This is a genomic window from Kitasatospora sp. NPDC036755 (assembly GCF_040636595.1).
Lineage (GTDB): Bacteria > Actinomycetota > Actinomycetes > Streptomycetales > Streptomycetaceae > Kitasatospora.
In genome coordinates, this window is sequence record NZ_JBEZUT010000022.1 from 1 (window position 1) to 47,683 (window position 47,683).

General features: G+C 72.9%; 47 protein-coding genes and 2 rRNA genes. 16 read left to right on the forward strand and 33 right to left on the reverse strand.

The window, feature by feature from the left end:
• Both AB0E96_RS05515 and AB0E96_RS05520 read right to left on the reverse strand, forming a co-directional pair.
• Nucleotides 1-1,526, reverse strand: a 1,526-nt coding sequence (locus AB0E96_RS05515) for an HtaA domain-containing protein (RefSeq protein WP_359818844.1), incomplete at its 3' end; no start/stop codon positions are given.
• Nucleotides 1,527-1,590: 64 nt separating this feature from the next.
• Entirely contained in the window at nucleotides 1,591-3,159 is a 1,569-nt protein-coding gene (locus AB0E96_RS05520; RefSeq protein WP_359818846.1) for an HtaA domain-containing protein, read from the reverse strand.
• Nucleotides 3,160-3,390: 231 nt separating this feature from the next.
• Here AB0E96_RS05520 and AB0E96_RS05525 point away from each other — a divergent pair, with 231 nt between their 5' ends.
• The 3 genes from AB0E96_RS05525 to AB0E96_RS05535 are packed head-to-tail and all read left to right on the forward strand — an operon-like array spanning nucleotide 3,391 to nucleotide 6,214.
• Entirely contained in the window at nucleotides 3,391-4,341 is a 951-nt protein-coding gene (locus tag AB0E96_RS05525; protein WP_359818936.1) for an ABC transporter substrate-binding protein, read from the forward strand.
• Complete coding sequence (locus tag AB0E96_RS05530) at nucleotides 4,338-5,399, forward strand: iron ABC transporter permease (protein WP_359818848.1); 1,062 nt, start codon at nucleotides 4,338-4,340, stop codon at nucleotides 5,397-5,399. Before AB0E96_RS05525 ends, AB0E96_RS05530 begins: the two co-directional genes overlap by 4 nt.
• 2 nt (nucleotides 5,400-5,401) lie before the next feature.
• The gene (locus AB0E96_RS05535) at nucleotides 5,402-6,214 is read left to right on the forward strand and encodes a heme ABC transporter ATP-binding protein (protein ID WP_359818939.1); all 813 of its coding nucleotides are present in this window, start codon (nucleotides 5,402-5,404) and stop codon (nucleotides 6,212-6,214) included.
• Between the two features lie 29 nt (nucleotides 6,215-6,243).
• On the opposite strand, the gene AB0E96_RS05540 is transcribed toward AB0E96_RS05535, so the two are convergent.
• From AB0E96_RS05540 to AB0E96_RS05550, 3 genes are all read right to left on the reverse strand, one after another.
• Nucleotides 6,244-6,453, reverse strand: a complete 210-nt coding sequence (locus tag AB0E96_RS05540) for a dodecin (protein ID WP_359818850.1) — start codon at nucleotides 6,451-6,453, stop codon at nucleotides 6,244-6,246.
• Between the two features lie 191 nt (nucleotides 6,454-6,644).
• Nucleotides 6,645-7,604: an asparaginase gene (locus AB0E96_RS05545; RefSeq protein WP_359818853.1), complete on the reverse strand. Its 960-nt coding sequence runs from the start codon at nucleotides 7,602-7,604 to the stop codon at nucleotides 6,645-6,647.
• Between the two features lie 72 nt (nucleotides 7,605-7,676).
• Nucleotides 7,677-8,297 (reverse strand): ABC transporter substrate-binding protein, encoded by a 621-nt coding sequence (locus AB0E96_RS05550; protein WP_359818856.1) that lies wholly within the window; start codon nucleotides 8,295-8,297, stop codon nucleotides 7,677-7,679.
• 552 nt (nucleotides 8,298-8,849) lie between these two features.
• Here AB0E96_RS05550 and dtd point away from each other — a divergent pair.
• Nucleotides 8,850-9,290: a D-aminoacyl-tRNA deacylase gene (gene dtd / locus AB0E96_RS05555; protein ID WP_359818859.1), complete on the forward strand. Its 441-nt coding sequence runs from the start codon at nucleotides 8,850-8,852 to the stop codon at nucleotides 9,288-9,290.
• Nucleotides 9,291-9,346: 56 nt separating this feature from the next.
• Here the strand turns inward: dtd and AB0E96_RS05560 are convergent, their stop codons facing one another.
• From AB0E96_RS05560 to AB0E96_RS05570, 3 genes are all read right to left on the reverse strand, one after another.
• Complete coding sequence (locus AB0E96_RS05560) at nucleotides 9,347-10,309, reverse strand: folate-binding protein (RefSeq protein WP_359818941.1); 963 nt, start codon at nucleotides 10,307-10,309, stop codon at nucleotides 9,347-9,349.
• Between the two features lie 19 nt (nucleotides 10,310-10,328).
• Nucleotides 10,329-10,811, reverse strand: coding sequence for a Fur family transcriptional regulator (locus AB0E96_RS05565; RefSeq protein WP_359818862.1), 483 nt, complete (start codon nucleotides 10,809-10,811; stop codon nucleotides 10,329-10,331).
• Between the two features lie 97 nt (nucleotides 10,812-10,908).
• Complete coding sequence (locus tag AB0E96_RS05570; RefSeq protein ID WP_359818865.1) at nucleotides 10,909-11,511, reverse strand: FABP family protein; 603 nt, start codon at nucleotides 11,509-11,511, stop codon at nucleotides 10,909-10,911.
• Between the two features lie 348 nt (nucleotides 11,512-11,859).
• Between AB0E96_RS05570 and AB0E96_RS05575 the strand changes: the two genes are divergently transcribed.
• The gene (locus AB0E96_RS05575; RefSeq protein WP_189924813.1) at nucleotides 11,860-12,222 is read left to right on the forward strand and encodes a DsrE family protein; all 363 of its coding nucleotides are present in this window, start codon (nucleotides 11,860-11,862) and stop codon (nucleotides 12,220-12,222) included.
• A gap of 10 nt (nucleotides 12,223-12,232) precedes the next feature.
• On the opposite strand, the gene AB0E96_RS05580 is transcribed toward AB0E96_RS05575, so the two are convergent.
• The 7 genes from AB0E96_RS05580 to AB0E96_RS05610 form a co-directional block, all read right to left on the reverse strand.
• Nucleotides 12,233-12,505 carry a DUF3099 domain-containing protein gene (locus AB0E96_RS05580; protein WP_359818868.1) on the reverse strand — a complete coding sequence of 91 codons (273 nt, stop codon included), beginning with the start codon at nucleotides 12,503-12,505 and terminating at the stop codon, nucleotides 12,233-12,235.
• Nucleotides 12,506-12,582: 77 nt separating this feature from the next.
• The gene (locus AB0E96_RS05585; protein WP_030288989.1) at nucleotides 12,583-12,873 is read right to left on the reverse strand and encodes a DUF1416 domain-containing protein; all 291 of its coding nucleotides are present in this window, start codon (nucleotides 12,871-12,873) and stop codon (nucleotides 12,583-12,585) included.
• A gap of 39 nt (nucleotides 12,874-12,912) precedes the next feature.
• On the reverse strand, nucleotides 12,913-13,749 hold the full coding sequence (locus AB0E96_RS05590) for a sulfurtransferase (protein WP_359818871.1): 837 nt from the start codon (nucleotides 13,747-13,749) through the stop codon (nucleotides 12,913-12,915).
• A 231-nt stretch (nucleotides 13,750-13,980) separates the two neighbouring features.
• The gene (locus AB0E96_RS05595; RefSeq protein ID WP_350517234.1) at nucleotides 13,981-14,061 is read right to left on the reverse strand and encodes an Ms5788A family Cys-rich leader peptide; all 81 of its coding nucleotides are present in this window, start codon (nucleotides 14,059-14,061) and stop codon (nucleotides 13,981-13,983) included.
• A gap of 237 nt (nucleotides 14,062-14,298) precedes the next feature.
• Nucleotides 14,299-15,030, reverse strand: a complete 732-nt coding sequence (locus tag AB0E96_RS05600; protein ID WP_359818874.1) for a DUF2993 domain-containing protein — start codon at nucleotides 15,028-15,030, stop codon at nucleotides 14,299-14,301.
• Nucleotides 15,031-15,217: 187 nt separating this feature from the next.
• On the reverse strand, nucleotides 15,218-16,672 hold the full coding sequence (locus AB0E96_RS05605) for a hypothetical protein (RefSeq protein WP_359818877.1): 1,455 nt from the start codon (nucleotides 16,670-16,672) through the stop codon (nucleotides 15,218-15,220).
• Nucleotides 16,673-16,686: 14 nt separating this feature from the next.
• The gene (locus AB0E96_RS05610; protein WP_359818880.1) at nucleotides 16,687-16,980 is read right to left on the reverse strand and encodes a MoaD/ThiS family protein; all 294 of its coding nucleotides are present in this window, start codon (nucleotides 16,978-16,980) and stop codon (nucleotides 16,687-16,689) included.
• A 730-nt stretch (nucleotides 16,981-17,710) separates the two neighbouring features.
• On the opposite strand from AB0E96_RS05610, the gene AB0E96_RS05615 reads away from it, so the two are divergent.
• The 5 genes from AB0E96_RS05615 to AB0E96_RS05635 all read left to right on the forward strand — a co-directional run bounded on the left by AB0E96_RS05615 (nucleotide 17,711) and on the right by AB0E96_RS05635 (nucleotide 23,373).
• Complete coding sequence (locus tag AB0E96_RS05615; protein ID WP_359818883.1) at nucleotides 17,711-18,442, forward strand: response regulator transcription factor; 732 nt, start codon at nucleotides 17,711-17,713, stop codon at nucleotides 18,440-18,442.
• 168 nt (nucleotides 18,443-18,610) lie between these two features.
• Nucleotides 18,611-19,669: a LacI family DNA-binding transcriptional regulator gene (locus tag AB0E96_RS05620; protein WP_359818886.1), complete on the forward strand. Its 1,059-nt coding sequence runs from the start codon at nucleotides 18,611-18,613 to the stop codon at nucleotides 19,667-19,669.
• Nucleotides 19,670-19,784: 115 nt separating this feature from the next.
• Nucleotides 19,785-21,023 carry a trypsin-like peptidase domain-containing protein gene (locus tag AB0E96_RS05625; protein ID WP_359818889.1) on the forward strand — a complete coding sequence of 413 codons (1,239 nt, stop codon included), beginning with the start codon at nucleotides 19,785-19,787 and terminating at the stop codon, nucleotides 21,021-21,023.
• Between the two features lie 68 nt (nucleotides 21,024-21,091).
• Entirely contained in the window at nucleotides 21,092-21,862 is a 771-nt protein-coding gene (locus AB0E96_RS05630; protein WP_359818892.1) for a response regulator transcription factor, read from the forward strand.
• A complete protein-coding gene (locus AB0E96_RS05635; protein ID WP_359818895.1) occupies nucleotides 21,859-23,373 on the forward strand; it encodes a HAMP domain-containing sensor histidine kinase in 1,515 nt (504 codons plus the stop codon). Before AB0E96_RS05630 ends, AB0E96_RS05635 begins: the two co-directional genes overlap by 4 nt.
• Nucleotides 23,374-23,435: 62 nt before the next feature.
• Here AB0E96_RS05635 and AB0E96_RS05640 read toward each other — a convergent pair whose 3' ends face one another.
• The 6 genes from AB0E96_RS05640 to AB0E96_RS05665 form a co-directional block, all read right to left on the reverse strand.
• On the reverse strand, nucleotides 23,436-25,235 hold the full coding sequence (locus tag AB0E96_RS05640; RefSeq protein WP_359818898.1) for a bifunctional metallophosphatase/5'-nucleotidase: 1,800 nt from the start codon (nucleotides 25,233-25,235) through the stop codon (nucleotides 23,436-23,438).
• A gap of 195 nt (nucleotides 25,236-25,430) precedes the next feature.
• Entirely contained in the window at nucleotides 25,431-26,780 is a 1,350-nt protein-coding gene (locus tag AB0E96_RS05645) for an ATP-binding protein (protein WP_359818900.1), read from the reverse strand.
• Nucleotides 26,781-26,877: 97 nt separating this feature from the next.
• Nucleotides 26,878-28,452 carry an SCO6880 family protein gene (locus AB0E96_RS05650; RefSeq protein ID WP_359818903.1) on the reverse strand — a complete coding sequence of 525 codons (1,575 nt, stop codon included), beginning with the start codon at nucleotides 28,450-28,452 and terminating at the stop codon, nucleotides 26,878-26,880.
• A 7-nt stretch (nucleotides 28,453-28,459) separates the two neighbouring features.
• Complete coding sequence (locus tag AB0E96_RS05655; protein WP_359818905.1) at nucleotides 28,460-29,707, reverse strand: hypothetical protein; 1,248 nt, start codon at nucleotides 29,705-29,707, stop codon at nucleotides 28,460-28,462.
• A 34-nt stretch (nucleotides 29,708-29,741) separates the two neighbouring features.
• Nucleotides 29,742-30,554, reverse strand: coding sequence for a hypothetical protein (locus AB0E96_RS05660; protein WP_359818907.1), 813 nt, complete (start codon nucleotides 30,552-30,554; stop codon nucleotides 29,742-29,744).
• Between the two features lie 166 nt (nucleotides 30,555-30,720).
• A complete protein-coding gene (locus AB0E96_RS05665; RefSeq protein ID WP_359818909.1) occupies nucleotides 30,721-31,071 on the reverse strand; it encodes a hypothetical protein in 351 nt (116 codons plus the stop codon).
• A 248-nt stretch (nucleotides 31,072-31,319) separates the two neighbouring features.
• Here AB0E96_RS05665 and AB0E96_RS05670 point away from each other — a divergent pair, with 248 nt between their 5' ends.
• Together AB0E96_RS05670 and AB0E96_RS05675 are read left to right on the forward strand one after the other, a co-directional pair.
• On the forward strand, nucleotides 31,320-32,471 hold the full coding sequence (locus AB0E96_RS05670; RefSeq protein ID WP_359818944.1) for a bifunctional lytic transglycosylase/C40 family peptidase: 1,152 nt from the start codon (nucleotides 31,320-31,322) through the stop codon (nucleotides 32,469-32,471).
• A gap of 196 nt (nucleotides 32,472-32,667) precedes the next feature.
• Entirely contained in the window at nucleotides 32,668-33,390 is a 723-nt protein-coding gene (locus AB0E96_RS05675; protein WP_359818912.1) for a phosphatase PAP2 family protein, read from the forward strand.
• A gap of 32 nt (nucleotides 33,391-33,422) precedes the next feature.
• Here the strand turns inward: AB0E96_RS05675 and AB0E96_RS05680 are convergent, their stop codons facing one another.
• Nucleotides 33,423-33,614: a hypothetical protein gene (locus AB0E96_RS05680; RefSeq protein ID WP_359818955.1), complete on the reverse strand. Its 192-nt coding sequence runs from the start codon at nucleotides 33,612-33,614 to the stop codon at nucleotides 33,423-33,425.
• 161 nt (nucleotides 33,615-33,775) lie between these two features.
• On the opposite strand from AB0E96_RS05680, the gene AB0E96_RS05685 reads away from it, so the two are divergent.
• Nucleotides 33,776-34,675: a hypothetical protein gene (locus AB0E96_RS05685; RefSeq protein WP_359818914.1), complete on the forward strand. Its 900-nt coding sequence runs from the start codon at nucleotides 33,776-33,778 to the stop codon at nucleotides 34,673-34,675.
• Between the two features lie 220 nt (nucleotides 34,676-34,895).
• Nucleotides 34,896-35,081 carry a hypothetical protein gene (locus tag AB0E96_RS05690; RefSeq protein WP_359818946.1) on the forward strand — a complete coding sequence of 62 codons (186 nt, stop codon included), beginning with the start codon at nucleotides 34,896-34,898 and terminating at the stop codon, nucleotides 35,079-35,081.
• 73 nt (nucleotides 35,082-35,154) lie between these two features.
• On the opposite strand, the gene AB0E96_RS05695 is transcribed toward AB0E96_RS05690, so the two are convergent.
• Nucleotides 35,155-35,523: a metal-sensitive transcriptional regulator gene (locus AB0E96_RS05695; protein ID WP_359818916.1), complete on the reverse strand. Its 369-nt coding sequence runs from the start codon at nucleotides 35,521-35,523 to the stop codon at nucleotides 35,155-35,157.
• Nucleotides 35,524-35,885: 362 nt separating this feature from the next.
• Between AB0E96_RS05695 and AB0E96_RS05700 the strand changes: the two genes are divergently transcribed.
• Complete coding sequence (locus AB0E96_RS05700; protein WP_030059626.1) at nucleotides 35,886-36,506, forward strand: DUF47 family protein; 621 nt, start codon at nucleotides 35,886-35,888, stop codon at nucleotides 36,504-36,506.
• A gap of 5 nt (nucleotides 36,507-36,511) precedes the next feature.
• Nucleotides 36,512-37,507, forward strand: a complete 996-nt coding sequence (locus AB0E96_RS05705) for an inorganic phosphate transporter (protein WP_359818918.1) — start codon at nucleotides 36,512-36,514, stop codon at nucleotides 37,505-37,507.
• Between the two features lie 151 nt (nucleotides 37,508-37,658).
• On the opposite strand, the gene pstB is transcribed toward AB0E96_RS05705, so the two are convergent.
• The 10 genes from pstB to AB0E96_RS05755 all read right to left on the reverse strand — a co-directional run.
• Nucleotides 37,659-38,435 carry a phosphate ABC transporter ATP-binding protein PstB gene (gene pstB / locus AB0E96_RS05710; RefSeq protein WP_359818921.1) on the reverse strand — a complete coding sequence of 259 codons (777 nt, stop codon included), beginning with the start codon at nucleotides 38,433-38,435 and terminating at the stop codon, nucleotides 37,659-37,661.
• Between the two features lie 43 nt (nucleotides 38,436-38,478).
• A complete protein-coding gene (pstA, locus tag AB0E96_RS05715) occupies nucleotides 38,479-39,549 on the reverse strand; it encodes a phosphate ABC transporter permease PstA (RefSeq protein ID WP_359818923.1) in 1,071 nt (356 codons plus the stop codon).
• Nucleotides 39,546-40,523, reverse strand: coding sequence for a phosphate ABC transporter permease subunit PstC (pstC, locus tag AB0E96_RS05720; protein WP_359818926.1), 978 nt, complete (start codon nucleotides 40,521-40,523; stop codon nucleotides 39,546-39,548). Before pstC ends, pstA begins: the two co-directional genes overlap by 4 nt.
• Nucleotides 40,524-40,674: 151 nt before the next feature.
• On the reverse strand, nucleotides 40,675-41,811 hold the full coding sequence (gene pstS, locus AB0E96_RS05725) for a phosphate ABC transporter substrate-binding protein PstS (protein WP_359818928.1): 1,137 nt from the start codon (nucleotides 41,809-41,811) through the stop codon (nucleotides 40,675-40,677).
• Between the two features lie 227 nt (nucleotides 41,812-42,038).
• Nucleotides 42,039-42,479 (reverse strand): NUDIX hydrolase, encoded by a 441-nt coding sequence (locus AB0E96_RS05730; protein ID WP_359818949.1) that lies wholly within the window; start codon nucleotides 42,477-42,479, stop codon nucleotides 42,039-42,041.
• A 79-nt stretch (nucleotides 42,480-42,558) separates the two neighbouring features.
• Nucleotides 42,559-43,647 carry a CHAD domain-containing protein gene (locus AB0E96_RS05735; protein ID WP_359818931.1) on the reverse strand — a complete coding sequence of 363 codons (1,089 nt, stop codon included), beginning with the start codon at nucleotides 43,645-43,647 and terminating at the stop codon, nucleotides 42,559-42,561.
• A 103-nt stretch (nucleotides 43,648-43,750) separates the two neighbouring features.
• Nucleotides 43,751-45,928: an RNA degradosome polyphosphate kinase gene (locus tag AB0E96_RS05740; protein ID WP_359818952.1), complete on the reverse strand. Its 2,178-nt coding sequence runs from the start codon at nucleotides 45,926-45,928 to the stop codon at nucleotides 43,751-43,753.
• Between the two features lie 387 nt (nucleotides 45,929-46,315).
• A complete protein-coding gene (gene mshD / locus AB0E96_RS05745; protein ID WP_359818934.1) occupies nucleotides 46,316-47,320 on the reverse strand; it encodes a mycothiol synthase in 1,005 nt (334 codons plus the stop codon).
• Nucleotides 47,321-47,393: 73 nt separating this feature from the next.
• Nucleotides 47,394-47,510: ribosomal RNA gene (gene rrf / locus AB0E96_RS05750) — 5S ribosomal RNA — on the reverse strand.
• Between the two features lie 80 nt (nucleotides 47,511-47,590).
• Nucleotides 47,591-47,683: ribosomal RNA gene (locus AB0E96_RS05755) — 23S ribosomal RNA — on the reverse strand; the annotation flags it as partial.

Sequence of the window (47,683 nt, forward strand, 5' to 3'; positions counted from 1 at the left end):
GTGGCTGCCAGCGAGCCGCCGGCACCGGCCAGGCCGCCGGTGGTCAGCGAGGCGCCGCCGGAGGTGCCGCCACCGCCCGTCCCCTGGCCGCCGCCGGCCGCGGCACCGGCGCCACCGCCGCCGGCCGAACCGGCGGGCGGGGCCGTCGGCAGCTTGGCGTCCTTGTCGAAGGCGAGCGTGGCGCTGACCGGGTCCAGGGCCGTACCGGCCGGGTAGTTGGAGAAGACCGGCACGCCCTCGGCGGTCAGCACCGCCGGGACCCTGGACAGCGTCACCACGCCGTCGACCGGCTTCAGGGCGGAGGCCGGGACGTCCAGCTTGGCGATCCGGGCGCCCCTCAGCGAGGTCGACCTGCCGTCCGGGGACTTGCCGTTGACGTCGGCGGTCAGGAACGCGCCGTCCCGGTCGATGGCCAGGCCCAGCTTGGAGAGCGTGGTGTCCAGCGCCCAGCCGTCCTTGCCGGGGTGGCCGAGGAAACGGACCGAGCCGCCGAAGGCGGCGGTCAGGGCGTGGTCGGCGGTGTTGTACGAGCCGGTGGCGCCACCGAAGCGGTAGTCGGCCGCGCCTCCGCCGAACTCGACCTTCCCGGCGGCCATCGGGGACGCCAGGTAGCCGCGGAAGCTCTCCTTGACCGTCCAGTCCAGGGCACCGTTCAGCACCGGCAGGCGGCCCGGGGTCGCGCTCGGGCTCCCGGTCGACGACGGGGAGGCGGTGGCGCCCGACGACGGGGTGGCGGAGGGCGAGGAGCCGGCCGAAGGCGTGCCGGACGACGGGGCCGAGGTCGGCGTGCCCGTCGGTGTACCGGTGGGGGCCGTGCTCGGACCGCCGGTCGGGCCGGCCGTCGGGTCGGCCGTCGGACTCGCGCTGGTGCCGGGGCTCGTGCTCGGCGAGGAGGTGGTGGTCGGCCGGGGCGTCGCCGGGCTCTGCTTCAGCAGCAGCGACAGCGGGTCCATGTCCGCCCCCGCCTGGTAGAAGCCGGCGAAGACCCGGGTGCCCTGCTCGGTCAGCTTGGCGGCGGCCGGCACCCCGTTGGTGGTGTCCCGGGCGACGGTGAAGGTCACCAGCGGCACGTCGTCCCGGCGAGTGATCTCGGTGGCGCCCGTCGACTCCTTGGAGGCGGTGTCGGCGGTCAGCGTGCCGGTGGTGCCGGAGGTGGTGATCCGCAGATCGCTGAGCGCGACGTCCAGCGCGCCGTGGTGGGCGGTGAAGTGCACACCGCCGGTGAAGGAGGAGCTGAGCGCGTGGGTGGTGAGGTCGTAGGCCGCGTTCGCCAGGCCGAAGTGGAAGGTGCCGTCGGCGTTGCGGGTCGCGCCGCCGGTCAGCTCGATCGCGCCGCCCTGGGAGGCCGGGCCCTCGATGTAGCTGCGGAATCCGGCCTTCACGCCCCAGTCCAGCGCGCCGGTGTCGTACGTGACGCTGCCCGGACCGCCCGCGCCGAAGGCGAGTGCGGGGGCGCCGAGGGCGGTCAGGCCGAGGCCGACGGTGGCGGCCGCGACGGCGGCGAGCCGGGTGCGGTTGCGGGACATGCGGGGTACTCCGTTCGGAGGGGGAGTTCGAAGGGGTGGAAGGAGCGGGGGACGCTCCCGGGGGTCAGGCGTCGGCGTCGGGCCCGGTGGCATCGGGGGCCGACGCCGCGGCGGCCGCCCGGCGGCGGCGGACGAGCAGCCCGCCGGTGGTGGCCAGGGCGGCCACCAGCACCGCTCCGCCGACCGCGGCGGCCACCAGCACACCGTCCGCGGAGGACGCGGCGACGGGCGCGGCGGCCGGGGAGGCGGACGGGCTCGCGGCGGCCTCCGGCGGGGTGGCCGGGGCGCTGCCGAGGTCGGGCAGCGGGGGCAGCGCGGCGGCCGGGTCGAGGGCGACGGCGAAGCTCAGCGGGTCCATCTCGGTGCCCGCCGGGTACAGGCCGCCGAAGGCCCCGGCGCCGCCCTCGGCGAGCTTCAGCGGCAGTTCGACGGCCTTCAGCAGGCCGCCTTCGGCCTTGAGGCCGGCCGGGTCGAAGGTGGCCAGTTCGACGCCGGCCGACTGCCGGGTGGCCCCGTCCGGGGTGCGGCCGGAGACGTCGGCGAGCAGTCGGCCCCGGCCGCCGGAGACGGTGACGGCCGGGTTGGCGAGGGTGAGGTCCAGACCGTAGCCGTCGCCGCCGCGCATCCCGGTGAAGCGGACGGTGCCGGTGAAGGCGGCGGTCAGTTCGCCGGTCGCCGGGTCGTAAGCGCCCTTGGCCGGGGTCCAGCGGAAGAACGCTCCGCCGTCCGCCGCCCCGCCGCCGAGCTCCCAACGGCCCTGGGCGATGGCGCCGGTGACGTAGTCCCGGAAGGTGCGGCGCACGCCCCAGTCGAGGGCGCCGGCGGCGAACTCGGTACGGGCCGGGGTCCGGGCCGCCGACTCGGCCGCCGGTTCGGCGGTGGGCGTCGGCACCGGCGCCGTCCCGGCCGCGGCCCCGGTCGTGGTGCCGGTCGTGGTTCCGGTCCCGGCCGCGGGGGCCGCGCCGGGCGTCGGCGCGGACGGCGCCGAAGTCGTCGGTGCGGCGGGCAGGTTGACCGAGAGCGCCAGCGGGTCGAGGGCCGTTCCGGCCTGGTAGAAGCCGCCGAAGGCCTTCGCCCCGGCGTCGGTGAGGGTCGCCGGGACGCCGCTCAGCGTCAGGGTGCCGGCCGCGCCGCGCAGGTCGACGCCGGCCAGCGAGAGGTCGGCCAGCTTGGCCTGGCTCGCGCTGCTCACCTGGCCGGTCTCCCTGGACTTGCTGCTGACGTCCGCGTACAGCCCGGCTGCGCCGCCCTGGACGGCCTTGAAGGTGAGCCGGCCGACGCTCAGGTCGAGCGCGTCGGCTCCGCCCTCCCGGTGCCCCGTGAACCGGACCCCGCCGGAGAAGGCGGCGGTCAGCGCGCCGGTCGTCGGGTCGTAGGTGCCGTTCGCCGAGTGGAACCGGAAGGTGCTGCCGCCGACCGTGGCGGCGCCGCCGGTCAGCGCCCAACTCCCCTTCGCGATGGGCCCGGTGACGTAGGTCAGGAAGGACTGCTTGATGCCCCAGTCCAGCCGCCCGCCGGAGACCCTGCCCTCGGCGGCGGCCGCCGTGCCCGGCGACAGGCCCACCGTCAGCAGGGCGGCCAGGGCGGCCACCAGGGCGGCGGCCGAACGGCGGAGCCGATGGGACAGCGGCACGGCGGATCACTCCTCGGGGGTGCGGGGGCGCGACGGGGGAAGGGTCCGGCGCGGCCGACCCCCTTGCGGAATTTAGGTAAGGCTAACCTAATATATGAGTCAAGAAGCCCGCCCCGCACTCCTCACCCGAGCCGCGACAGGCGTCAACTCCCGACGGAAGGAAGCAGGTTGAGCAGCACGATCCGACCCAGGGCGGCCCGCGGGCCCGCCCTCCTGCTGCTCGCCCTGGGCCTGCTGCTCGCCCTCACCGCCTGCGGCAGCACCAAGGCGGCGCCCACCGCGGCCGCCTCCCGGGCCCCCGACACCGTCGAGCCGCTGGTCGGCGACCCCGCCCCACGGCTGCCCGCCACCACCGCCTCCGCCGACGGCCGCGAGGTCACCGTCACCAGCGTCGAGCGGATCATCCCGCTCAACGGCAGCCTCTCCGAGCTGGTGTTCAGCCTCGGCCTCGGCCCCAAGGTGGTCGCCCGGGACGTCTCCACCACCTTCCGGCAGGCCGCCGCCCTGCCGGTGATCACCCAGGCCCACGACGTCTCCGCCGAGGGCGTGCTCTCGCTGCACCCCACCGTCGTCCTCGCCGACCGCTCCACCGGCCCGGCCGAGGCGATCGCGCAGATCCGGGCGGCCGGCGTCCCGCTGCTCGTCCTCGACGACGCCAAGCGGCTGGCCGACGTCGGCCCGCGCATCGACACCGTCGCCGCCGCACTCGGAGTCCCGGACGCCGGACGGCAGTTGAGGGAACGCACCGAGCAGCGGATCGACCAGGCCGAGGCCGCCGTCCCGGCCGCCGGGCGCCACCCGAGAGTCGCCTTCCTCTACCTGCGCGGCAGCGCTTCCGTCTACCTGCTCGGCGGCCCCGCCTCCGGCGCCGGCTCGCTCATCGAGGCCGTCGGCGGCGAGGACGCCGGCACCGCCGCCGGCCTCACCGGCGACTTCACCCCGCTCACCAGCGAGGCCCTGGTCAAGGCCGCACCCGACGCGATCCTGGTGATGAGCAAGGGCCTCGACTCGGTCGGCGGCGTGGACGGCCTGCTCAAGCTGCCCGGCGTCGCCCAGACCCCGGCCGGGCTCGACCGCCGGATCGTCTCGGTCGAGGACGGCCGGCTGCTCAGCTACGGACCCCGCACCCCGCAGGTGCTGCGGGAGATCGCCGCCCAGCTCTACCCGGCGGACGCCACATGAGCGTCGCCGCGCGCCACGGAGCCCTCCCGGCCGTCCGCCGCACCACCCTGCTCACCGCCGGACTCGCCGCCGCCCTGGTCCTCTGCGCCCTGCTCGCGGCCGGCGTCGGCGCCTACCGCATCCCGCTCGGCGACATCCTCGCCTCCACCGCCCACCGCCTCGGCCTCGGCGGCCACGCCCTGGACCGGGTGCCGGAGTCGGTGCTGTGGAACGTCCGGCTGCCCCGGGTGGTGCTCGCCCTGCTGGTCGGCGGTTCGCTGGGCTGCGCCGGGGCGCTGATGCAGGGCGTGTTCGGCAACCCGCTCGCCGAACCCGCCGTGATCGGCGTCTCCTCCGGCGGCGCGGTCGGCGCGGTGGCCTGCATCGTCCTCGGCCTGGACGCCCTCGGCAGCTGGACGGTCACCGCCTCCGCCTTCGCGAGCGGCCTGCTGACGGTCTTCGCGGTGTACGTCATGGCCCGCGCCGGCGGGCGCACCGAGGTGGTCACGCTGATCCTCACCGGCGTCGCCGTGAACGCCTTCTGCGGCGCCCTGATCGGCCTCTTCCTGTTCACCGCCGACTCCGCCGCGATCAGCCAGGTCACCTTCTGGCAGCTCGGCTCGCTCGCCCAGGCCACCTGGGGCAAGGTGCTGGCCGTCCTGCCGTTCGCCCTGGTGGGCCTCGCCGTCGCGCCGCTGTACGCCCGCAAGCTGGACCTGCTGGCCCTCGGCGAGCGCCCGGCCCGCCACCTCGGGGTGGACGTCGAGCGGATGCGGCTGGTGCTGATCACCGTCGTCGCGCTGCTCACGGCCGCGGCCGTCGCGGTCAGCGGGATCATCGGCTTCGTCGGCCTGGTCGTCCCGCACCTGCTGCGGATGCTCGCCGGGCCCGGCCACCGCTTCCTGCTGTCCGCCTCCGCACTGGGCGGGGCACTGGTGCTGGTGGTCGCCGACCTCGCCGCCCGCACCCTCGCCGAACCGGCCGAACTGCCGCTCGGGGTGCTCACCGCGCTGATCGGCAGCCCGTTCTTCTTCTGGCTGCTGCGCCGGACCAGGACCAGGCAGGGAGGCTGGGCGTGAAGCTGCGCCGACACCGGGAGATCCCCGAACGACCCGCCCCCGGGAGCGAGTTGCTCACCGCCGAGGGCGTCCGGCTGGACCTCGGCGGGCGCCCGCTGCTGGCCGGCGCCGCGGTCCGGGTCGCGGCCGGCGAGGTGGTCGCGCTGCTGGGGCCGAACGGCGCCGGCAAGTCCACCCTGCTGTCCGTCCTGGCCGGCGACGTCCGTCCGGACGGCGGCGCGGTCACCCTGCGCGGCCGCCCGCTGAGCGGCTACGGCGCCGCCGAACTCGCGCTGCACCGGGCGCTGCTCCCGCAGTCCGCCGCGCTGTCCTTCCCGTTCCCCGCCGACGAGGTGGTCCGGATGGGCCGCGCGCCGTGGGCGGGCACGGCGGCGGCGGCCGAGGACGCCGCGGCCGTGGCCGAGGCGATGGCCGCCACCGAGTCCACCGCCTTCGCCGGACGCCCGTTCACCGCCCTGTCCGGCGGCGAACGGGCCCGGGTGGCGCTGGCCCGGGTGCTGGCCCAGCGCACGCCGCTGCTGCTCCTGGACGAGCCGACCGCGGCCCTCGACCTGCGCCACCAGGAGCTGGTGCTGCGGGTCGCCCGGGCCCGGGCCGCGGCCGGGGACGGGGTGGTCGTGGTGCTGCACGACCTGTCCCTGGCGGCGGCCTACGCGGACCGGGTGGTCCTGCTGACGGGCGGGGCGACGGTCGCGGACGGGCCGGTCGCCGAGGTGCTGCGGGCACCGCTGCTCAGCGAGGTGTACGGGCACCCCGTCGAGGTGCTGGCGCACCCGCGCACCGGGGTGCCGCTGGTGCTGCCGGAACGCGGCTGAACCCGCGGACCCGACAAGCCCCGGGGCGGTCAGTCCTCCAGGCGGAAGCCGACCTTCATGCACACCTGGTAGTGCTTGATCCGGCCGTCCTCCAGGTGGCCCCGGACCTGCGAGACCTCGAACCAGTCGAGGTTGCGCAGCGTCCGGGAGGCCCGCTCCACGCCGTTGCGGATCGCGGCGTCGACGCTCTCGGCCGAGGACCCGACGATCTCGGTCACCCGGTACACGTGGTCGGTCATGGCGGACTCCTCAACTGTGCGACGGCCCCCGGTCCACCGTGCACCGGCCCGGGTCCGCCCGCACCCCGGCGGGCGGTCTCCGGCCCCCGGGCGGGGGCCGGAGACGGCCCGGTCCCGCCCCGGGCGGGTGCTGGAGCGCCGTCCGCACCCCGCCGCCGAGCGGTGGGGCCGCGCCGGCCCCAGGACGCCCCCTAGAACGCCGCCCGCACCTCGCCGACCCGCACCCCGCCGCCGAGCAGCGGGGCCGCGCCGATCCGCTCGACGGTCTCGTCCGCCCCGGCCACGCCGAGCCGGCGCAGCGCGGCTGCCAGCACCGGGCCGCGGGCCCGCTCGCCGCCGTCCTCGATCTTGAAGGCCAGCGCCCGCCCGTCGGGCAGCGCGACCACCTGGACGGCCTCGGCGCCCATCTTGGACAGCGCGCCCGGCAGCGCCCGCATCAGCCAGGTGTCGGCCCGCCGGGTGCCGGCCACGTACTCGGGGTGGGCGCGCATCGCGTCGGCGACGCGGCGCGGCTCGGTGCCCTCGGCGGCCAGCACCAGGCTGCGGTAGCCGCGGGCCAGGCCGGTCAGCGACACGGCCAGCAGCGGCGCGCCGCAGCCGTCCACCCCGGCGTGCGCGGCGCTCTCGCCGGTGCCCTCCTCCAGGGCCTCGCGGGCCAGCCGCTGGATCGGGTGGGCCGGGTCGAGGTAGCTCTCGGTGTCCCAGCCGTTGGCCGTGCAGGCGGCCAGCCAGCCGGCGTGCTTGCCGGAGCAGTCCATCAGGATCGGGGCGCGCTCGCCGCCGGCGGCGAGCAGCAGCTCCGCCTCGGTCTCGTCCAGCGGCAGGTCGGCCGGGGTGCGCAGGGCCGATTCGTCGAGCCCGGCGGAGCCGAGGATGCTCCGCACACCATCGAGGTGAAACGATTCTGCGGAGTGGCTGGAGGCCGCCAGCGCCAGCAGCTCGCCCTCGATCGCCAGCCCGGCCCGCAGCGTGGCCACCGCCTGGAACGGCTTGGCGGTCGACCGCGGGAAGACCGGGGCGTCCGGGTCGCCGAGCGCGAACTCGACCGAGCCGTCCGCCGCGAGCAGCACCAGGGAGCCGTGGTGACGGCCCTCGACGAAACCGGAGCGCACGACCTCGGCGAGAACGGGCGCGATGGCGGGCAGGGACATGGCGGATGAGCCTTCCGGGGCGAGGGTGGGCCTAGAGCGAGCCGGGCCCACCGCCCGCGGCGACTCACCCGGTCAGAGCGGCCCTCCCGCGAGCAGGTCGTCGACCCGCGCTTCCCCATCACGGTACCTGCGGGTGATCTCGGCGTTGCAACCGTCGGCCGTGCGCAGCAGCCGCTGGCGCCGTCCGGACACCTCGCGCTCGTGCGCCCGCAGCCGTTCCAGGGCGGCCAGCAGCTCCTCGGCCGGGTGCGCCGCCAGGTCGGCGAGCTGGACGTCGCCCATCAACGCGTCCGCCTCCAGCTGGGACTCCTGGGTGCGCGGCGGGCCGAGGGTGACGTGCCGGGCCGAGCGCCGCACGGTGGAGGGAGCGTCGGTCAGGATGGCCGGCAACCGGTCCAGCAGGTCGCCGGGCACCGGTCCGGGGTAGGCCGGGCCGATCACGGAGACCGGGCCCACGCCGGGCCGCCGGTCGAGTTCGGCGCGCAGGATGTCCATCCGCCCGTGCAGCAGCCGGCGCAGGTAGGACAGGTCGGCCTCCTGCTCCAGGGTCTCCCGGCGCAGCACCCGCAGCTGCTCCAGGCCCAGCCGCTCCAGGTCGGGTTCCTCCCCCGTGCCCGCCGCCGGACCGTACGGCCCTCCGGGGGCCCGCACCACCGGCCCGGACCGGTCCCGCGCCGCACTGCTCGCGTCCATCACCCAACCACCTGACATCGTCCGATCCCGCCCGCTCGCGGCGCCCCGTCCCTGCCGCCGGTCCGTCCCGTCCCCCGGCGGGCCGCGCGTCCCGTCCACCGGCCCGCCCGGGAACCCCGGAGGTGCCGGTCCCGGCCGCGACCGCCCACCGGGCGGCTGCGCCGGACGCTGACCCACCGGCTCGACCGCCCGGTCGAACCCGGCCCGACGCGGCGGACCTCCTGGCGCCCCGGACCCTTCGTACGGTCCACCAGCGTGCCACCCCACCCGGCGCACGCGCACCGCCCGTGCACCCGAACGGCCCCCTGGCGAACGGGGGTGGCTGATATGACCGGCCCTTTCCCCAGGAAGATGGGCGCCCGATTCGGCGCAGGCGCTCACCCCCGGGCGCGCGCAGCCTGCTTACGCGCCCCTGGTGTGCGCCCTGAGGAGGCCGCTGAGGCGTACGGGAAGGGTGCGGCGCGGGGCCAGGGGCGCGGGGGCGCCGGCGGGCCCGGACGGCGGACGCGGGGGCCCTCCGGGGGCCGTACGGCGCTCCGGCACAATGGCGGCATGCGAGCAGTGGTGCAGCGAGTGACCGAGGCCCGGGTGACCGTGGCCGGTGAGACCGTCGGCGCGATCGAGGGGCCCGGGCTCTGCGTCCTGGTCGGCGTCACCCACGACGACACCCCCGCCAAGGCCGCCCAACTGGCCCGCAAGCTCTGGACGCTGCGGCTGCTGCCCGCGAACGACGAGGGCGTGGAGCAGAGTTGCTCGGACCTCGGCGCCCCGCTGCTGGTGATCAGCCAGTTCACGCTCTACGGCGACGCCCGCAAGGGCCGCCGCCCCACCTGGAACGCCGCCGCCCCCGGCCCGGTCGCCGAGCCGCTGGTGGACGAGGTGGTGGCGCAGCTGCGCGCGCTGGGCGCCAAGGTGGAGACGGGCCGGTTCGGCGCCGACATGCGGGTGGCGCTGGTGAACGACGGCCCGTTCACCGTCCTCGTCGAGGTCTGACCGGCTCGGGCTCCGACCGGGGCGTAGCCCGAGCGGGTCGGAGCCCGAGCGGCCCACTACTGCGGGACGATCACGTCCTGGGTGCCCGGCACCGTGCCGGCCAGCAGCACGGCGTCCACCGGGACGTTCCGCTTGACGATCGCCAGCGCGATCGGCCCCAGCTCGTGGTGCCGGGCCGAGGAGGTCACGAAGCCCAGCGCCCGCCCGTCCGGGTCGCTGGCCAGCCGCACCTCGGTGCCGTGCGGGGGCAGCGTCTCCTCGGTGCCGTCCAGGTGCAGGAAGACCAGCCGGCGCGGCGGACGGCCCAGGTTGTGCACCCGGGCGACGGTCTCCTGGCCGCGGTAGCAGCCCTTCTGCAGGTGGACGGCGGTGCGCAGCCAGTCCACCTCGTGCGGGATGGTCCGGTGGTCGGTCTCGAAGCCCAGCCGGGGCCGGTGGCCCTCGATCCGCAGCGCCTCGTACGCCCAGACCCCGGCCGCCGGGCCGTAGCCGGCGGTGAGCCGCTCCAGCTCGCCGCGCGGCACGAACAGGTCGCGCCCGTGGGGGAGTTCGCGGACGGCGGCGGCTCCCTCGACGGAGGCGGTGGAACCGGCCGGCAGATGGACGACGGCGTACTCGGCGGTCGCGTCGGCGACCTCCACCCGGTAGAAGAACTTCATGCTCTCCAGGTAGGCCACCAGCGCCTCCTGGGTGCCCGGCTCGACGTGCGCCCAGGTGGTCGCGCCGTCGTCCACCAGGTAGAGCGCGTGCTCGACGTGCCCGTTCGGGGAGAGCACCAGCGCCTCGGCGGCCTGCTGCGCGGGCAGCTCGCTGACGTGCTGGGTGACCAGCAGGTGCAGCCAGGCGAGCCGGTCCTGGCCGGTCACGGTGATCACACCGCGGTGCGAGAGGTCGACGAAGCCGGCCCCCCGCGACAGGTTGCGTTGCTCGCGGAAGATGTCGCCGTAGTGGGCGGCGACACCCTCGTCGGCCCCCTCGGCGGGGACGGCTCCGGGCAGGGAAAGCAGCGGGCTCTTCACACCGGTCATACCGGTCAGCTTACGACTGCTCCTCGGCGAGCCCGGCGGTGCAGTCGGCGCAGCGGCCGAAGATCGCGAAGTGCTTGAGGTCGGTGTCGAAGCCGTGCCGCTCGCGCAGGCTGTCGATCAGCGGCTGGGCGATCTCGGTGTCGGTCTCGGTGACCTTCTCGCAGTCCCGGCAGACCAGGTGCAGGTGGTGGTGGCGGCCGGCCAGGTGGTACGTCGGGGCGCCGTGGCCCAGGTGGGCGTGCGAGACCAGGCCCAGCTCCTCCAGCAGCTCCAGGGTCCGGTAGACGGTGGAGATGTTGATGCCGCTGGCGGTCCGGCGGACGTGGCAGAGGATGTCGTCGGGGGTCGCGTGGTCGAGCTCGTCGACCGCCTCCAGCACGAGCTGGCGCTGCGGGGTGAGCCGGTACCCGCGTTCGCGCAGGTCGGCCTTCCAGTCGTCCGAGAGGTGCCAGTCGCCGGAGAGCTGCCAGTCGGTGGTGCCGGTGTCCGCCACGGTACTGTCCCTGCCAATGGTCGGGGGTCCTGAGGCAAGTGTAGGGACCGGCCGGGGGCCGGTCCCTACCTCGTGCACCGACTCTTCGGTGACCTGCCTACTTGAAGAAGGCGATGCCGTCGTCCGGCAGGTCGTTGATGTCCTTGACCAGCTGGGCCGGGCTGAGCACCTTCTTCAGCTGGGCGGACATGTACGGGCGCAGCGGCACGTTCGGGGCGGCCTTCTCGCCGACCCACAGCAGCTCGCCGTTGACGAAGCCGTACAGCCGCTTGCCGCCGGAGTACTCCGGCGAGCCCTCGATCCGGGCGACCGCGTCGGTGGAGACGTCGACCTGCGGCTTGCCGTCGGCCAGCTCGCCGTACCAGATCTCGACCGTGCCGTCGTCGCGGACGGAGGAGATCTCGATGCCCCGGGCACCGCTGGTGCCGTCGTGGTTGCTGGTGATGCGCCAGAACGCGTGCTCGTTCTCCAGCGGACGGACCTTCTCGCCCTCGTTGTTCAGCACCCAGGTGCGGGAGCGGAACTCCAGGAAGGGGCGGCCGTCGTGGCGGATCACGATCTCCTGGCCGAAGTTGCACTTCTCCGCGCCCGGGCCCCCTTCACCCGGCAGCGGGGCGTAGACGCCCGCGCCCTCCCAGGTGCCGAGGAGGAAGGCGAGCGGGACGACGTCCTTGTGGAGGTCAGAAGGGATCTCGATCATGTTCCTGGTCGCTGTTCTCGTCGGTGTGGGAATGCCTCAACCGTACGGCAGGCTCAGCGCTGGCCCTGGTACAGCTTCATCACCGAGAAGATGGCGAACCAGGTGATCAGCACGGCCATGAGGGCCAGCAGACCGTCGAAGAAGATTTCCAGACCGGACACGGGGGGCTCCCAGGCGGCGACAGTGTGGTGGATTTTGCTCCGCTCACTCTATCCGCCGGGTTCCGGCCGGTCGCGGTGAGCCCCACCACGTCGCGGTTCGCGCCGTCCCCCCGCGGCTGCTCAAGCTTTGCCCAAGGGTTCCGGGGATGCCGGACGGCGGGGGCGGCGGGCGCTCTAAGGTGGCGCCATGCCGAAGAAACTGGTCATCAAGGTCACCGCAGGGGCGGACGCGCCGGAGCGGTGCTCGCAGGCGTTCACGGTGGCGGCGGTGGCCGTCGCCAGCGGGATCGAGGTCTCGCTCTGGCTGACCGGGGAGTCCTCCTGGTTCGCGCTGCCGGGCCGGGCCGCGGAGTTCGAGCTGCCGCACGCGGCGCCGCTGCCGGACCTGCTGGAGTCGATCCTGGCGGCCGGCTCGGTGACGCTGTGCACCCAGTGCGCGGCGCGGCGCGGGATCGAGCAGAAGGACACCGTCGAGGGTGTCCGCATCGCGGGCGCCCAGGTCTTCGTCAGCGAGATTATGGCGGACGGCGTCCAGGCGCTCGTGTACTGACGCCCCGCCCCTACGGGTGCTCCTCGTGGTCGGGGCGGTCCCGGTCGTGGCCGGGCTCGTCCCACTTCGGGTCGTCCCAGCGCGGGTCGTCCCACCAGTCGTCCTCGGGGTCGCGCTTGTTGGCGAAGACCGCGGCGACGGGCGGGATGACCATCGCGACGACGCACATGCCGATCGCCGCACCGACCGAGAAGAACCGCACCACTCCCCAGGCCATGACGAACAGGCCCAGGCACACGCCCATCATGGCGAAGTAGTAGCGACGCCGCCGCCTTGCCCGCACCCCTCCACGGTACGGCCGAGGGCCCCTGCGCGGCAGGGGCCCTCGGGGTGGTCCGGGTGATTCGTTCCCGGCTCCGGTCAGACCGCGATCGCGACCTCGACGGCGGTGCCCTGGGAGGCCACCACCTGGCGGTCCACGGTCTGGCCCGGCACCAGCGCGCGCAGGGTCCACTTGCCCGGGCGGGCGAAGAACCGGAACTGGCCGGTCGCCGAGGTGGGGACCTCGGCCGTGAACTCGTTGTTCTCGTCCAGCAGCCGGACGTAGCCGTTGACCGGCTCACCGTCGCGGGTCACCGAACCCTGGATGATCGTCTCGTTCGCCACGTCAACTCCTGCCAGGTCCGGGCCGCCGGCCTTCGCACCGCACATGTCTGTGTTCCCTTCTGACTTACCGGTCGAGCCGGAGGCTCAGTTGCTGCCGAGCTCGATCGGCACGCCGACCAGGCTGCCGTACTCGGTCCACGAGCCGTCGTAGTTCTTGACGTTCTCCTGGCCGAGCAGCTCGTGCAGGACGAACCAGGTGAGCGCGGAGCGCTCGCCGATGCGGCAGTAGGCGATGGTGTCCTTCGCCAGGTCGACGCCCTCGGCCTCGTAGAGCGCCTTGAGCTCGTCGTCGCTCTTGAAGGTGCCGTCGTCGTTGGCGTTCTTGGCCCACGGGATGTTGCGGGCGCTCGGCACGTGGCCGGGGCGCTGCGACTGCTCCTGCGGGAGGTGGGCCGGGGCGAGCAGCTTGCCGGAGAACTCGTCGGGCGAACGGACGTCGACCAGGTTCAGGGTGCCGATGGCGGCGATCACGTCGTCGCGGAAGGCGCGGATCGAGGAGTCGACGGCCTGCGCCGTGTACTCGGTGGCCGGACGAGCCGGCACCTCGGCGACCAGGTCGCGGGAGTCCAGCTCCCACTTCTTGCGGCCGCCGTCCAGCAGGCGGACGTCGCCGTGGCCGTACAGCTTGAAGTACCAGTAGGCGTACGAGGCGAACCAGTTGTTGTTGCCGCCGTACAGGACGACGGTGTCGTCGTTGGCGATGCCCTTGGCGCTGAGCAGCGCCTCGAAGCCGGCCTGGTCGATGAAGTCGCGGCGGACCGGGTCCTGGAGGTCCTGCTTCCAGTCGATCCGGACGGCGTTGCGGATGTGGTTCTTGTCGTACGCGGAGGTGTCCTCGTCGACCTCGACGATGACGACCTTCGGGTCGTCCAGGCGGGCCTGGACCCAGTCGGCGTCGACCAGGACGTCGCTGCGGCTCATGGTGGTTCTCCATCCGAGGGCGGTTGTGCGGAAGGTGCTGCTCAGGAGGGTGCTGCGGGGTGCCCGGGTGGGTGCGGTCCGAAATCCTGTCCGAATGCCGGGACGAGGGGGTGGGACCGGTGGCGCCGGGCGGAAACCGAGGAGTACGTCGGCGGCCGCCCGCCCACAGGGCCGGGCGCGGTCACCGGAAAGATCGGCGGCGGGCGTCAACTGCCCTGCCGGAACGCCGAGTCAGCGCATTCGACACAGACAGGCGGCCACGCGGCACAGGTCTACCGCCCGCCGCTTCGTGAGGTCCGTCTGTCGCTTCATGCCGACGATGCTAGGGACACCGGAGGCCCGCTGTCATCAGCGTATCGAATAGTGGGACCAGAACGACCGGATGATGGGATTTGACCCCGGCTTGGCCTCACAGGGGCCCGCCCGGGGCCGGGCGGAGGCCTCCGGGGAACGTGCCCGGGGCGGAAACGGCACCGCTCCACGGTTCACGCTGGACAGCGCGTCTCGCGGAGCGGAACGATTCGGCAGGGCCGGCCGGGGGCGGGCGGATCAGCCCAGGAGCTTGACGTCCTTGCCGTCGAAACTCAGCTGGAGGCCCTCCGGCAGCGGCGTCACGCCGCCACCCCCCTCCTTCTCGGCCAGCTTCAGCCCGGCCGGCAGCGAGTCCAGGGTGAAGCTCATCGGCTCGATCTGCTGGTTGGTGGCGCCCGCCACCATGCCCGCCAGCGAGCTCAGCCGGAAACCGTCCACCGTGACGGTGTTGCCCTTGTTGTGGACGTTGCCCTCGCCGATCGCGATCGGCCCCAGCGAGGCCTTGACCTTGCCCGGCCCGGCGTAGGACAGGCTCAGCCGGGAGTTGCCGCCCACCGGCAGCTTCGTCCCGTGCAGCAGCTCGGAGGCGGGCGGCAGCAGCTGCGCGAGGTCCGGGTAGGAGATCACCCCGCTGCCGGTGCCGCTGTCCACCGTGGCGCTGCTCATGCTGTCACTGACCTTGACCCCGGACAGCCGCGCCTTGAACGAGTGCAGCGCCACCTGGTGGCTGCCGTCGCCGACGGTCAGGCCGTCGGAGGAGATCCGGACGTCGTCCAGCTTCATCGACACCACCTGGGTGAGGAACGGGAAGCCCTCGATCGAGACGTCCGGGCGCTGGCTCATCCGGCCGCTCTTCACGATCCGGTCGGCGGCCTCGTCCTCGGCCACGCCCACCGCGATCCGGTCGGCGCCCAGCAGCAGGCCGGACAGCACCGCCAGGCTGATCGTGGCCTTCAGCCATCCGCGCATCGTGTCCCCCGTCGTCGCCGGTCGCAGTGCTCGTTCGTCGCTGTGGTCGTCGGTCGTTCCGGTCGTTCCGGTCGCTCTGGTCGCTCGCAGTGGGTCGTCCGCCGTGCCGCGGCGGACGCGGGACACGTCCGGCCCCGCACGACCGTACGACGTCCCGCCCCGGAACATGGTTCCGGGGCGGGACGGGTCAGGCCAGCAACTCGGTGGCGATCCAGACCAGCGGCGCGGACACCGCCAGCGGCAGCGCCACCCCCGCCGTCATGTGCACGAAGCGGGACGGGAAGTCGTACGCCGCGACCCGGCGGCCGACCAGCGCCCCCAGCCCGGCCAGCGCCCCGAGCGCCACCGGCGCCCCGACCACCAGGCCCAGCGCTACCGCCGCCGCCAGCCCCAGCACCGGGCCCAGCACCTTCGGCCCGGGCAGCGGCGCCGCGGCCAGCAGAGTGGCCAGCGCCACCGCGCCCACCGCGGCCGGCACCCAGTCCGCCAGCAGCAGCGCGGTGCACAGCACCGTCACCACGGTGGCCGAGCCGAGCACCGTCAACGCGTAGAACCGCTCCTTCGGGTCCGACGGGCGGAACGTCTGCAGCACCAGGACGAGCAGGAAGAACCCGCCCAGGGTGCCCACCACGGCCGCCACGCCGCCGTCGGAGTCCGCCAGCAGCACCGCCGCGTCCGCCGTGAAACCGGCCAGCGCGGCGAGCAGGATGCCCTGCCGGGCCGGCCACATGCCGTTCAGCCGGAACCAGCCGGCCGCCGTCAGCAGCTGGAGCAGCGCGACCACCAGGGCCAGCGCGATCTGCCCCAGCGCGGCACCGCCCGCCAGCAGCGCGGCCGCGCCGGCGGTGATCAGGGCCGGCTGCAGACCCGGGTCGATGATCGGCGAGCCGGTGCGACCGCCCGGCCCCGCGGGCGCCGCCGCCTGCCGCGGGACGGGCTGGTACGGCGGTGCGGCCGGGGCGCCGAGCGGGCCGGGGGTGCCGACCGGACCCAGCGGGCCGGGGGCGGCCGGGCGCTTGAGCGTCATGGTCGGCGGGTCGAAGGCCTCCGCCGACTGCTGCGCGGGGGCCGGCTGCGGCGGCGGAGCCGCGTGCCGGGCCCGCGGCCTCGACGGCTGCTGGAGCTGGAGCGTCGGGTCCGGCTGGGGCTGCGCCTGCCGCTCCCGCTGCTCCGGCTTCCGCCGCCGCTGCCGCGCCTGCTGGAGCTGCTCCTGCAACTGCGGGGGCTGCTCCTGGTGCTGCGGGGGCTGCTGCCGGCGCTCCTGCGGAGGCTGCTGGTGCAGCTGCGGAGGCTGCCGCAGGTGCGGCTGTTCCCGGTACTGCTGCGGCGGACGCTGCTGCGCGACCGGCGGGCCGGACACCACCACCGGCGGCAGCAGCGCCGTAGCCTCGGCGTCGCCGGCCGCCGGCACGGGCGGCAGCAGGGTGGTCGCGTCGGCGTCGTCGAAGGCCGGCACCGGCGGCAGCACCGCGGTCGCGTCCGCGTCCTCCACCGGGTAGCCGTACGGCGGCCGGTGGCCCGGCTGCTGCTGCGGCGGGAAGTGCTGCTGCTGCGGGTGCGGCTGCTGCGGGTAGGGCTGCTGCTGCGGCCACTCGCCGTAGCCGCCGCGGTTGGGGTGGTTCGGATGGTTCGGGTTGTTCATGTCCGTCACGCTGCTCAGCCTCCCGCGAACGGCGGGAGGACCTCCACCGTCCCGCCCTCGGTCAGTGCGACGGTGGTGTGGTCGCGGCCGCCCACCTGGGCCCCGTCGACCAGGAACGAACAGTGTCCGAGCAGCCGGACGAGCTTCGGCCGGTCGGCGTGCCGCCGCTTCGCCCCCGCCAGCGCCTCCGCGAGGGTCGCCGCCTCGTACGGCTCCTCGGCCAGCCCGGCCTCGGACTTCGCCGCCGCCCAGTAGCGGATCGTCCCGCGCACCCGGGCGCCGCTGGCGGGCTCGGTGGTCGCGCCCATCGGGCCACCCCTTCTCGTCGTCCTCGCCCGGTCCCGGTGCCCCGGTCCGGCTCGCCACCGCGACGCCCGCCGGACCACCCGAACGATGGACCCCGGACAGCGCCTCCGATGCGCGTCCCATGATGGCGTGTCCGCCGCCACGAGCGGCAATCGCCCTGGCCGGAGGGGCCCGGAGCGCGCACCGGCCTCCCGGCGCGCCACCGCCGGACGGCACCGGACCGGCGCTCGAAGCTGTGTCCAGCCTCACCCGGCGCACGCCCGAATTGGGCGAACCGCCGGATTCGGGCACTCCCGGCGGAGGGGGCGGTCGGCTATCCTCGACCACCAAGAGGGATCCGGGCAGAGTCGCCCCCGGGTCCTTTTGTGCTTCCAGGACGCCAGTACGGACGTTCTTGCGATTCGTCGGCCCACCCCCGGCGCGCAGCAGGAACCGCCCCGCCCGACGCGGCACAACGACGTGCCCCGGCCGACCGGGGCATCGCCACCCGGCACCGGGCCGCCACCCGGCACCGGACCAGACCGGAGGGTTCGCGGTGATGAACAGGGCAGAAACGGTGCGCCCGGGGTCGCGGGCCCCTCGGCGCGGTCGCCGTCACGCCCCGCTCGCCACCCGCTCCACCGGTTCGCCGCGGCCGGCCGTCGTCCTTCCCTCCCCTCCAGCACGTGCGCCATCCGGCTGTGGCGGCAGCCGTAACGCGACCGCGACGACCCGGAAAGGGGACCACCGGGTATGAGTTCTCTCCTCCTCCTCACCAATGCGCTGCAACCCTCCGCCGAGGTGCTGCCCGCCCTCGGACTGCTGCTGCACAACGTCCGGGTGGCACCCGCTGAGGGCGCGGCCCTCGTGGACACCCCCAGCGCGGACGTCATCCTGGTCGACGGCCGGCGTGACCTCCCGCAGATCCGGAGCCTCTGCCAGCTGCTGCGCTCCACCGGCATCGGCTGCCCGCTGATCCTGGTGGTCACCGAGGGCGGCCTGGCCGCCGTCACCGCCGAGTGGGGCATCGACGACGTCCTGCTGGACACGGCCGGCCCGGCCGAGGTCGAGGCCCGGCTGCGGCTCGCGCTCGGCCGCCTCCAGGTCGACGCCGACGACAGCCCGATGGAGATCCGCAACGGCGACCTCTCGGTCGACGAGGCCACCTACTCCGCCAAGCTCAAGGGCCGGGCGCTCGACCTCACCTTCAAGGAGTTCGAGCTGCTCAAGTACCTCGCGCAGCACCCCGGCCGGGTCTTCACCCGGGCGCAGCTGCTCCAGGAGGTCTGGGGCTACGACTACTTCGGCGGCACCCGGACCGTGGACGTGCACGTCCGGCGGCTGCGCGCCAAGCTCGGCGTGGAGCACGAGCAGCTGATCGGCACCGTGCGCAACGTCGGCTACCGCTTCGTCGTCCCGGAGAAGCCGGAGAAGGGCGAACGGCCGGAACTCGCCCAGCGGCCCGCGGCCCCCCTGGAGGCCTGAGGCCGGGCCGTTCGGAGCCGGCGCGGAGGCGAGCACGGGACCGGTACGGGGCCGGGCGGGCCGCCCCCGCCCGGCTTGTCCGGTTCCTCCCGGAGGCCTTCGTCGGCCTGCGGAACAGGGCCCCGGACCCCACTGCCGCCCCGGGGGCCACACGCGTAGACTCCCCCCGTGGCCAAAGTGACGCGCGACGATGTAGCCCGGCTGGCTGGTACCTCGACCGCGGTCGTCAGCTACGTCATCAACAACGGGCCGCGCCCGGTCGCGCCCGCGACCCGGGAGAAGGTCCTCGCGGCGATCGACCAGCTCGGCTACCGGCCGAACAGTGTCGCCCAGGCGATGGCCTCCCGGCGCACCAACCTGATCGGCATGGTCGTCCCCGACGCCCGCCAGCCCTTCTTCGCCGAGATGGCGCACGCCGTGGAACGGGCCGCCTCCGAGCGCGGCAAGCTCGTGCTGATCGGCAACTCCGACTACGTGGACGACCGCGAGGTGCACTACGTCCGCGCCTTCCTCGGGATGCGCGTCTCCGGCCTGATCCTGGTCAGCCAGGGCCCCTCGCAGCGCGCCGCCGAGGAGTTCGCCGCGATGGAGGGCGCCAAGGTGGTGCTGCTGCACCGCCGGCCCGAGGCGATCGACGACGTCGCGGTGGTCACCGACGACGTGGCGGGCGCCGAGGCGATCGTGCGCCACCTGCTGGAGGTGCACGGGCACCCGTACGTGGCCTGCTTCGGCGGCCCGGTCGAGTCCCCCGCCCCCGGCGACCCGGTCATCGACCACGTCGAGGGCTGGCAGCGCGCCATGGACGCGCACGGCATCCCCACCGAGCCGCACCTGATCGACGCGCCCTTCCACCGCTACGGCGCCTACGACGTCGCGCTCGGCCTGCTCCGCTCGCCGGACCGGCCGCGGGCGGTGTTCTGCTCCACCGACGACCAGGCGATCGGCGTGCTGCGGGCCGCCCGCGAGGTCGGCCTGCGCGTCCCCGAGGACCTGGCGGTGGCCGGCTTCGACGACGTGCCCGAGGCCGCGCTCGCCGACCCGCCGCTGACCACCGTCGCCTCCGACCGCGACGCGATGGCCCGGGCCGCCGTGGACCTGGTGCTGGACGACTCGCTGATGGTGCCCGGATCGGACACCGAGCGGGTCCGCACGTTCCCGTCCCGGCTGGTCATCCGCCGCTCCTGCGGCTGCGGCGGCGACAACGGCGGCCGATCCGCACCGGAGTAGCCGATTCCGCTCGGCAGGCAGCCTGACCAGGCTTTATGAGAACCCAACGGGCTTCTCTCCCCCTTCTGAGCCGGTTCTCATGCACTCCTCATGCACCGGGTCGAGCTTGGTCGTCATGAGCGAACAGCAGCGGCACCCCAGCGAGCAGTACGGCCCGTACCAGCCCCACCCGCAGGACGGGCCGTACCGCGCCCAGGAGCCCCGGGTGATCGAGGGCACCGTGCTCGGCGCCGGCGCGAGCGCCACCGGCCCGACCGGGTACGAGCACGGCACCGGGTACGGCCACGACACCGGGTACGGCACCGGCCACGACACCGGGTACGGCTACCGCGAGGACCACTCCGACGGCGGCTTCGACGGACCGCCGCCTCCCCCGCCGATCCCGCCCGAGCCGCCCACGATCCTCGGGCCGGACTCCCCCGAGGGCCCCGGCCACCACGGCGGCCGGGCCCGGCGCGGACTGCTGCGCGGCCGGCTCGCCATGGTCACCGCCGTCGCCGCGGTCGCCGCCGTCCTCGGCGGGGTCACCGGCGGACTGGTCGCCACCGACCGGCAGGGCTCCGGCAACCGCGTCGGGACCATCGCCAGCCCGGTCTCCGCCCGCTCCGACGGCAGCGCCGACGTGGCCGCCGTCGCCGCCGCCGTCTCGCCCAGCACCGTCCAGATCACCGTCAAGAACGGCAACGGCACGGCCACCGGCACCGGCGTCGTCCTGAACACCGACGGGCAGATCCTCACCAACTACCACGTGATCGACACCGCGGCCGCCGGCGGCACGATCACCGTCACCTTCAAGGACGGCTCCACCGCCCGGGCCACCGTCACCGGCACCGACAAGGCCCTCGACGTCGCCGTGATCACCGCCACCGGCGCGAAGAACCTCACCCCCGCCGTCCTCGGCGACTCGTCCGCCGTGGCCATCGGCGACCCGGTCGTCGCCATCGGCAACCCCGACGGCCTCACCGGCACCGTCACCTCCGGCATCATCAGCGCCGAGAACCGCGACGTCACCGTCCAGCTCGACGAGGGCAGCACCAGCAGCAACGGCGGCTTCGGCCTCCCCTTCCTGCCCGGCCTGCCCGGCGGGCGCGGCACCGCCCCGCAGTCGGACAGCGGCAGCACCACCACCTACAAGGCCTTCCAGACCGACGCCGCGCTCAACCCCGGAAACTCCGGCGGCCCGCTGATCAACGCCGGCGGCCAGGTCATCGCGATCAACTCGGCGATGTACGCGCCCGGCGGCTCCGGCTCCTCCGGCAGCGGCTCGGCCGGCAGCGTCGGCCTCGGCTTCGCCATCCCGATCAACGACATCAAGCAGGTCCTGCCGAAGCTCGAAGCCGGCCAGAGTCTGTGATCCGCACTCCCTGAGACGGACAATTGCTCCCAGCAGGCCCCCCAACCGACGAGAAAGGGCACCCGCCCATGACCCCGTCCGCCGACGACCGCACCGCCGCCGAGGCCGGCCACCCCTCCGCCCGGCTCCTCGTGGTCGACGACGAACCCGCCCTCCGGGACGCCCTGGAGAGCAGCCTCGCCTTCGAGGGGTACGAGGTCGCCACCGCCACCGACGGCTACGAAGCCCTGGAGTCCGTCGAACGCGACCGGCCCGACCTCGTCCTGCTGGACATCATGATGCCCCGGATGGACGGCCTCACCGCCGTCCGCCGGATGCGCTCGCGCGGCGACACCGTCCCGGTGCTGATGCTGACCGCCCGCGACGCCGTCGGCGACCGCGTCACCGGCCTCGACGTCGGCGCCGACGACTACCTCGCCAAGCCCTTCGAGCTCGACGAACTCCTCGCCCGCGTCCGTGCCCTGCTGCGCCGCAACGCCCTCGCCGTCGAGGCCGCGGCCCGCGCCGCCGCCGAGGACGAGAGCGAGGTGCTCGCCTTCGCCGACCTGCGGATGAACACCGCCACCCGCGAGGTCACCCGGGCCGGCAAGCCGATCGAGCTCACCCGCACCGAGTTCATGCTGCTGGAGATGTTCCTCGCCCACCCCCGCCAGGTCCTCACCCGCGAACAGATCCTCAAGGCGGTCTGGGGCTTCGACTTCGAGCCCTCCTCCAACTCCCTGGACGTGTACGTGATGTACCTGCGCCGCAAGACCGAGCAGGGCGGCATGCCCCGCCTGATCCAGACCGTCCGCGGCGTCGGCTACGCCCTGCGCCCGGCCGCCGGCACGAGCGCGTGAACAACGTTCCGCCCCCTCCACTGACCCCGCCCCGCACGCCGGGCCGCCGGCAGCGCCTGGTCCACTGGTTCCGCTCCCGCTCGCTGCGCAGCCGCCTCACCTTCCTGAGCGCGGCCGCGGTGGCGGTGGCGATCGCGCTGTCGGCGCTGGCGTGCTGGTTCATCGTGGAGAAGCAGTTGTACGACCAGGTGCGCACCGACCTGCTCAGCGCCGAGCCGGAACCGCTGTCCAAGAACGGCAACATCCCCTGCGGATCCACGCCGCAGGAGGCACTCGCCCTGTCGCTGGCCACCCCGCGGAGCAGCCGTCCGCCGTCGGACCTGGGCAGCCCGCCGTTGCGGGACACCCAGAACGTGTCCTCCGACCTGACCCAGGTCTGCCTGCCGCCCGGCGCCAAGCGGGCGGTCGTCATCCAGCCGAGCGACGCCAAGGTCTTCGCGCTCAAGAAGGCCCAGCCCGTCATCCGCGACGGGCAGTACACCGACGGCAAGCCCGCCATGGTCCGGCTGGCCTGGTACCCCAACGTCAACCCGGGCTACCCGCCGGTCCTGGTCATGGTCGCGGCGCCGACCCAGCCCGTCGAGGACTCCCTGCAGGGCCTCGCCATCCTCCTCGGCTCCGTCTCCGCCGGCGGCATCCTGCTCGCCGCCATCGCCGGCCGTCTGGTCGCCCACTCCTCGCTCAAGCCCGTCGACCACCTCACCGGCGCCGTCGAGCACATCGCCCGGACCGAGGAGGTCGGCACCACCATCCCGGTGCGCGGCGACGACGAGATCGCCCGGCTGTCCGCCTCGTTCAACTCGATGAGCACCGCCCTCGCCAACTCCCGCGAGCGGCAGACCCGGCTGATCGCCGACGCCGGGCACGAGCTCCGCACCCCGCTGACCTCCCTGCGCACCAACGTCGACCTGCTGATCCGCAGCGACCGGACCGGCCGCCCGCTGCCCGCCGCGACCAGGACCAAGCTGCTCGGCAACATGAAGGCGCAGATGCAGGAACTCACCGTCCTGATCGGCGACCTGCTCCAGCTCTCCCGCCCGGACACCCCGAAGAGCGGCCCGGCCCTCACCGTGGTCGCCCTGCACGAGATCGCCGGACGGGCCGTCGAACGGGCCGAGCTCCGCGGCCCCGGGCTCGTCTTCGAGACCGACACCGACCCCTGGTACGTGCACGGCGACGCCTCCGGGCTGGAACGGGCGGTGATCAACCTGCTGGACAACGCGGTCAAGTACAGCCCGCCCGGCGGGACCATCGAAGTCCGGCTGCACCAGGGCGTGCTGACCGTCCGCGACCACGGCCCCGGCATCCCGCCGGACGAACTCCAGTACGTCTTCGACCGGTTCTGGCGCTCGCCCTCCTCGCGCCAGCTGCCCGGCTCCGGCCTCGGGCTGTCGATCGTCGCCCAGAGCGTCCGGGAGGCGGGCGGCGAGGTCTCCCTCGGCCCCGCCCCCGACGGCGGTCCGGGCGCGCTGGCCACCGTCCGGCTGCCCGGCGGCCCCGCCCCGGAATGACGGAGGGGCGGGCGGGGCGCCCCGACAGCGCCCCGCCCGCCCCCTCCGGGAGCCGGCTCCGGTCAGTCGATGTCGCTGCCCGGGCCGATGACCTTGATCCGGTCCTGCGCCGGCGCCCGGAGCGGCGAGGCCGCCGAGCTGTGGGCGCTCAGGTAGGCAGCGAAGACGTCCAGGTCCGAGGCGCCGACCAGCTTGTCGGTGCCGGCCGCGAAGGCCGGGAAGCCGTCGCCGCCGCCGGCCAGGAACTCGTTGGCCGCGACCCGGTAGCTGCCGGCCGGGTCGACCGGGGCGCCGTTCAGCCGGACCGAGTCCAGGACCACCCGGTCCGCACCGGTCTTGCGCATGTCCAGGGTGTAGTGCAGGTTCGACGACACCTGGAGGACCTTCGGCGCGGCGGTGTTGGAGCCGCTCACCTGCTGCTGGAGCAGCTGGATCAGCTGGGCGCCGGTCAGCGTCTTGACCTGCATCATGTTGGTGAACGGCTGGACGGTGAACGCCTCGCCGTAGGTCACCACGCCGTCGCCCTCGCCGCCCGAGGCCTTGTACACCAGGTCGGAGCGGATGCCGCCGGGGTTCATGAAGGCGACCTGCGCGCCGCCCTTGTCGGCCGGGGCCAGCCCGGCGAGCTGCGCGTCGGCGATCACGTCACCGAGCGGCTTCTCCAGGTCGCTGTTGCCGCGGCCGTTGATGTCCGAGGCGATGTAGCCGATCGGCCGGTTGGCGATCGGGGCGGCCAGCTTGGAGTAGCGGTCGACCAGCGCCGTCATGTCGGGCGCCTTGTCGACCGTGCGGCGCACCACGTGGTTCTCGGCCTTGACCGAGGGGCGCACGATCTCGCCGGTGGTCTTGTCCAGCTTCATGTCGATCTCGGTGAAGAGCCGGCCGAAGGAGGCGGCACTGGTCACCGAGCGCGGGACGCCGTTGGGGTCGGGGATGCTGCAGGCGTACGCGTTGTGGGTGTGGCCGGTGACGATGGCGCCGACCGCCGGGTCGATCTTCTTCGCGATGTCGACGATCGGGCCGGAGACGCCCTGGCCGGCCGCTCCGCAGTCGTAGTTGTAGACGCTGCCGGCCGGGTAGCCGCCCTCGTGGATCAGCGCGACGATCGAGTTGACGCCCTTGGCCTTGAGCTCGGCGGCGTACTTGTTGATCGTGGTGACCTCGTTGGCGAACTTCAGGCCCTTGACGCCCTCGGCGGTCACGATGTTCGGCGTGCCCTCCAGGGTGACGCCGATGAAGCCGACCTTCACGCCCTGGGACTTGGTCACCCAGTACGGGGCCAGCAGCGGCTTGCCGGTCTTCTCGTCGGTGACGTTGGCCGACAGGTAGTTGAAGTTGGCGCCCTTGAAGGTGCGGCCGGGCTCGTAGCAGCCGTCGGTCGGGTGGCAGCCGCCCTCCTGCATGCGCCGCAGCTCCTGCGCACCCTCGTCGAACTCGTGGTTGCCCACGGAGGTGACGTCCAGGCCGAGCTTGTCCATCGCCTCGATGGTCGGCTCGTCGTGGAAGAGCGCCGAGGTGAGCGGGGAGGCGCCGATGATGTCGCCGGCCGCGACGGTGATCGAGTCGTCGGCCGGGATCCGCGCCTTGCGCAGCTCGGTGGCCAGGTACTCGATGCCGCCGGCCGGGGTGGCGACCTCCTTGCCGGTGGCCGGGTCGATCTCCTTGATCGTGCCGGACGAGCCGGCCGGGGGCTCCAGGTTGCCGTGGAAGTCGTTGATCGCCAGCAGCTGGAGGTTGACGGTCTTGTGGCGCTTGGCGTTGGCGTCGGCGGCCTGGGCGGCCGTCGGCACGGCCACCGTGCCGAACAGACCTGCGGCGGCGACGACGGCGAGCGCCGTCCGTCGGGATCTGGCGGTGAGCATGAAGGGTTCCCCTGCACCTTGGAAGGAGTACCGGCTGCGGACAGCATCGGCGTACGGGCATGTGTTGCGACTGCGAAGCCTAGGGTCAACGCGCGTAGCTGTCAGGACGTCGGACGTAACGAGAGCATTACCTCCTGACGAACCATCGCCGTCCGCGGAGTGCGAACCCTGCGGAGAGACGCCCCCGGGACCCGCTCAGACGCCCGGCTCCGCGGCCAACTGCCGCTCCGCGCGCTCCCGTTCGGCCACCGCGTCCTCGGTCATCGCACGGTCGGTGTAGACCAGCGGACGCTCCGCCTCGGTGATGATGTGCTTGACCACCTGGACGTTGCCGTTGACGTCCCAGACCGCGATGCCCGGCGACAGGGTGGGGATGATCTCCACCGCCCAGCGCGGCAGGCCCAGCACCCGGCCGGTGGCCCGCGCCTCCTCGGCCTTCTGCATGTAGATCGTCCGGGTGGAGGCCATCTTCAGGATCGCCGAAGCCTCCTTGGCCGCCGCGCCGTCCACCACGTCGGACAGGTGGTGCACCACCGCGACGAAGGACAGGCCGAGCCGGCGGCCGAACTTCAGCAGCCGCTGGAAGAGCTGCGCCACGAAGGGGCTGTTGATGATGTGCCAGGCCTCCTCGACCAGGAAGATGCGCTTCTTCCGGTCCGGCCGGATCCAGGTGTGCTCCAGCCACACCCCGACGATCGCCATCAGGATCGGCATCGCGATCGAGTTGCGGTCGATGTGCGAGAGGTCGAAGACGATCAGCGGCGCGTCCAGGTCGATGCCGTCGGTGGTCGACCCGTCGAACATGCCGCGCAGGTCACCGTCGACCAGCCGGTCCAGCACCAGCGCCACGTCCAGACCCCAGGACTGCACCTCGCCCACCGCCACGCCCAGCGACTCCACCGAGGACAGCTCGGGGTTGCGCAGGGTGTCGATGATGTCGTCCAGCACCGGCTGGCGATCCTTCACCGAGGACACCACGTGGGCGTGCGCGGCCTTCAGTGCGAAGCCGGCCCGCTCCTCCAGCCCACGCCCCATCGCCACCTCGACGATGGTGCGCAGCAGCGACAGCTGGCCGGTCTGGGTGATCGCCGGGTCCAGCGGGTTGAGCTTCACCCCGCCGTCCCGGGCCGCCATCGGATCCAGCCGGACCGGCTTTATGCCCAGCGCGTTGGCGATCAGGTTCCACTCGCCCACGCCGTCCTCGCCCTGCGCGTCCAGCACCACGACCTGGCGGTCCCGGAACCTCAACTGCCGCAGCACGTACGTCTTCTCCAGCGCCGACTTGCCGTTGCCGGACTCGCCGAGCACCAGCCAGTGCGGGGCCGGCAGCTGCTGCCCGTACAGCTGGAAGGGGTCGTACACGTACCCCTTGCCGCTGTACACCTCCCGCCCGATGATCACGCCGGAGTCGCCCAACCCGGGGGCGGCGGTGGGCAGATAGACGGCCTGCGCCTGGCCGGTGGAGGTGCGCACCGGCAGGCGGGTGGTCTCCACCTTGCCGAACATCAGGCTGGTGAACGCCTCGGTGAGGTTGCCGAGCGCCATGGGCGGCCTCCTGACGGGTCAGCGGTGGACGTACGGACGTGCGGGGTCGGGCGGGGTCGGGCGGACGTGCGGGGTCGGGCGGGTGCGCCCGGGCGGCTCAGCGGCGGATGCCGGTGGCGAACGGGAGGGTGTTGACGAAGGCCCGGTGGTGCTCGCGGTCGCACCACTCCAGCTTGAGGTAGCTCTTGCCGGCCGAGGCCCGGATGGTCCGCTTGTCGCGGGCCAGCGCGTCGGGGTTGCGCGAGGAGACCGTGATGTAGCCGACCAGGTTCACCCCGGCCGCGCCGGAGGCCAGGTCGTCACCGCGCTGGTCCACCCGGCCGGTGTGCGCCAGGTCACGCGGGTCGACCGTCCGGTTCATCTTCGCCGCACGGCTGGCCTCGGCCTCGTCGTTGGTCTTCTCGGTCAGCATCCGCTCGATCGCGACGTCGGTGGGCTCCAGGTCCATCGTCACCGCCACCGTCCGGATCACGTCCGGAGTGTGCACCAGCAGCGGCGCCAGGAAGTTGACGCCCACCGGGGTGAGCGGCCACTCCTTGACCCACGCGGTGGCGTGGCACCACGGCTCCCGGGTCGCCGACTCCCGGGTCTTCGCCTGCAGGTACTGCGGGTCGGTCGCGTCCAGCTCGGCCGGCCAGGCATTGCGCCGGGACATCGCCTGGATGTGGTCGATCGGGTGGTCCGGGTCGTACATCGAGTGCAGCAGCGAGGAGAGCCGAGCCTGGCCCAGCGGCTGGCGCACCCGGATGTCCGCCTCGGCCAGCCGGGCGCAGATGTCGGTCAGCTCGCGCGCCATCACGGCCGCCAGCCCCTCGTCGTCCCGCGCCCGCCGCCCGGTCGCCGTCCGGCCCATCGCGTGCGCCTCGGCCGCCAGGTCACGGGTGTAGTGCATGCAGGCCACCAGGTACGCCCGGTGCTGCTCCGAGGAGGTCGACACCATCGACTGGAGCTGGTCGTACGAGTCCTGCAGCCAGCGCGGCGAGGACGGGTCCCCGCGGCGCTCGACGTCCTTGGCGTGCGCGTCCGGGTCGGCCGGCAGCGTCCGGGCCAGGATCTGCAGCCGGGTCACGAAGCCGTCCCCGTTCGCGACGTGCTTCAACAGCGTCCCGAAGCGGTCGACCAGGGCCTCCTGGTCCTCCGAGTCGCGCAGACCGACACCCGGGCCCTCGATCTCGATCGCGGCCGTCACCGTGCGCCGCTCCAGGTGCATCAGCACCCCGACCTCGTCCGGCCCGAACGGTGCCGTCAGCCAGCGCAGCCGCCCCACCCCCGGCGGCGGACCGACCTCCACCTCCCGGCCGTCCAACCGGGTGCCCGCGTCCATCACGTCCGAACGCCACACCGCCCGCCCGCTGCGGACCGTCCGGCGGTAGGTGCGGTTGATCTCCACCCACTTGTAGAACGTCCGCTTGCGGTACGGCACGTACACGGCCGCGATCGCGAGCGCCGGCAGACCGACCAGCCCGCCGATCCGCAGCGGCAGGACCGGCATCAACAAGCCCCAGAGCATCCCGAGGAAAGCCCCGAAGATGATCAGCATGATCTCGCCGGACTCCCGGTTCCGGCCGATCGGCGCGTTCGGGCGGGCCTTGCCGATCAGGTAGGTGCGGCGCTGGTGCACGTACGGCTGGGCGTACTGGGCACCGTACTGGCCGAGCGGTTCACTGCTCACTTACCCGTCACCCTCCCTTCGCTGGATTGCTGTCGCGGATCGAGGCCGAGGCCTGCGGCGGCCCGCCCTGCGGCGGCGGGGACGGCGTCCGGCCGGCGTGGGCGGCGATGCCCGGCGCGACCGAACCGCCGCCGGCACCCCCACCACCACCGGCCGCCTGCGGACCGCGGTCACCATGGGTGGTGATGCCCTGCTTCATCAGGTTCGCGGTGCCGTTGATCATCGCCGAACCCGCCTGCACGGCGTTGGCCCGGGCCCCGCGCATGTTCAGCAGCTCGTCGCCGAAGCCCGGCACGAAGCGGTAGACCGCGGCACTCGCGAAGATCGACAGGAACAGGATCGCCAGCCCGGACAACACCCGGGCGAAGTCGTCGTCGGCCCCGGCCCCGGTCGCCACCGCACCCGCCAGACCCAGGATGACCACGATGATCGGCTTCGCCAGGTCCACCGCCAGCATCACCCCCGCCCAGCGCCGCACGTGCTTCCACAACTGCCGGTCCACCAGCCCCGCGTACACCGCCGTACCCAGCAGCGCGCCGACGTACAGCATCGCCGCCCGGATCAGCAGCTCGATCCAGAGCACCGCCGCCGCCAGCACCGCGACCAGCGACACGATCACCAGGATCAGCGGACCACCGCCCACGTCACCCTTCTCCAACGTGTCGGCGAACCCGCCCAGGTACGACCCGGTGTCCGTCTTCGTCCCGACCGCTATCGCCTTGGCCAGCCCGTCCGTCACGCTCACCACGGTGAACAGGATCAACGGCGTGAACGCCGACGCCACCACCGTCAGCCACAGGAAGCCGATCGCTTCCGAGAACGCCGTCGTCAACGGCGCCCCCCGCACCGCCCGCTTCGCCACCGCCAGCAGCCACAGCACCAGCGTGATCACCGTCGACACGGCGAACACCACGGCGTACTGCTGCAGGAACGACGCATTGGTGAAGTCCACCTGCGTCGTCCCGTCGATCGCCCCCGACAACTTCCGCACCACCCACGCCGCGGCCTGCGCACAGCTCTTGGCCAACGACCCCAACGGATCGGTCACAGCCCCGACGGTGCCACTCCCGGGGAGGGAACCACCGCCGGGCTTGTCAGCACAGAGGATGTCGCTGCCAGAAATCGGCAGGTCCGGGCAATTGGGGTTGCCCGTTCCGCTCGGCTTCGGGGTCGGTGACGGCTCTGCGAACACCCGCTGAGCTGCCGACAGCGCAGTCAGCTGCAGAGCGGCCAGCGCGCCGACAAGGGTGCCCACTCGGCGCCGTGCGCCGGATCGGCGTGAGGTCTGGTCAACGCGCAAAGCGGAACCCCCCGAACTGCTGGACGGCGCCGGTGATCTCATCGGCGGTGGCGGCCTGCTGATCTGCTGGCACCGGCGCGGGGCCCTGCCTGCTCGTGTAGTCGCTGAGCTTCCAGTCGCTGCCCGTCCAGTGCAGCGAGAGGGTGAGGGTGAACCAGTTGGTGGTCACCGGCTGGACGGAGCGCTCGCCGGCGAGGCCGGTGAGGCCGGTGCACCACACTTCGACCTTGGTGTCGTCGTCGCTGTAGCCGCCCGTCGACTTGGCGCCGACCGGTACCGTGCGGCTGACGAAGGTGAGGCCCTTGGGCGCGTGGCCCTGGGCGTCGAGTCCGTAGCGGGTGGCGGTGTCGCCGCCGAACCCCTGGTCCAGCCGGCTCTGCAGCCCCGCGAGTGCGCCCGGGTCGGCGATGGTGGCGACGATGGCGTGTCGGCTGTCGGTGCGGAACATGTCCGCCGAGCCGATCGCCACCGCGTAGTTGGTGGCGGCGGACTGGGCGCCGGGTTCGGTGTGCGGGTAGCCGGTGAGGATGCCGTTGACGGTGGTGCCGGCGGGCTGGTCGCCGCTGGGGGCGGGGCCCGCGCCGGAGCCGGCGCGGTCGGCGGAGCCGCCGCCGTCTCCGCCTCCGGTGCCGGGTGTGACGCGGTTGGCGATGGCGATGGCCACCACGAGCAGGGTGACGACGACCAGGACGGCCAGCAGACCGCGCAGCGGGCGGGACTGACGGTGGTTCTGCTGGGGGGAGGACTGTTCGCCGACCGGCAGCCGCGTGCGGGTGCGCGGCTGGTCGTCGGACAACGGCACGGCGGCCCTCCTGGTGCGGGGAGCCGGGGCGGCTCCGGGGGCCCTCCACCCGGGGGCGGGCGCGGACGGAGGGTGGGATCGGGGGTGGGTACCTGGCGGGACGGCCGTCGGTGGGGTCCGGACGGGGGCCCGGCCTCGGGCAGCTCGGACTACTGCTGTCCGATCGTCAGATGGCCATGCCGTAGACAATGGTGAACAGAGTGCCGAGTGATCCGATGATGAACACGCCGGTCAGTCCGGCGACGATCAGCCCCTTGCCCTGTTCGGCGCCGAAGCTGTCGCGCATAGCGGTCGCTCCGATCCGCTGCTTGGCCGCACCCCAGACCGCGATGCCCAGGCAGGCGAGGATGGCGACGGCCATGATCACCTCGACCATCACGCGCGCCTCCGAGCCGAGGGTCGCGAACGGCCCCCAATCCGGGGCGATTCCGCCGATGATGGTGTCGATGTTCGGCTTCTTGGGGGGGTCCTCGGCCAGGTGGCCGACCGCATTGGTGTGCACGCTGCTCAGGTTCATATCCATCTCACCGCCCGATCAGGCAAATTCAAGGGCCCGGACCCGGCCCGCGCGAAGGGTCGGTACCTATTCTTGGCCAGATCTGATGTCGACTTGGCTACTTCTCGCGAATTGGTCGTGAGGCATCGGACACGTACGCCAGGATGTACACCGTACGAAGGATAGCGCTCACTGTTCGTATCTCTGATGATTGCGGTGAGCAACGCCTTCCGGGACACTTCGACTGACGATTCGTCGGGATGGTGCTGATGGTACTCCGGAAGGCCGGTACGGCCGCCGCCGCTGCGGGAGTTGTTGCGTTCGGGTTCATCGGGCTGGTGACGATGGGGACTTATGCGGCAAGTGGGACGCCGCAGCAGTCGGCGAATCGTTCCGCCCTCTCCCCCGGGACGGTCCCCGCGGCCTACCAGGACCCGATCCAGCGATGGGGAACGCTCTGCCCGCAGATCTCCCCCCCGATGCTCGCGGCGCAGCTGTACCAGGAGAGCGGTTTCGACCCGAAGGCGCGTTCCGGGGTCGGGGCGCAGGGGATGGCGCAGTTCATGCCGGGCACCTGGCCCAGCTACGCCACGGACGGCAACGGGGACGGCAGGGCGGACGTCTGGGACCCGCTGGACGCGATCGCCTCGGCGGCGACCTACGACTGCGCGATCGCCAGACGGGTCGCACAGGTCCCCGGCGACCCGCAGGCCAACCTGCTGGCCGCGTACAACGCCGGCGAGGGCGCGGTGGAGAAGTACAACGGGGTGCCGCCGTACAAGGAGACCCAGGGGTACGTGCGGAACATCCAGGCGATGGCCCGCAGCTTCACGGCGCCGGCCTCCCCGACCGCGCCGCTGGAGGTGTCCGCGCAGTCGTCGGCCGCGATCTACTTCGCGCAGACCAAGCTCGGCACCCCGTACCTGTGGGGCGGTGAGGGGCTGCCCTCGCAGAACGGGCGGTTCGACTGCTCGGGCCTGACCCAGGCGGCGTTCGCCAGTGTGGGCATCACCCTGCCCCGGGTGGCCAACGACCAGTGGTACGCCGGTCCGCACCCGTCGCGCGACCAGCTGCGGCCGGGCGACCTGGTGTTCTGGGCGACGGACCTGAGCGATCCGCGGAGCATCCACCACGTGGGGATCTACGTCGGCGGCGGGTACATGATCAATGCGCCGCACACCGGCGCGGTGATCCGCTACGACAAGATCGACACCAGGGAGTACATCGGCGCGACCCGGGTCACCTCGGACGGCGCCCAGGCGCTGCCCACCCGCAACAACGAGGGCGCCGTCAACGCCCCGAGCCGACCGGCCGGGACGGAGCCCACCGCCCCGGCCGGCGCCCCGGCGACCCCCGCCCAGCCGGCGGCCGCCGCCCCGCCCGCGCAGGCCGGGCCGAGCCCCGCCGGGGCCGGCCGGTAGCCCCCGGTGCGGCCGGGTCGGACGGGACCTGTGTGCGCACTGTGGACGCTGAGTCAAGTTTCGATAACCGCGCGTTTCCGTGGAACGCTGTGCCCCGGAAATGACGTTTCCTCCGGTGGCCCGCCGTCAGCTCTCCGCGCCGGACGGGCCCCGCCACGACGATGACGATCAGGTGCAGACCAGAAGGAGGTGCGGCGTGTCGACGCCGCTTGCCGACACGACCAACCCCGACCTCGACCTGCTCTACGCCGTCAACGGCCTGGCCAAGCGCTCCCCGCAGTGGCTGGACCACCTGGTCTCGTGGATCGGCGAGTACGGCATCCTGATCGGTCTGGCGATGCTCGGCCTGGTGGCCTGGCTCCAGGCGAGACGCCGTCCGGACGCGCCGGTGGCGATGGCGGGGCTGCTCTGGGTGCCGCTCTCGGTGGCGATCGCCGAGCTGGCCAACCTGCCGATCGCCGCGATCGTGAACCGCCCCCGACCCTTCGTCGACCATCCCGGGCTGCTGGTCCTGGTGGACGGCAAGGCCGGCACCCACTCCTTCGTCAGCGACCACTCGACCATGACCATGGGCGTCGCGGTGGCGCTGTTCCTGGTGAACCGCAGACTGGGCTGGATCGCCGGCGGGCTGGCGCTGCTCCAGGGCTTCTGCCGGATGTTCATGGGCGTCCACTATCCGACCGACGTGATCGGTGGCTTCGCGCTCGCCGTCGCCGTGGTGCTGCTGCTGGCGCCGATCGCGATGGCCGTGCTGGTGCCGTTCTGCCACGCGCTGAGCCGGACGGCGGTCGCCCCGCTGGTCCGGGCGCCCGAGCGCGGCGGCGCGGCCCGGGGCGGAGCCGGTCCGCGCGGCCGTCGGCGCGGGCGCGGGGCGGTGCGGACCGGGGAGCAGCCGCCGGAGTCCGATCTGGCGGCCTGACCCCGCCCCGCGGCTCCGGGGCCCGGTGGGGGTCAGTCCGGCTCGGCGCCGTTCTCGGCGAGGTGGTCGGCCCCTTCCCGGCGGGCCAGGTCGCGCGAGCGGCGGGCCGGGGAGTACCAGCCGCAGCTGCAGGTCGCGAAGGCGAAGGAACCGCGTTCGCCGACCGTGAGGTGGTGTTCGGGCATCCGGGCGGTGCCGGGTGCGACCGGCAGCTCACTGTGCACGTGGTTCACCGTAACGTGCCGGACGCCCCGGCCGCGACGGATCCGCGACCCGGACACCCGTGACTCTTCTCGCCCCAACTCGTTTGCCCGGAAAGAGCTCTGCCCACCCGAGGGGGTCCGGCGGGGCAGTCGGGCCCGAGGGGGTTGTCGCGAGGATGAAGATGACCGACCAGCAGCGCACCGGGAGGCCGGCAGGCCGTCCGGGTGCGCACCTGCGCTCGGCGGCCGGGGCCGCCCTGCTCGCCGCCGCCCTGGCGGCGGGGGCCGCCGGCTGCTCCGGCGGCGCCGTCAGCGGCTCCTCCGACCAGCAGTCGGGCGCCCCCGACCAGCTCGCCGCGGACCCGCTGACGGCGGTGCGCAACGCCGCCGACATCACCGGCCGCACCGGCTCCGCCCGCACCGCGACCGAGCTGGTCACCGAGTCGGCCGAGAAGAAGGCCTCGTTCAGCGGCACCGGCGGCTACGACTACGTGAAGCGGATCGGCCGGCTGGAGGTCCAGGTGCCGCCGGGCGCGGCGACCACCGGGAAGATCGTCGAGGTGGTCCTGCCGGGCACCGTCTACCTCCAGAACAGCGGCGCCAAGGTCCCCGAGGGCAAGTGGGTCAAGCTGGACGTGCGCCAGCTGCCCGACGGCAACCTGGTCAGCAGCGGCGCGACCGACCCGGCCTCGGCCGCGGGGGCGCTGCGCGGGGCCCAGAAGGCGGACGCGGTGGGCACCGAGACCGTCGACGGGGTCGCGCTGCACCACTACCGGGGCACCCTGGACCTGGCGAAGGCCGCCGACGCGACCGGCGGCCGGGGCGGGGACGGTCTGCGGATGGGTGCGCAGACCTTCACCGTCAAGGAGGTCCCGTACGACGCCTGGCTGGACGACCAGGGCCGGCTGCGCAAGGTGGTCGAGGTGTTCACCTTCGCCGGGGTGGCCGGCTCGAAGGAGCCCAAGGACCAGGTGAAGGTGACGTCGACGACCTCGCTGGCGGACTTCGGCAAGCCGGTCGAGGCGGCCGAGCCCTCGGCCTCGGACATCTACCAGATGAAGCCCACGGAGAGCCCGAAGTAGGGCGGGCCCGACACGCCCTGGGCCGCCGGGGCAGCGCTCCGGTGCCGGGGCGAGACGGGGTGCCGCCGGGGCGGGTGGCCGTCCGGGGAGCGACGGCCACCCGTTTCGGCGGCGCCGAGATGGCCCGTCCGTGCCATGTGGGCGGGCCCCGAAGTGCCTAGGCTGGACTCCGGGTGGCTGCCGCCCGGGCTGGCGAGGCACTGAAGGGGTGGTGCGAGTGGTGTCGTCCACGGGCGGCCGCAGCGGCGGCCACGACGACGCGGCCCTCGACGAGATCGAGCTGGCCGGCGAGCTGATGATCGCCGCGACGGCCAGCTCCGGCGACCGGCTGCCGACCGAGCGGATCGACGAGGTGCTGCTGGACCGGGCGGAGCCCGGGCCGGTCGACCGGGAGGCCGGCGGCTAGCGGGCCCCGGGAGCGGCGGCCCCGGAGCGGCGGGCCCCCGGGCGCGTCTCCGGAGCGGTGGAGGGCCGGCGGTTCAGCTGCGCAGCAGGCGGCTGATCGCGGCGGTGGCCTCCGCCACCTTGGCGTCCAGCTCGGTGCCGCCCTCCTCCGCGGCCGCGGCGACGCAGTGCCGCAGGTGCTCCTCCAGCAGGGAGAGCGCGAAGGACTGCAGGGCCTTGGTGCCGGCCGAGACCTGGGTGAGCACGTCGATGCAGTAGACGTCCTCGTCGACCATGCGCTGGAGGCCGCGGATCTGGCCCTCGATCCGGCGCAGCCGCTTGAGGTGGGCGTCCTTCTGCGCGCTGTAGCCGTGCGGGCCGTGGTGCCCCGCCGGAGTGTGGCCGGCGTGCGGGTCGGTCCCCTGCGCGTGCTCCGGCTCGGTGCGCGCTTGCGTCGTGGTCATCGGCCCCGCCTTCGTCTCAGTGCCTGGTGGCTGCGTCGGCCCCCAGTGTCCAACACCCGGGCCCTCCGTGGTGTTCCGACGGCCGGTCCGGCATGTGCCGTCGGGCCCGGGAGGAGGTGTCCGCTCCGGTTCACCCGTCTGAGCGGCGCCCCGGTTCTTCCGCGCGCACGACGAGGACAATCCGGGCGAGGTTCCGTCAGACTGAGGGATCGAGTCCACACGTGGCGGTGCGGCCCGGATCAGCCGGTGCGGCAGCCGAACGGAAGGGGAGGTTCCGGCTCCTTCCCCGACACCCGTTTGCGTGATTGCGCTTGGTTGCACCTAGCATCGTTCAGTCCCTACCCCGCACATCGGAGATTTCCGTGCGTTTTAGCCTCACCCCGAAGGAGACGAGCTTCTACGACATGTTCGCCGCCGCGGCGGAGAACCTCGTCGTCGGATCGAAGCTCCTTTTGGAGCTGCTGGGATCAGACGTGTCGGCCCGTGCGGAGATCGTCGAGCGCATGCGCGCCGCCGAGCACGCCGGGGACGACACCACCCACGCCGTCTTCCACCAGCTGAACTCGTCCTTCATCACGCCCTTCGACCGCGAGGACATCTACAGCCTCGCCTCGTCGCTGGACGACATCATGGACTTCATGGAGGAGGCGGTCGACCTGGTCGTCCTCTACGACATCCAGACCCTCCCGAAGGGGATCGAGCAGCAGATCGAGGTGCTGGCGCGCGCCGCGGAACTCACCGCCGAGGCGATGCCGAACCTGCGCAGCATGTCCAACCTCACCGAGTACTGGATCGAGGTCAACCGGCTGGAGAACCAGGCCGACCAGATCCACCGCAAGCTGCTCGCCCACCTGTTCTCCGGTCAGTACGACGCCATCGAGGTCCTCAAGCTCAAGCAGGTCGTGGACGTCCTTGAGGAGGCGGCGGACGCGTTCGAGCACGTCGCCAACACGGTGGAGACCATCGCCGTCAAGGAGTCCTGACCGCCGTGGACATGGCAGCACTCATCGCCGTCGTCGGCGTTGCGTTCTTCTTCACCTACACCAACGGCTTCCACGACTCGGCGAACGCGATCGCCACCTCGGTCTCCACCCGGGCGCTCACCCCCCGGGCGGCGCTGGCGATGGCCGCGGTGATGAACCTGGCCGGCGCGTTCCTGGGCAGCGGCGTGGCGCACACCGTCTCCAAGGGGATCATCGAGACCCCCACCGGCGACCAGGGGATGGCGATCCTGTTCGCCGCCCTGGTCGGGGCGATCACCTGGAACCTGGTCACCTGGTACTTCGGCCTCCCGTCCTCCTCCTCGCACGCGCTGTTCGGCGGCATGGTGGGCGCGGCGCTGGCCGGCGGCGTCGACGTGATCTGGAGCGGGGTCCTCGACAAGATCATCATCCCGATGATCGTCTCGCCGGTGGTCGGCCTGGTCGGCGGCTTCGTGGTGATGCTGGCGATCCTGTGGATCTTCCGCCGGGCCAACCCGCACCGCGCCAAGCGCAACTTCCGGGTCGCCCAGACCGCCTCGGCCGCCGCGATGGCCCTGGCACACGGCCTCCAGGACGCCCAGAAGACCATGGGCATCGTGGTCCTGGCCCTGACCATCTCCGGCCACCAGTCCGGCAACGGGATCCCGGTCTGGGTGAAGATCTCCTGCGCGACGATGCTCTCGCTGGGCACCTACGCGGGCGGCTGGCGGATCATGCGGACCCTCGGCCGCAAGATCATCGAGCTGGACCCGCCGCAGGGCTTCGCCGCCGAGGCCACCTCCGCCGCGGTCATGTACATCACCTCGTTCGTCTTCAAGGCGCCGATCTCCACCACCCACGTGATCACCGCGGCGATCATGGGCGCGGGGGCCACCAAGCGGATCCGCGCGGTGCGCTGGGGCGTCGCGAAGAACATCGTGCTCGGCTGGTTCATCACGATGCCGGCGGCCGCCATCGTCGCAGCGCTGATGTACTGGTTCGTCCACCTGTTCTGGGGCTGACGGCCCCGCAGGACGCGAACGGGCAGGGCCCGCCCCCACATCTCGGGGGCGGGCCCTTCTCCATGTCCCGCGGCGGCACCGCCATGCAGCACCACGGGACAGCTCGCGGTCCGTCGCGCTCCCCGGTCCGGGGAGGGCGACGGGGTCCGGTCTAGCCGAAGCGGCCGGAGATGTAGTCCTCGGTGGCCTGGACCTGCGGGTTCGAGAAGATCCGCTGGGTGTCGTCCAGCTCGATCAGCTTGCCCGGCTGGCCGACGCCGGCCAGGTTGAAGAAGGCGGTGCGGTCGCTGACCCGGGCCGCCTGCTGCATGTTGTGGGTCACGATGACGATGGTGAACTGCTCCTTCAGCTCGCCGATCAGGTCCTCGATGGCGAGGGTGGAGATCGGGTCGAGCGCGGAGCAGGGCTCGTCCATCAGCAGGACCTGGGGCTCGACCGCGATGGCGCGGGCGATGCACAGGCGCTGCTGCTGACCGCCGGAGAGACCGGCCCCCGGCTTGTTCAGCCGGTTGTGGACCTCGTTCCAGAGGTTGGCGCCCTTCAGCGAGCGCTCCACCACCTCGTCCAGCACGGACTTCTTCTTCACGCCGGAGAGCCGCAGACCCGCGATCACGTTGTCGTAGATCGACATGGTCGGGAACGGGTTCGGGCGCTGGAAGACCATGCCGACCGAGCGGCGCACGGCGACCGGGTCGACGTTGGAGGCGTACAGGTTCTCGTCGTCCAGGAGGACCTTGCCCTCGACCCGGGCGCCCGGGATCACCTCGTGCATCCGGTTGAGGGTCCGCAGGAAGGTGGACTTGCCGCAGCCGGAGGGGCCGATGAAGGCGGTCACCGAGCGGGGCTCGATGCTCATCGAGATGTCCTCGATGGCCTTGGTGGTGCCGTAGAAGGCCGACAGTCCGCTGACGTCGATGCGCTTGGCCATGATCGTTTGCTTCTCTCGTCTGTCTCGTACGTCAGTCGGTCGCTCAGTGCCCGCCCTTGGGCGAGCGCCAGCGGGCGATGCCCCGGGCGATGAGGTTGAGCCCCATCACGAAGGCGATCAGCACCAGCGCCGCGCCCCAGGCACGGGCGTAGCCGAAGTCGTTGTTGACCTGCGAGTACTGCTGCCAGATGTACATCGGCAGGGACTGCTGCGGGCCGTTGAACGGGTCGCTGTTGATGTAGTCGGCGCCGAACACCAGCATCATCACCGGGGCGGTCTCGCCCGTGATGCGGGCGACCGCGAGCATCACACCGGTGGTGATGCCGCCGATCGCGGTGGGGAGGACGATCCGCAGGATGGTCTTCCACTTCGGCACGCCGAGCGCGTACGAGGCCTCGCGCAGCTCGTTCGGGACGAGCTTGAGCATCTCCTCGGTGGACCGGACCACGACCGGGATCATCAGGATGGCCAGCGCGAGGCTGCCCGAGAAGCCGGAGTAGCCGAAGCCCAGGGCGAGGTTCCAGAGCGAGAGGACGAACAGACCGGCGACGATCGACGGGATGCCCGTCATGACGTCGACGAAGAAGGTGACCGCCTTGGCGAGCGTGCCGCGGCCGTACTCGACCAGGTAGACGGCGGTCAGCAGACCGATCGGGGCGGCCATCGCGGTGGCCAGTCCGACCTGCTCCAGGGTGCCGATCAGCGCGTGGTAGATGCCGCCGCCCGGGCCGGACGGGATCACGCCCTTCATCGAGTGGCTCAGGAAGTACCCGTCGAACACGTGGATGCCCTGCTGGACGGTGTAGACCGTCAGGGCGACCAGCGGGACGACGGCCAGGATGAACGCGACCCAGACCACCGAGGTGGCGAGCCGGTCCTTGGCCTGCCGGCGGCCCTCGACCCGGGCCGAGAGGCCGTAGCTGACCAGGAGGAAGAGCACGGCCGAGATCAGGCCCCACTGGAGGTGGCTGGCCAGCCCGGCGACCGCGCCGATCGCGCAGCCGAGAATGATCGAGCCGGCGGCGACGCCGGCCGGGGCCCACTTGGGCAGGCGGTTGGCGGTCAGCGGACGGCCGACGGGCCGGGCGTCCTCGACGACGACGGTGGCGGTCATGCGTTGGCCCCCGAGTACTCCTTGCGGCGGGCGATGATCATTCGCGCGGCACCGTTCACCAGCAGGGTGATGACGAACAGGACGAGGCCGGAGGCCATCAGCGCGTCGCGGCCGTTGCTGCCGGCCTCGCTGAACTTCAGCGCGATGTTCTGCGCGAAGGTGCCGCCGCCGGCGTCCAGGATGTGCGGCGACAGGACGTTGCTGGCGGACAGCACGACCGCCACCGCGATGGTCTCGCCGAGCGCGCGGCCGAGGCCGAGCATCGAGGCCGAGATGATGCCGGGGCGGCCGAACGGCAGCACCGCGGTGCGGATCATCTCCCAGCGGGTCGCGCCGAGCGCGAGCGCCGCCTCCTCGTGCATCCGCGGCACCTGGCGGAACACCTCGCGGGAGACCGCGGTGATGATCGGCAGGATCATGATCGCCAGCAGGATGCCGACGGTGAACAGGTTGCGCGGGGTGCCGGTCCTGGTCTGGTCGAAGATGTACGTCCAGCCCAGGTACTCGTCGAGCCAGCTGGTCAGGCCGTCCAGGTGCGGCACCAGGAAGAGCGCGCCCCAGAGGCCGTAGACGACGCTGGGGACGGCGGCGAGCAGGTCGACCAGGTAGGCGAACGGCTGGGCGATCCGGCGCGGCGCGTAGTGCGAGATGAACAGCGCGATCCCGATGGCCACCGGGACGGCGATCGCCATCGCGATGACGGCGCTGACGATGGTGCCGAAGGCCAGGACGGCGATGCCGAAGACCGGCTTCGGGGCGTCCGGCGTCCACTCGAAGGTGGTGAGGAAGTTGCCCTCGTTGGTGCTCAGGGCCAGTACCGACCGCCAGGTCAGGAACGCCGCGATGGCGGCCATGATGACCAGCAGCAGGATGCCCGAGCCCCGGGCGAGGTTCATGAAGATCTTGTCGCCGACCCGGCTGTCGCGCGGCCGGCGTTCCCTGCCTCGCGGGGCGGCAGGGGAGGATGAAGTCATTGGTCTACTCCGGTCTGGTGGTGCCGCCCCGGGAAGGGGGACGGCACCATGGCGGCGGTGCCCCGGACGTGGTGCTGGGTGTGGTGCGTTCCGGTGGGGCGGCCCCGGCCCCCCTCGCTCACGGGGCCGCCCCACCGGGGGTCCCGTCGGGTCAGGCCAGGGTGGCGATGACGCCGTTGACCTTGTCGGTGACGGCCTTCGGCAGCGGGACGTAGCCCTTCTCGCCGACGGCCTTCTGGCCCGCGTCGCTGGCGGTGTAGGTCAGGAAGGACTTCAGGGTGTCGAGGGTCTCGGCCTTGTTGCCCTTGTCGCAGACGATCTCGTAGGTGACCAGGACCAGCGGGTAGGAACCCTCTTCCTTGGTCGCGTAGTCGAGCTTCAGGGCGAGGTCGCTGCCGGTGCCGGCGGACTGGGCCTTGGCGATGGTGGTGGCGGCGTTCTCGGCGGTGGCCTCGACCGGCTTGGAGGCACCGGTGTTGATCGCGGCGCTCTTCAGGTTGTTGGTCTGGGCGTAGGCCAGCTCGACGTAGCTGATCGAGTTCTTGACCTGCTTCACCTGGGCGGAGACACCGGCGCTGCCGTTGGCCGACTGGCCGAGCTTGCCCGTCCAGGCCTTGCCGGCCGGGTAGGACCAGGCACCGCCGCCGGCGGCGACGAAGTACTTGGTCAGGTTCTCGGTGGTGCCGGCGTCGTCCGAGCGGTGGAAGGTCTGGATCTCCGCGTCCGGCAGCTTGGCGCCCGGGTTCAGGGCGGCGATCGCCGGGTCGTTCCACTTGGTGATCTGCGAGTCGAAGATCTTGGCGGAGGTCGGGCCGTCCAGGACCAGGTTGTCGACGCCGTCGACGTTGTAGACCAGCGAGATCAGGCCGCCGACCATCGGCAGGTCGATGCCCTGGCCGCCGGTGCAGACCGCCTTGGAGCCGTCGACCTCGGCCGGCTTGAGGGCCGAGTCGGAGCCGGCGAACTGGATCTTGCCCTGGTTGAACTGCTGGATGCCGGCACCGGAGCCGCCACCCTGGTAGTTGATCGTGGTGCCGGAGCAGGCGGCGGCGAAGGTGGTCTTCCAGATGTCCATGGCCGCGCCCTGGGCGGTCGAACCGGCGGCGATCAGCGAACCGGGCTTGCCACAGTTGATCGGGCTGGCGGCCGCGGCGGAGCCGCCGGACCCGCCGGCCGCGGTCGTGTTGTTGTTGTTGTCCGACCCGCAGGCGGCGAGCGACAGCGAGCTGACGAGCGCCATGGCACCGATCGCGAGGGCCTTGGAGCGGCCGTTCCGCTGGAGCTTCACAGGGGTGTCCCTTTCTGTGGCATTGCCCTTCGCGCAGGCCGTAGGCGTACGGCCGGGCGCGGGTTCTGCTGTGGTCCGGGGCCCGTTCGGCCCTCCGGTGGTCCCGAAGTTAGGCCGGGTAAGTGACACGACAGCCGGTCACAAGTGAACGGAGAGTGAACCTCGAAGGGATGACAGGAAACTAGGCCAGGTAGTAACGGTTGCGTCACAGCGAGGGCGCAGGGAGATCACTTCCACCGTTCCTTCACCGGCCCGGCCCCGGCCGCCCGCACCGGCCTCGCCCCCAGGAGCGCCAGCAGGGCGTCGATCAGCACCCGGTCGTGGTCATGGGTGAGCCGGGCACGGGCCTTCCCGGCCGGCAGCCACTCCAGCCGGTCCACCTCCCGGTTGGGCCGGAAGGACCCGCTCGACGGCACCGCCGCCCAGTAGCGGACCTCCTTCGGCCGGCCCTGCACCCGGTAGTGCTGGGTGGGCAGCTCCGGGCCCAGCAGACAGCTGAACCCGGTCTCCTCCCGGACCTCGCGCAGCGCCGCGTCGACCACGCCCTCACCGGCTTCGAGCTTGCCCTTCGGCAGGCTCCAGTCGTCGTACTTGGGCCGGTGGATCAGCGCGATCCGCGGCCGCCCCAGCCGGCCGCCCTTCTTCGGCCTACCCGGCAGCCACAGCACCGCGCCCGCCGCCAGCACCACCGGGGCGTTCCGCGCGCCGGTCGCGGCCGCCCGGCCGGCACTCGGGCCCTCGCCCACCTCAGACCGTCCCGGATGCCGCGGAGTGCCCCCAGGCGTCGGCCGGGACGAGCTCCAGCCAGCCGTCCGGGCCCGGCGGCAGGTCCGGCCAGCGACGGCCGACGGCGTACCGCGCGGACTCCACCTCCAGCCGCTGGTCGGCGTGGACCACGCCCAGCACGTACGCGGTCGCCGGGGTGATCCGCGGGGTGCGCGCCGCGGTGGCGGCGGTGACGGCGGCGTCCGCCGCCTCCTGCTGCCGGGCCAGCACCAGGTCCAGCTCGTCCAGTCCGGAGGACCCCCGGCCGCACACCTCCAGCGCGTACCGGGCCCGCTTCACCAGGATCCGCAGCCGCGCCCAGGGCGCGTCGTCGGCCGCCAGCGCGGTGTCCGCGTCCGTCGACCCGCGGGACTCCGGCACCGCGCCCAGCCGGCGCAGCCCGTCCCCGCCGTACGGCGTCGCGGCGCGCTGCAGCGGCAGCTGCTGGGCGCCCGCGGCCAGCGCGGCGAACGCGGCGGCGGCCTGCGGCAGCAGCACCGCCGGGGCCCGGCCGGCCGCCGACTCCAGCAGCGGGGCCTCGCCGACCAGCAGGGTCATCCGGTCCGCCAGCGCGTGCAGCCGGGCGGAGCGGAGCTCCTGGAGCACCGTGGAGTGCGCCCTCGTGCGGGCCAGGGTCAGCTGCCGGTCCAGCAGCGCCCTCGCCTTGGGGGCGCCCGCGTGGCCGGCCAGCATCCCCGTCCCGTCCGGATCGGAGCCGCTCAGCGAGTCCAGCGCGCCCAGCAGCCGGGCCGAGCGGCGGACGTAGCCGGGCTCCAGCGCGAGCAGGTTGAGCAGCCAGCGCAGCTCGGTGCGCGACTCCTGCGCCCAGGTCTGCTCGAACACCGAGCCGAAGGTGTGCAGCAGCCCGCCGACCCGTCGGACGGCCCGCAGCAGGTCCGAGGTGCCCGCCGACGGGACGATCGAGGCCGTGCCGGGTCTGGCGCCGACCTCGCCCACCGCCAGCGGCAGCGCGCGCAGGAAGGCGCCGGCGTGGGCGGTGAGGTGGCGGGAAAGGATGTCCCCGGCGGTCGCTGTGGAGGCCGCCTGGGCCGTCATCGGCGCTTCGGTCATGGCGTGGTAGATCCCCGTTCCCCCGGGGCGGTCCCCCGGAGCTGGTGGCCGACCGCCGGAACGGGTCCCCTGCCGTTCCGGCGGCTTCGCATCAGTGGACGTGTCAGCGCGAGGTGGCGGCCCGGCGTCGCTGGCGCGAGTCGATCAGCAGGTCCTGGACGTGCCGCAGCGGGCGGCCCTCGGCGTCCTGCGAGTGCCGCTCCCAGGCGCCGTCCGCCCCCAGGTGCCAGGACTCGGTCTCGTCCGACACCCCGAGGTCGATCAGCCCGGACAGCTCGGCGCGGTGCGCCGGATCGGTGATCCGCAGCAGCGCCTCGATCCGGCGGTCCAGGTTGCGGTGCATCATGTCGGCGCTGCCGATCCAGACCTCCGGATCGCCGTTGTTGCCGAACACGAAGACCCGGGAGTGCTCCAGGAAGCGCCCCAGGATGCTGCGGACCCGGATGTTCTCGCTCAGCCCCGGCACGCCCGGGCGGATCGCGCAGATCCCGCGCACCCAGACGTCCACCGGCACCCCCGCCCGGGAGGCCCGGTACAGCGCGTCGATCACGGCCTCGTCGACGATCGAGTTGACCTTGAGCTTCACGTAGGCCGGGCGGCCCGCCCTGTGGTGGGCGATCTCGTTGTGGATCCGCGAGACCAGCCCGTCCCGCAGGCCGCGCGGGGCGGTCAGCAGACGGCGGTAGGACTCGCGGCGCGAGTAGCCGGAGAGCCGGTTGAAGAGGTCCGAGAGGTCCGCGCCGACCTGCGGGTCGGAGGTGAGCAGGCCGAGGTCCTCGTACAGCCGGGCCGTCTTCGGGTGGTAGTTGCCGGTGCCGACGTGCGAGTAGCGGCGCAGGGTGTCACCCTCCTGCCGGACCACCAGCGAGAGCTTGCAGTGCGTCTTCAGCCCGACCAGGCCGTACACCACGTGACAGCCGGCCTCCTCCAGCTTGCGGGCCCACTTGATGTTGGCCTGCTCGTCGAAGCGCGCCTTGATCTCGACCAGCACCAGCACCTGCTTGCCGGACTCGGCCGCGTCGATCAGCGCGTCGACGATCGGCGAGTCGCCGGAGGTGCGGTACAGGGTCTGCTTGATCGCCAGCACGTCCGGGTCGGCGGCGGCCTGCTCCAGGAAGGCCTGCACCGAGGTGGAGAAGCTGTCGTACGGGTGGTGCAGCAGGACGTCGCGCTCGCGCATGGCGGCGAAGATGTCCGGCTGGGAGGCCGACTCCACGTCGGTCAGCCCGCGGGCCGTGCCGGCCACGAACTTCGGGTACCTGAGCTCCGGGCGGTCCAGATCGGCGATCCCGAACAGCCCGGTGAGGTCCAGCGGCCCGGGCAGCGGGAAGACCTCCGCCTCGGTGATGTTCAGCTCCCGCACCAGCAGGTCCAGGATGTAGGGGTCGATCGACTCCTCGACCTCCAGCCGGACCGGCGGGCCGAAGCGACGCCGCATCAGCTCCTTCTCCAGGGCCTTGAGGATGTTCTCGGTGTCGTCCTCCTCCACCTCCAGGTCCTCGTTGCGGGTGACGCGGAAGGCGTGGTGGGCCAGCACCTCCATCCCCGGGAAGAGCTCCTCCAGGTGAGCGCCCATGACGTCCTCCAGCGGGACGTACCGCTGGGGCGAGGCCTCCAGGAAGCGGGCCAGCGACTGCGGCACCTTGACGCGCGCGAAGTGCTTGTGCCCGGACACCGGGTTGCGCACCACGACGGCGAGGTTCAGCGAGAGTCCCGATATGTACGGGAAGGGGTGCGCCGGGTCGACCGCCAGCGGGGTCAGGACCGGGAAGATCTTCTGCCGGAACAGCGTGTGCAGCCGGGCCTGCTCCTTCTCGGCCAGCTCCGACCAGCGGACCACCTCGATGCCCTCGGCGGCGAGGTCCGGCAGCACCTCCTGCTGGAACGCGGCGGCATGGCGGGCCATCAGCTCGCGCGAGCGGGTCCAGATCAGGTCCAGCACCTCGCGCGGCTGAAGGCCGGACGCACTGCGCTGGGCGACACCGGTGGCGATCCGGCGCTTCAGGCCGGCCACCCGGACCATGAAGAACTCGTCCAGGTTGCTCGCGAAGATCGCCAGGAACTTCGCCCGCTCCAGCAGCGGGATCCCCGGGTCCTCGGCCAGTTCCAGGACCCGCTCGTTGAACGCGAGCCAACTGCGCTCGCGGTCCAGGAAGCGGCCCTGCGGCAGCGCTTCGAACTCCTCTTCGTCCGTGGCCGGCAGCTCCGGCGGAATCCCCAGCGCACTGGACATCCGGGCCGTGGGCGACAGCGGGGCAGAGACGGGGCGGGGGATGCTCATGGGCTCCAGCTCCTCCAGCAGCAGGACGGCGTCCGGACGCGAATGGCTCTGCGGGCCGTCGCCCTCGCCCCGGGCCGGACCCGGGGACAGCACCCACCCTCCGGGTGCGGTCCGTACAGGACCGGCCGGTGCGTGGCGGTCGACTCTGCACGAGCGAGACACTACGGACTTCATCCTGTGATCTTCGCGGCAGCAATTGAATCCACGGTAAACACCGCATGGCCAGGAGGAAAGCTGAGTCGGTCGGAGCAAGGGGCGTCGCCGTCCCGCCCCTCGCCCACGACCGCTCGGGGGGCCGTCCCGGCTGGTTCCGACAGGGCCGAAAGGTCCGGCGGACCGGTTCGGGCGTCCGGTACGGGAACCCGGCTCCGGGGTGCGCCGGAGTGGTCAGGCCGGCCGGTTCGCCCGGTACGGGGCTCGGTACATGAGGTCCACCTCGTGAACGGTGAACCCCAGTCGTCCGTATACCCGCACCGCGGCCGGATTGTCGGCGTCGACGTAGAGAAGAACGGTGGCCAGTCCGCGCTCGCCGGGGCCGGTGCCGGTCAGGTGACGCAGACCCGCCGCGGTCAGCGCCCGGCCGAGGCCGCTGCCCTGCTCGGCCGGGTCCACCCCGACCACGTACACCTCTCCGAGCTCCGGCTCGGTGGCGGTGGCCGGGTGCACCTTGGTCCAGTGGAAGCCGACGACCTTGCCGTCCCTGGTCGCGAGGAAGAAGCCGGCCGGGTCGAACCAGGTCTCGGCGATCCGCTCGGCCAGGTCCTGGGCCGTCCAGGCGCCCTGCTCGGGGTGGTGGGCGAAGGCCAGGGCGTTCAACCGCAGCCACTCGGCGTCATCCTCGCCCGGACGGAAGGTGCGGAGCTCGATGCCCTCGGGGACGGCTACCTCCTCGGTCTGCCGGCCGGTGCGGCGCATCTGCCGCAGCTCGCGGACCAGCTCGGCGCCGTACGCCTCCGCCAGGTGCCGGGCCGCCGGATGGCCGCCGTGCACCCAGAAGTCCACAGCGTCGCGGCCGGCCCGGTGGGCCCGCTCCAGAACCGCGTCCACCAGCGGGCGGGCCGCACCACGGCCGCGGGCCGCCGGGTCGACGACCAGCTCGGCGGCGGGGTTGGCGTCCGGGCCCTCCGGCACTTCGAGCTGGCCGTAGCCGAGGACGGCTCCGGTGCCGGTGCCGGCGCTGGTGCCGGTCTCGGTCTCGGTCTCGGTCTCGGTCTCGACGAAGTGGATGACGCCGGGGCGCGGAGTCTCCGCGCTCCGCAACCGGAGCCGGCCCTGCTCGGAGACGGCGGCCCGGCCGTCCACCGCCTGGGCCTCCGCCAGAACACGCAGGGCGCCGTCGCGCTGCTCGGGCCGGAGCACATCGTTCGCAATGACCGCTGTCTGATCGTCCATGCCCTGACGATACGTCACCGGAAATGCGAAGAACCCCCATCCGGGTCCCGGATGGGGGTTCTTCAGAAGAATTGTTCGGCGGCGTCCTACTCTCCCACAGGGTCCCCCCTGCAGTACCATCGGCGCTGTAAGGCTTAGCTTCCGGGTTCGGAATGTAACCGGGCGTTTCCCTCACGCTATGACCACCGAAACACTATGAAACTGTGCACCGCACACCCCGACAACGGGGCGGGTCGTTGTTTCAGAACAACACAGTGGACGCGAGCAACTGAGGACAAGCCCTCGGCCTATTAGTACCGGTCAACTCCACCCCTCACAGGGCTTCCATATCCGGCCTATCAACCCAGTCGTCTACTGGGAGCC

Excerpts from the sequence above, each read along its gene's own strand:
- AB0E96_RS05665 (WP_359818909.1), bottom strand. The coding sequence starts at position 31,071 with ATGAACCTGAGCAGCGTGCACACCAATGCGGTCGGCCACCTGGCCGAG.
- AB0E96_RS05540 (WP_359818850.1), bottom strand. The coding sequence starts at position 6,453 with ATGACCGACCACGTGTACCGGGTGACCGAGATCGTCGGGTCCTCGGCC.
- AB0E96_RS05610 (WP_359818880.1), bottom strand. The coding sequence starts at position 16,980 with ATGGGCGCGACCACCGAGCCCGCCAGCGGCGCCCGGGTGCGCGGGACG.
- AB0E96_RS05735 (WP_359818931.1), bottom strand. The coding sequence starts at position 43,647 with ATGACCGAAGCGCCGATGACGGCCCAGGCGGCCTCCACAGCGACCGCC.
- pstA (WP_359818923.1), bottom strand. The coding sequence starts at position 39,549 with ATGACCGCCACCGTCGTCGTCGAGGACGCCCGGCCCGTCGGCCGTCCG.
- AB0E96_RS05585 (WP_030288989.1), bottom strand. The coding sequence starts at position 12,873 with ATGTGCGGTGCGAAGGCCGGCGGCCCGGACCTGGCAGGAGTTGACGTG.
- dtd (WP_359818859.1), top strand. The coding sequence starts at position 8,850 with ATGCGAGCAGTGGTGCAGCGAGTGACCGAGGCCCGGGTGACCGTGGCC.
- pstB (WP_359818921.1), bottom strand. The coding sequence starts at position 38,435 with ATGGCCAAGCGCATCGACGTCAGCGGACTGTCGGCCTTCTACGGCACC.
- pstC (WP_359818926.1), bottom strand. The coding sequence starts at position 40,523 with ATGACTTCATCCTCCCCTGCCGCCCCGCGAGGCAGGGAACGCCGGCCG.
- AB0E96_RS05600 (WP_359818874.1), bottom strand. The coding sequence starts at position 15,030 with ATGCGCGGATGGCTGAAGGCCACGATCAGCCTGGCGGTGCTGTCCGGC.
- AB0E96_RS05545 (WP_359818853.1), bottom strand. The coding sequence starts at position 7,604 with ATGTCCCTGCCCGCCATCGCGCCCGTTCTCGCCGAGGTCGTGCGCTCC.
- AB0E96_RS05670 (WP_359818944.1), top strand. The coding sequence starts at position 31,320 with ATGGTACTCCGGAAGGCCGGTACGGCCGCCGCCGCTGCGGGAGTTGTT.
- AB0E96_RS05590 (WP_359818871.1), bottom strand. The coding sequence starts at position 13,749 with ATGAGCCGCAGCGACGTCCTGGTCGACGCCGACTGGGTCCAGGCCCGC.
- AB0E96_RS05570 (WP_359818865.1), bottom strand. The coding sequence starts at position 11,511 with ATGATCGAGATCCCTTCTGACCTCCACAAGGACGTCGTCCCGCTCGCC.
- AB0E96_RS05640 (WP_359818898.1), bottom strand. The coding sequence starts at position 25,235 with ATGCTCACCGCCAGATCCCGACGGACGGCGCTCGCCGTCGTCGCCGCC.
- AB0E96_RS05575 (WP_189924813.1), top strand. The coding sequence starts at position 11,860 with ATGCCGAAGAAACTGGTCATCAAGGTCACCGCAGGGGCGGACGCGCCG.
- AB0E96_RS05605 (WP_359818877.1), bottom strand. The coding sequence starts at position 16,672 with ATGAACAACCCGAACCATCCGAACCACCCCAACCGCGGCGGCTACGGC.
- mshD (WP_359818934.1), bottom strand. The coding sequence starts at position 47,320 with ATGGACGATCAGACAGCGGTCATTGCGAACGATGTGCTCCGGCCCGAG.
- AB0E96_RS05615 (WP_359818883.1), top strand. The coding sequence starts at position 17,711 with ATGAGTTCTCTCCTCCTCCTCACCAATGCGCTGCAACCCTCCGCCGAG.
- AB0E96_RS05645 (WP_359818900.1), bottom strand. The coding sequence starts at position 26,780 with ATGGCGCTCGGCAACCTCACCGAGGCGTTCACCAGCCTGATGTTCGGC.
- AB0E96_RS05625 (WP_359818889.1), top strand. The coding sequence starts at position 19,785 with ATGAGCGAACAGCAGCGGCACCCCAGCGAGCAGTACGGCCCGTACCAG.
- AB0E96_RS05595 (WP_350517234.1), bottom strand. The coding sequence starts at position 14,061 with ATGAAGCGACAGACGGACCTCACGAAGCGGCGGGCGGTAGACCTGTGC.
- AB0E96_RS05630 (WP_359818892.1), top strand. The coding sequence starts at position 21,092 with ATGACCCCGTCCGCCGACGACCGCACCGCCGCCGAGGCCGGCCACCCC.
- AB0E96_RS05685 (WP_359818914.1), top strand. The coding sequence starts at position 33,776 with ATGACCGACCAGCAGCGCACCGGGAGGCCGGCAGGCCGTCCGGGTGCG.
- AB0E96_RS05550 (WP_359818856.1), bottom strand. The coding sequence starts at position 8,297 with ATGGACGCGAGCAGTGCGGCGCGGGACCGGTCCGGGCCGGTGGTGCGG.
- AB0E96_RS05695 (WP_359818916.1), bottom strand. The coding sequence starts at position 35,523 with ATGACCACGACGCAAGCGCGCACCGAGCCGGAGCACGCGCAGGGGACC.
- AB0E96_RS05740 (WP_359818952.1), bottom strand. The coding sequence starts at position 45,928 with ATGAGCATCCCCCGCCCCGTCTCTGCCCCGCTGTCGCCCACGGCCCGG.
- AB0E96_RS05530 (WP_359818848.1), top strand. The coding sequence starts at position 4,338 with ATGAGCGTCGCCGCGCGCCACGGAGCCCTCCCGGCCGTCCGCCGCACC.